Below are 55,963 nucleotides of genomic sequence, written 5' to 3' on the forward strand. Positions count from 1 at the left end.
CGACTCGGGACTGCAAATCGCAGGCGACTCGCAGGCCGGCCCCCGGGGACGAGTCGGATCGGGTCCATTTTCGCCCCGATCGGCACGTCGGTATCGTGTCGGTATAACGTCGGTATAGCAGCGGTGCGTAATATGGGGTCTGGGACTAGTCCCTCCGGAGCTGCCCCAACATTTGTGCGAAGAGAGAGCAAGGGCCGGACACGAGCCCCCGCCCCCTCTCCGCGTTCCGCGAGTGCCCGGGCCGGATTTGGTCCTTCTCCCTTCCGCCCGGGTAAAAGGTGTACGCGCGTCGATGCGCGCCCCTACGCGGCGACGGGCAAGAGCAGGCCAACACAGCCACCGCGAATTTGCGGGACAGCCCCGCCATGCTATGCCTTCCGTAGCCGGCCCACGCAGACGGCCAATACAGAAGGGTAGAACCGGCGAGTACAGGCGACGGGCCCCGCAACAGACCGACCTGGAGCAAGAGGATTCATGTCAGCGGAAGACACCAAGGACAGCCCCCGCAAGGGAGAACCGCAGCGTCGCGCCACGCAGAAGCGGGCCATCGAGAGCCGGAAGAAGATCCTGGACGCCGCGGAACGCGTCTTTGCCGTGAACGGATATGAAGGGGCCACCATCCGCACCATCGCGGCAGAGGCGGGCGTGCCCGTGGGACTGGTGAACCACCATGGGGGCAGCAAGGGGGCGCTCTTTGCCCAGGTCGTCGCCCGGCGGGCCTCCGAACTGTCGGAGCTGCGTCGGCAGGTGCTGGACCAGGCGCGCAGCGCCGCGCCGCTCACCACGGAAAGCGTGCTGGACGCCTTCATCGCGCCCTACTTCGAAAGGGTGCGCAACGGCGGCCCGCAATGGCTGGCCTATGCCAGGCTGGTCGCCCATATCTCCGCCGATCGGAAGCTGAACGCCCTGGCCGCCGAACACTTCGATCCGACCGCCAGGGTCTTCATCGAAGAATTGCAGCGCATCTACCCGCAGGCCAGCGCAACGCAGATTGCCGCCTGCTTCCTCTACATGGTCTCCGCCATGCTGGGCCTGCTGACCTCCGGTTTCCGGATCGAGGCGTTGAGCGGGGCGGAAGGTGGTGGCGCCGAAGACCTTCTGTCCTTCTGCATCGCCGGTTTCGACACCAGACTTGGCGCCCGCAGGTCCTGACCCGGCAAGGTCATGAGCCCAAAAGAGTGTGCGCCTGTCAGGCCGCGGGGGCGAGGCGCGATGTCAGCACGTGGTCTTCCCACCTGCCGGCAATCATGAGGTAGTCGCGGGCCCGACCTTCTTCTTCGAAGCCCAGGCGGTGGAGCAGGCGCGCGCTGCGATCATTCGCGGGCATGTAGTTGGCCATGATCCGGTGCAGGCCATGGGTCGCGAAGACGTCTTCTACCAGTGCCGAAAGCAGTTCTGTCATCAGACCCTGCCCCTGGGCCGACGCGTCGATGGAGTATCCCAGCGAACAGGCCTGGAACACGCCGCGCACGACGTTGGTGAAATTGACGACCGACAGGATCTCCTCCTCTCCGGCGCGTCGCGCGACATAGCGATAGGCACGGGCCTGGGCGGTTTCTTCGAGCTGTTCGGCGATGCGGGCCTTCCAGGCCTCCGGCGCGTGAAAGCCTGCGGGGCGCAGCGGCTCCCACGGGGCGAGATGCGCCGCGTTGCGCTGGTAGTAGGCGCAAAGCCCGGGCGCGTCGCTTTCGGAAAGCGCGGTGATCAACGTGCGTTGCGTGGTCACGGATTGCGATGTCACAGGTTTCATTGTCACGGGTGGGTCCTTTCCGAATGGCCCGGCAGAATGCCCCGTGGCGCATCCTGCTCGCAAGCCCCCTTGCCGACAGGTCCTGCGTGACGGTGGCAAAGAACGTCAGCCCCGCTCCACCAGGTTGGTCACGTCGAAATCACTAGGATCTCACCGCCAAGAGCATTCGGGTGGACCTGCGCCGGCCGTGGAGCGACGAGAACGCCGGGCGGTTCGTCACGACGCAAGTGCGGCCTCAGGACAGTTCGCCGGTCACACCCCGCCAACAGAGGCCGCCGGTACGGGCCCGTCGTAGGTGCGCTGTTCGATCGGGGTCGCCTCGATCGCGGCGACAAGCCGGGACAGCAGGATCGACTCGGCCCGGTTCAGGATGGCCCGGGGGTTCCAGACCAGGTGGACGTCGATCGCCGGCAGATCCTCGTAGGGGGGCGTCTGCCACAGCAACCCGTCCGACACGTCGCGCGCGGCCACATGCACCGGCAGGGGACCGATCCCCAGCCCGGCGATGATCATCCGGCGGACTTCTTCCAGGTTCGAGGACACCCCGGTGATCTTCTCTCCCAGCAGCGAATGCGCGCGCATCAGCGTGACGGGTTTGAGCACATCCTGCAGGCGGTCGGTGTCGAAGCTGACCGTGCCCTGCCCCGCGAGATCGGCACGGGTCAGCCCCTTGCGACCGAAAAGCGGATGCCGGGGGCCACAGAAGAGGCCGAAGTATTCACGATAGAGCCGGCGATACTCAAGCTTGGCGCTGCGGTTGCGAACCAGGCAGATCCCGAAGGAGGCACGCTTGGCCATGACCTCCGCCAGCACATCGGAACTGGAAACGACATTGATCTGAAGGCTCGCCTCGGGGTGGTCGGCGTGGAAATCGGCCAGTGTCTGATCAAGAAGCGGGCAGGCGACATGAGAGGCCACGGCCATGGTCACATGTCCGCGCACGTCATCCGTCATCTCCCTCATGAGAGTGGAGAGCCGTAGGACGGAGCCGTTGATCTCTGACGCTTCGCGGTAGAGCAGCTCCCCCGCTTCGGTCAGGCAGAACTTGCCGGGCCCCCGTTCGATCAGCTTTCGACCGATGCGATCTTCCAGTCTTTTCAGGGCAGTAGAGACTGATGGCTGTTTCAGTCGAAGCCGCTCTGCCGCGTCGGTGATCGACCTGGATTCCGCCAGGACGACGAAGGTGCGCAGCAGGTTCCAGTCAAGCTCCCGCGCGACGCGCTCCGGCTCGTAGCGGCTTTTCGAAAGGTCCATCATTGGCAGGATCTATATCCAGAATTTTCATTATCTATTGGAATGATGGAAAGCAGATTTCCAAGGTCCCGTCAAAAGCAATGTACGGGAACGGATACATGTCGATCGAAGCCAGAGAGAGGCGCCAGCCGTGGATCTTGCTGTCCCCCGCGCTGACGGCGATCACCCTGCTGCTTCTGGTGCCGCTGCTGTTCATCCTGGTCTACAGCTTCTGGCTCAGGACCGCGACGGGGGCCGACCAGGCAGGGTTCTACCTGGACAACTGGCGCGAAGCGCTGAGCGATCCCTTCTACCGTGACATCCTGCTGTTCACCCTGAAGGTGGCGGCGATCACCACGGTGGTCTGTGCGGTGATGGGATATCCGGCGGCCTATTTCATCGCCCGGTCTCGGGGCAACAAGGCGATCCTGCTGCTGCTCCTGATGCTGCCGTTCTGGATCAGCTACATCATCCGCACGATGAGCTGGATCAACATCCTTGGGGTCTCCGGAGCGCTGAATACCTTCCTGCTCTGGACCGGGGTGATCTCCGAACCGCTGCAGATGCTTTACAACCAGTCGACGGTAATACTGGGCCTGGTCCATTTCCTGCTGCCCTTCATGATCCTGAACGTCTTCGTCAGCCTGGACGGCATCGACGTCACGCTGGAGGATGCGGCCAATTCCCTTGGCGCGACGCGCTGGCAGGCCTTCTGCCAGGTGACCCTGCCGCTGTCCCTGCCCGGCCTGGCCGCGGGGGGCCTGCTGTGTTTCGTGCTGGGGGCGGGCACATACATCACGCCGCTCGTGCTGGGCGGCCCGCGCGACGCGATGTTCGCCAACCTCGTCTACGAGGCCATCATCACGCAGCTGAACTGGCCGCTCGGCTCTGCCCTGTCGTTGATGCTGCTCGTGGTGCTGGGCGTGCTGGTGATGGTCTACAACCGCTACCTCGGGATGGCGCAACTGATGAAGGGACTGGGCTGATGGGCTGGATCCTGATCCGCGGCTACGCGCTGCTTGTCTATATATTCATGTTCCTGCCCGTGGCCGTCGTCGTGCTGCTGAGCTTCAACGCCTCGCAATTCGGCGCCTTCCCGATCACCGGCGTGTCGATGCGCTGGTTCGTGGAACTGGCCCACAACGACGCCATCCTGCGTGCCTTCCGCACCTCGGTCATCCTGGGCGGGCTGACGGCACTGATTTCCACCACGCTCGGCGTGCTGGCGAGCCTCGCGCTCGTCCGTTACCGGGTGCCGGGGGAGAACATGATCTCCACCCTGCTGATCGCGCCGATCCTGGTGCCGGAGGTCGTGCTGGCCGTCGCCTTGCTGCTGTTCCTGAACTTCCTGGGCGTGAACAAGAGCTTTGGCCTGCTGCTCTTCGGGCACGTCATCTTCACCCTGCCCTTCGTGGTGCTGGTGGTCCAGGCGCGCCTGGTCGCCATTCGCCGCGACGTGGAAGAGGCCGCGATGAGCCTTGGCGCCTCGCCGGTGCAGACCTTTTTCCAGATCACCCTGCCGCTGATGCTGCCGGCGGTCCTGGCCGGTGGGCTCTTCGCCTTCACGATGAGCTTCGACGACATCACCGGCACGCTGTTCTGGAAACCCGGCGGGGTGGAAACCGTACCGACGCAGATCTTCGCGATGCTGCGCAACTCCATCAGCCCGGAGATCAACGCCCTGGGCACCGTGATGATCGTCATGACGGTCGGCCTGCCCCTGCTGGGGGCCGCCATCGCCCGATCCCTTTCCAAGAAGAGCGGCTGAAGCCGCCATCGACAGACCTCGGCACCGGTATCCAACACCGGCCCAACACGGAGACAGATATGAAGAAGATAGACAACACCACCCGCTACGAACGCCTGCGGGAGCGCTACATGAACGGCGACCTGGATCGTCGTTCCTTCCTTGGCCTGATCGGTGCCGCCGGCGCCGCCTATGGCCTGGTCACCCCCTACCGCGCGCTGGCCGCCGATGTCAGCCAGGTGCGTTTCGACGGCTGGGGCGGGGTCGTCTCCGAAGCCTTCCGGCAGTATGCCTTCGATCCCTACACCGCCAAGACCGGTATCAAGGTTGTCGATGGCACCTTCGGCGGCGGCGACGAATACCTGAGCCGGGTCAAGGCCAGCCAGCCGGGCGAATACAACATCGCCCACCTGTCCGGTGTCTTCGACTACGCGCGCTACGCCGGGCTTGGCCTGACGAGCGAGCTGAACGAGGCGAACATTCCCAACCTGCAGTACGTCATCAAGAAGCTGGTCGATGTCTATCGCCCGATCACCGACGGCAAGATTTCCTGCGTGCCCTACGACTACGGCACCACCGGCATCGCCTATAATCGCAAGTACATCTCGGACGAGGAGATGCAGGAGAAGGGCGCCAAGATCCTGATCGACGAAGCCTACAAGGGCAAGATCTCGGGCTGGGGCGACTGGCGCACGCGGATCTGGTTCGGTGCCCTGCAGACCGGCCAGGATCCGAACGCCGCCGCGGACATGGATGCCGTCTGGGACGCGATCCGCACCCACCGGGACCTGTCGCTGAAATACTGGACCTCCGGCGCGGAACTGATGAGCCTGCTGGCAGAAGAGGAGATCTACGTGACCGAAGGCTGGTCCGGCCGGATCTACGCACTGCAGGAGCAGGGGCACGACATCGGCTACATGGATCCCCCCAACGGCTACGGCTGGCAGGAATGCCTGTTCGTGCTGAAGGATTCGCCCATGGAAGCCTGCGAGGAGCTGCTGAACTTCATGCTGGCGCCCGAAACCTCCATCGCGGTGGCCGAGGGGCAGAACTACCCGCCCGCACTGGACCCGCAAAAGGTCGACCTGGGCGAAAAGATCCCGACCCTGCCCGCCTTCGATCCCAGCGGCACGCTGTCCGGCCTGACCTTCGCCGATCCCGCCTACTGGAACGGCAACGAGGCGGAATGGTCCAAGACCTTCGGCCGCGTGCAGAAGGGCTACTGAGGCCAGACCCGGATCCGACCACCGGCGGGGGCGCAGGCCGCCCCCGCCATCCCCCTCCCCAAGCCTCAGGACAGACCGCCCATGAGCTCCGTCACCCTCCGAAACGTCGTGAAGCGTTTTCACAAGTTCACCGCGGTGCACCAGGTCAACCTGGAGATCCCCGACGGTGCCTTCGTCACCCTGCTGGGCCCTTCGGGCTGCGGCAAGACGACGAACCTGCGCATGATCGCGGGCCTGCTGGACCCGACAGAGGGGGAGATCCTGATCGGCGACAAGCAGGTCAACGACGTGCCGATCCACAAGCGGAACCTGGGCATCGTGTTCCAGAACTACGCGCTTTTCCCGCACAAGACCGTGGCCGAAAACGTGGCCTTTGGGCTGAAGTACCGGGATGTCCCCCGCGCCGAAATCGCGACCCGCGTGCAAAAGGCGCTGGATCTGGTACAGCTGCCCGACGTCGGCGATCGCTATCCCAAGGCGCTGTCGGGCGGACAGCAGCAGCGGATCGCCCTGGCCCGTGCCATCGTGATCGAACCGGATGTGCTGCTGCTGGACGAGCCTCTCTCTGCACTAGACGCCAACCTGAGGGAGGACATGCGGGTGGAGTTGAAGCGGATCCAGGAACAGATCGGCGTGACCACCGTCTTCGTGACCCACGACCAGTCGGAGGCCCTGGCCATGTCCGACAAGATCGTGGTGATGAGCGCCGGCCGGATCGAGCAGGTCGGCACCCCGTCCGAGGTCTACAACACCCCCGCCAGCGAATTCGTCGCACGGTTCCTCGGCGCCTCCAACATCCTGCCGGCGAAGGTGCTGACCAGTGGGGCGGAGGCCCTGCGCCTGGATGCAGAGCTGTTCGGCCAGGTGGCCGTTCCCGCCGCCAAGGCTATGGGCCTGCAGGATGCGGCGCGGGCCAAGCTGGTCCTGCGGGCCGAAAAGCTGCAGGTGCTGGCAAAGGATGCGGACGCCCCCGACATGGTCAGCGCCGAAGCGACCGTGGAAACGGTCGATTACCAGGGGCAGACCGTGCGCTACTTCGTCCGCCTGGGCGATACACAGCTGCAGGCGATCAACATGATCGACGAACGGCCCCATGCCCAGGGCGACCGCGTGAAGGTCGCCTTCCGGCCCAGAGATTGTGCGGCACTTCCGGAGACTTGAGATGAGCCATCTTTTCTATCAGAGCGGGGGCCGCAAGCCGGTCCTCGATCAGGCGCGTGGCGTCTACATGTGGGACACCGAGGGCAAGCGCTACCTCGACGGGTCCTCCGGGGCGATGGTCTGCAACATCGGGCATTCGAACGAACATGTCCTGGCCGCGATGCGGGCGCAGATGGAAAAATCCACCTTCGGCTACCGGCTGCATTTCGAAACAGAAGCCTCGGAGAAGCTGGCCGCCAGGCTGGTGGAGAAGATGCCCGAGGGGTTCGACAAGGTCTTCTTCGTGTCCGGCGGATCCGAAGCAACGGAAAGCGCGATGAAGCTGGCCAGGCAATATGCCGTCGCAACCGGGCAGGACAGCCGCTGGAAGGTGATTTCGCGCAGCCCTTCCTACCACGGCTGTACCCTGGGGGCGCTGGCGATCACCGGCTTCACCTCTCTCACGGCGCCCTTCGCCCCCATGATGCGCGAGATGCCGAAGATCCCCGCGCCCCGCGCCTACCTGGACGGACTGGATCCGGCCGATCCGGCCACCGGGCTGCACTACGCCGACATGCTGGCCGCGAAGATAGAGGAGGAGGGACCGGAGAGCGTCCTGGCCTTCATCGTGGAACCGGTCGGCGGGGCCTCCACCGGGGCGCTGGTGCCGCCTGCGGGCTACATGGCCCGCCTGCGCGAGATCTGCGACCACTACGGCGTTCTCCTGATCATGGACGAGGTGATGACGGGCGCCGGACGGACGGGCCGCTTCCTGGGCTGTGAACATTCGGGCACGCGGCCGGACATCATCGCGATGTCCAAGGGGTTCGGCGCCGGCTATGCGCCCCTGGGCGGGATCGTCGCCCCCGATGCCATCGTCGATCCGGTGCTGGCAAGCGGCGGCTTCGCGCATGGGTTCACCTATGCCGGCAACCCCCTGGCCTGCTCTGCCGGGCTGGCAGTGCTGGAAGAGATCGACGCCCATGGCCTCGTGGCCAATGCCGCCCGCATGGGCCGGTCCCTGAAAACGCGGCTGGAGCGCCTGATGCAACGGCACGAGATCATCGGTGATGTCCGCGGCGAAGGCCTGCTGCTCGCGTTCGAATTCATGTCTGACAGGGTCACCAAGGCGCCGCTGTCGCGTGGCCTGAACGCCTACCTGAGGTTCGTCCAGATCGCCTATGACAACGGGCTGATCGTCTATTCCCGCCGCACCCGCGACGGGCTGGAAGGCGATCACATCCTGGTCTGTCCCCCGCTGATCGTGACCGAGACGCAGCTGGACGAGATCGAGGACGGCCTGGAACTGTCCCTGCGCCAGTTCGAGGCGGAGCTGCCGAGCCAGGAAGGAGCCGCGTGATGTCGAAGGCGATCATTACCTGCGCCGTCACCGGGTCGATCCACACGCCGTCGATGTCGCCGCATCTGCCCGTCACGCCCAGCCAGATCACCGAACAGTCTGTCGATGCCGCAAAGGCGGGTGCCGCGATCCTTCACCTGCATGCCCGCGATCCGGAGACAGGCCGCCCCTCGGCCGACCCGGCGCATTTCGCGGCCTTCCTGCCCCGCATCCGGCAGGCCAGCGATGCGGTGCTGAACCTGTCGACCGGGGGCAGCGCGGTGATGACGCTGGAGGAACGGCTTGCCGCGCCCAAGGCGGTGGAGCCGGAGATGTGCTCTCTCAACATGGGGACGATGAACTTCGCGCTCTACCCGGCGGCGGAGCGGATCACCGAGTGGATCCACTCCTGGGAAAAACCCTTCCTCGAAGGGTCGGACGACCTTGTCTTCAAGAACACCCCGCGCGACATCGCCCGCATCCTGACCGAGCTGGGCCAGGATCGCGGGGCCCGTTTCGAGTTCGAATGCTACGACCTGAGCCATCTCTACATGCTGCGCCACTTCGTGGACCGGGGGCTGGTCGAGGGCCCGATCTTCATCCAGTTCGTCTTTGGCGTGCTGGGCGGCATGGGGCCCGATCCGGAAAACCTGGTGCACATGAAGCGGATCGCGGACAAGCTGTTCGGGTCCGACTACATGTTCTCCGTCCTGGCGGCGGGCCGTCACCAGATCCCGTTGACGACCATGGCCGCCACCATGGGCGGGCATGTGCGCGTCGGGTTGGAAGACAGCCTGATGATTGCCCGCGGGCAGCTGGCCCGCGACAATGCCGAACAGGTCCGCAAGATCCGCCGGATCCTGGAAGACCTGGGACGGGAGATCGCCACGCCCGCAGAGGCGCGGCAGATGCTTGGCCTGAAGGGGGCAGAGAGGACCGCGATATGACCGAGATCTCCTTCCGGCTGGCGGAGCGCGCCGATGCAGGCCGCCTCAATGCGGCGCTTGCCCGGTTGTCGGCCACCCTTGGCGACCCCCATCTTGCCAGTGAGGAGATGATCGCAGAGGCCGGATGGGGCCTGCACCCCGCCTTTCGCGCGATCCTGGCGGAACGGGCCGGGCAGGTCGTGGGGCTCGCCCTCTACTCCCCCTGCGTCTCGACCGCGCGGGGCGGGGCGATCGTCTATGTCTCGGACCTCTGGGTCGATGAGGCGATCCGGGGCGCCGGGTTGGGCCCGCGCCTTCTGGCCGAGGCGCTGCGCGATGCCGAAACGACCTGGGGCGCGCGCAAGCTGAAGCTGGTGGTCTACGATCACACGCCCCGCGCCCGCGCCTTCTACGACCGGATGGGATTTGCCGCCGCCACCGGACAGACGGAGATGCACCTGGATGCCGGGGCCTTTGCGGCACTGATGGAGCAAGACCGATGAAAGCCTTCCTTGATACCCGCCAGCGGGTGCATGATCCCAAGCACTTCATGGCCAACGGCACGTTGCTGCCCAATCCCGAAGTGCCCCTGCGGGTCGAGGTGCTGAAAGCCGCGGCGGAAGAGGCCGGGCTGTCCTTCGAGGCGCCCGCAGATGCCGGGCTGGGGCCGATCGCGGCGATCCATTCGGCCGAATACCTGACCTTCCTGCGCAATATCTACACCCGCTGGCAGCGCATCCCCGATGCCGGGCCCGAGGTCATCCCCAACATCCACCCTGCGAACCGCAGCGACGGCTACCCCAAGTCGGCCATCGGCCAGGCCGGGTTTCACCAGGCCGATACCGCCTGCCCGATTGCCGAAGGCACCTTCGACGCGGCCTACTGGTCCGCGCAGAGCGCGATCGCCGGTGCCGACAGCCTGCTGGCCGGGACCCGCGCGGCCTACGCCCTGTCGCGGCCGCCGGGGCATCATGCCTTTGCCGATCTGGCCGGCGGGTTCTGCTTCTTCAACAATTCCGGTATCGCGGCGGAACGGCTGCGCGCCGCGGGCCTGCGGCCAGCCATCATCGACGTGGACGTGCACCACGGCAACGGCACCCAGGGGATCTTCTATGATCGCGACGATGTCCTGACCGTCTCCATCCATGCGGATCCCGCGCGGTTCTACCCCTTCTTCTGGGGTCATGCGCAGGAACGCGGTGCCGGGCGCGGCCTGGGCTGCAACCTGAACCTGCCGCTGGCCCGGGGCACGGAAGACGCGGCCTATCTGGCGACGCTCGCAACCGCACTGGACCGGGCGCACGACTTCGGCGCCGATGTCCTGGTCATCGCCCTGGGCCTGGATGCCTCCATCGACGATCCCTTCCAGGGGCTCGCTGTCACGCAGGACGGTTTCGCCCGCATCGGTGCCGCAATCGCGGCGACCGGCCTGCCCACGCTTTTCGTGCAGGAAGGCGGCTACATCAGCGACACCCTGGGCGCCAACCTGACCCGCGTCCTGGGTGGCTTCCTGGGGTAACCTCCGGCCGGGTCAGCGCAGGGTGAAATCCCGCGTGACCCGCTCCGCCAGCCGTGTCTCGACCTCTTCGACCGCGCCGCTCATCCCCAGGGCGCCGGCCAGGACGCCGTCGCGGTAAAGGGGGATCCCGCCCCCAAGCGGCATGACATCGGGCAGCATGTGCACGGGCCGCCCCGCGCGGTAGCTTTCAGCAAAGGCACTTGTGGGGCGGTTGTAGAGCACGGCGGTGCGGGCCTTCGCCTCTGCCGCGCGGATCCCGCCGGCAATGGCATCATCCATCCGCGCCAGCAGCACGAGGTGCCCCCCCGGATCGGTTATGGCCGCAATCACGCGAAGGCCGTCTTCGCGGGCGGCGGCATGGCACCGCGCCGCAAGATCGCGCGCTTCTTCAAGGGTAATCGGTCGTGTCATCGGTTTTCCTTTCCTCGTCTCACGAGATCCGCGCGGTCTGCCGATGGGCGGCCAGGAACCGTTCGGCGCGGTCATGTGCCATCCGCGCCCAGGCCCGGGTACCGACCCTTGCGATACCGGCATCATTGGGGATCTCGACACTGACGGGCACCCCCGGCGGGAGCGCCTGCAACATGCCCGCGAGGTCGATCACCCCATCCCCGGGCAAGAGCCTTTCATGCCGGGCAACGCGATGCAGACCGGCGACGGAGGGATCCTCCAGCGCGGCCGCATCACACAGCTGAAAGTAGCTGATGAGGGCCGGATCCAGCTCTGCAAAGGCAGCCGCGCCGAGGCCGGAACGGTCGTGGTGCAGCGCATCGAGGATGACGCGCCCGCAACCTGCGCGCCGGATCATGCGCAGGGCATCCGGCAGGGAATGCAGTGCCGACTGCGGCATGTATTCCAGCGCCGCATCAATGCCCCTCGCCCCGGCCTCGGCCACCAGCCGGGCATAGGCATCCGCCGCGCGGGACCCATCCGGATCATCGACCACGACCAGCAGCCTGCCCGCCTGAAGCGCTGCGGCACCGTCAAGCATCGGCAGGACGCGACTGACGTCGAACCCGGCGTGAATGCGCACCATCTCGACGTCGAAGACCGAAAGCCCGCTCGCGGCCAGAGCATGCTGCGCCGCCTTCAGCGCCCCCGGCGCGGAGAGGTCATGGAAGGCCCCACCGGGAAAGGCAGGCGCCAGGCGCAGGCCGAGCGCATCGAACCCCGCTTCCGCCGCGATCTCGGCGGCCCCCTCAATCATATGATGATCTATAGTCAAATACGATTGTGACAATTTCATATGATTTTCCGATCTGAATCATATATCATTGGAGCTGTCCCGGCCCGGACAGCTCCGGCGAGGAGACCTCCGGAACGGGCCGCCGTGCAGAAGGAAACAGGGTATGAGTGGCAAGACGTTCTTCACCGACAAGGATGGCGACAGCATCGCGGACAAGGTGCTGCGCCGGATCAGGTTCGATATCATCACCAACACCCTCAAACCCGGCGACCGCCTGCGCCTGGAGCGGCTGCGCGAAACCTATGGCGCCAGTGTCAGCACCCTGCGGGAGATCCTCAACCGGCTGGTGGCGGAGTATTTCGTGGTGGCGGAGGGCAACCGTGGCTTCGGCGTGGCCCCTGTCAGCGAACGGGACCTGCGCGATATCTGCGCCATGCGCCTGCTGCTGGAATGCCACGCCCTGCGCCGGTCGATCGAGGTCGGCTCTCTGGACTGGGAAGCTCAGGTCGTTTCCTGCCACCACAAGCTGCACACGGTTGAAAACCAGCTGATCGGCGGCGACGAAAGCCAGGTGATGAAATGGGTCCAGTACGACTGGGATTTCCATCATGCCACCGTGATGGCCTGCGACATGCCGGTTCTCAGCGCGACCCATTCCAACATCTTCGACCGTTTCATGCGCTACCATCTGCATGTTCTGGATTTCCGTGGGCGCCCCGCCGCGGAAGAGCATGAGCGCCTGCGTGATCTGGTTGTCGGACGGGATGCCGATGGCGCGGTGGAACTGCTGACCTCTCATGTCATGGCCGGGATGGAGCACATCATCGCAAGCGGCAGGATCCCGGCCTGAGGCATCATGAGGGGACCTGAGAGAGCGGATCAGGCCGCCGCCTTCTCGGCCGCCATGTCCAGCAACAGCTTCACCGCGTAGCCGTAGCCCCGGGTGCCCGTCCCCGCCATGACCGCCGTCGCCACGCCGGAGACGAGGGAGTTGTGATACATCTTCTCCCGCCGATGGACGTTGGTGATGTGAAACTCGATCAGGGGATGCGGGTACATTTTCAGCGCGTCCATGATCGCCATGGAATAGAAGGTGAAGGCCGCCGGGTTGATCAGCAGGGCGCAGGATCCGTCGATCGCCTCGTGGATCCAGTCGATCATCTGCTCTTCCGAATTGGTCTGGCGGAACACCAGGCCTGCGGGGCCTGCGGCCTGGGTGCAGATCTCCTCCACCTCCGACAGGGTGACATGGCCGTAGATGTGCGGCTCTCGCTTGCCCAGGCGGTTGAGGTTCGGGCCATTCAGGACATAGACGGGTTTGGTCATGTTTTGTTATCCTTGGTAACCAAAGAGACGCGGCAGCCAGAGAGAGAGATCCGGGACCAGCGTGATGAGGAGGAGCGCGACGAGCAGCGCGCAGAGGAACGGCAGGATCTCCTTGATGATCTGGCTGAGGGAGCTGCCGGAGATGGTCGTCATGACGAAGAGCAGCAGGCCGTAGGGCGGCGTGATCAGGCCGAGCATGATGTTCACGACGCAGACGATGCCGAAGTGCACAAGGTCGATGCCCAGGGCATTGGCCGTGGGAATGAAGACCGGCACGATCACCAGAAGGATCGTGGTCCCTTCCAGCAGGCAGCCCAGCACCAGCAGGATCGCGTTGACGATCAGCAGGAAGACTACCGGAGAAAGGTCGAACCCGCCCAGCCAGGCGCTCAGCGCGGCGGGGATGTTTTCGACCGTGACGACGTAGTTGAAGACCAGAGCACCGGCGATCAGCATGCCGATGGATGCCGTGGTGCGGGCGCTGGCCAGTACCGAGTTGTAGGCCGAGCGCAGCGTCACGCTGCGATAGAGCAGTGCAGAGACCACCAGCGCGTAGAGCGCGGCCACGGCGGCGGCTTCGGTCGGGGTGGTGGCCCCGCCATAGATCCCGCCCAGCAGGACCACCGGCATCATCAGCGCGGGGATCGCGTCGAAGGTGATCTTCGGCAGCTTGCGCAGCGGCACCGGTTCTTCTACCGGGAAATTCCGGCGGCGGGCATTGACCATGATGATCGCTACCTGCACCAGCCCCATCAGGAGCCCCGGCACCACACCCGCCAGGAAGAGATACCCGATGGAGGCATCCGACACGAGCGCGTAGATCACCATCGGGATCGAGGGCGGAATGATCGGCCCGATGACCGCGGTCGACGCGGTCAGCGCCGCGGCGAAGGCAGGCGGGTACTTTCCGCCTTCCGTCATCATCTTCTGCATCATCTTGCCGGAGCCCGCCGCATCGGCGATGGCCGACCCGGACATGCCCGCGAAGATGATCGACTGCGCCACGTTCACCAGCGCCAGACCACCGGGGAAACGCCCGATGAAGGCATTGCAGAAGGCCAGAAGGCGCAATGTCATGTTGCCGGAATTCATCAGCTCTGCCGCCAGGATGAACAGCGGCACCGCCAGCAGGATATAGCTGGAGAACATGCCGTTCAGCAGCTGCTCGGCCGCGGTGCCCATGTCCTGCCCGCTCATCAGCAGGTAGAGAACGGAAGAGGCGATCATCGCATGGCCCACCGGCAGGCCAAGCAGGGCCAGCAGCACGATGGACAGGATGGAGGCGGTAAACGGATCTATCATTGCTCCCCCTCCGCGCCGGCGGATCGGGTGCCGTCCGTATCTCCGCCCGTGATGGCGGCCCACAGCAGCCACGCATAGCGCGCCAGCGTCGCCACCGCGAAGACGATGTAGATCGAGTAGACCCAGTCGTAGCGCAGATCGAGATAGGAGGTGTCCTGGATCTTCATGAAGGTCACGAAATCCCAGGCGGCCGGCAGGGAGTAGCCGTAGAGGAACAGCAGCGCCAGGCAGGCCAGGATCGTCATGACCCTGCGCACCCGGTTGCCGACCATGGAGATCAGGAAATCGAAGCGGATTTCCTCGCGTTCGGTCAGTACGAAGGACGCCCCCCAAAGCACGAGCCAGAGCCACATGATGATGGTCAGCTCGGATGCGCCGCCGATGGGCAGGTTGAGCAGGTAGCGGAAGGCCACCTGCACGATGAAGGCTACGAACATCACCGTCAGCATGAGCACGGCGATGTTTTCGGCCCTGCGCCGCAGCCAGGACCCGAACACGGTCAGTCGTTGCAAGATTTTCACCTTTCAGCTGCCGCACCCCGACCGGGATGCGGCAGTGGTTGGGGTCAGCAGGTCAGAGGCTGTTGATGCGGTCGAGCATCCCTTCGGGCCAGTCCTCGGACAGGTCCGAGTCCAGGTACATCTGCTGGGCATAGCTGCGGAAGGCATCCAGATCGGGCGTGTACATCTTCACCCCCTGGTCCTTGAAGAAGGAGGCGAGCTCCTCCTCCCGTGCGAGGTGCTGATCGGCAGACCAGGCCATCGCCTCGTCCGCGGCCGCCTGGAAGGTCTCACGCTGTTCGTCGGTGAAGCCGTCCCAGACTTTCTTGGACACGACCAGCAGGTCGTAGCCGACCAAGTGCGACGTCAGGACGATCTGGTCCAGCACCTCGTAGAACTTCATGTTCTCGACGTTGGGCAGGGGATTGTCCTGGCCGTCGATCGCGCCTGTCTGCAGGCCGGTGTAGACCTCTGCATAGGCCATGGGCGTCGGGTTCGCGCCAAGCGCCTTGCCCAGGAACTGCCAGGCGTCACCACCGGGCATGCGCAACTTCACGCCCTTCATATCCTCGGGCGTGTTGATTTCCTTGTCGATCCGCAGACCGACCTGGCGCGTGCCGAAATAGGTCGGCCCCAGGATGTGAATGCCCAGACGTTCCTCTGCCAGGGCGACCATTTCGGCGCCCGCGTCGCTGGCGAAAAAGGCCTTCAGGTGCTCCACGTCCCGGAACAGGTAGGCCGACGTCAGGATCGAGAATTCCTTGATCTGGGTAGCGATGTCCTGGGGCGCGATATTGCCCATCTCCAGGTTGCCACGCTGGATCGCGATGATCTCCGTCGTCTGCTTGAACAGGTTGCCGCCGTAAAACAGCTCCAGCTCGGCGAAATCGGAAACCGAGGCGGCCAGCTTCTTCATCATCTCGGCGCGGATGTCCTGCTCCGAGAAGACGGCGGAGAAGCGCAGCTTCTTGGCGTCCTGCGCGAAAGCCGGCACGCCGGATCCGATCGTCAGGCCGGCCGCTGCCATGCCCCCCAGAAATACCCTGCGGTTTGTCATGAATTCCTCCCATGTATGCGACATACGATTTCAAAATCATATGATGATTTTCACATCCTAAGGCGAAAATTCGAAACACGTAAAGGGGGGAATCCGCGCCGCGCGCCGGATTCCGCACAACACAGCGTGAAGGGCAGCGTGAAGATCACCACGCCGCAGCAGAAAAGTTCCAATTTTTTCAGATCGTTGACAGGCCCGCCTATCGCCCGAAGTAGCCCGAACCGATACTGAGCCCCGCGATCTCCCGCGCGGCGGCCTGCAGATCCGGGCCGAGTCGCATCATCTTGTCCTCGGTCAGCCGGAAACTCGGGCCGGCGATGGTCACCACGCCCAGCACCTGATTGTCCGACGGTCGAAGCACCGCCGCCCCCATCGAGCTCATGTTGGGGGCGAACTGCTCCCGGATCATGCTGTAGCCCGTTTCACGCACCTGCTTCAGGCAGGCCAGCAAATCCAGCGCGGTGGTGACAGCCTTCGGGCCGAAGTCCTCCGGTTTGCCGAAACCCTGGCGAAAGACGATCTCCAACGCGTCCTGTTCCGGAAGGCAGGCCAGCCAGGCTTGGCCTGCGGCGCTGCACGACAGTTGCACGTTCAGCCCCATGTCCGGATCATAGCGCAGGCTGCTGGTGGCGCCCTGGGCGCGGGCCACGAAGATCAGGCTGTCATTGTCCGCCACCGCGAGCCGCACCAGTTCGCCGCTGCGCGCGGCAAGCCCGTCCAGCGCCGGCTGCGCCACGTCCGAGATCCCCGCGCGGCTGAGGTATCCAAGGCCCATCGAAGTGAGCTTCATCGTCAGGAAGTAGGGCCCCTGGGCGATCTTCTGTTGCACATAGCCGGCAGAGACGAGCTCCGACAGGGCGCGATGAGTGGCGCTCACCGGCAGCGAAAGCGCCTCGGCCATATGGCTCATCATCACGCCTTCGGGGTGTTCCAGCAGGTGGTCGAGCACCGCGAAGGCACGTTGAACGGATCCGGTCATCTGCAGTCCCCTCCCCCGGCCGGGATGCCCCGCGCCCGGTCGGCGCAGTGAAAAATCGGCCCAGTTTCCATTTTGGAAAGATTATCCAAAAGTGTAGCACCCGAATAGATCCAATCGATTCCGCGGCCGTGCAGGGAGAATTGGAGCGCTGTTAAACCGTTTCCTTTCAGATAGTTGACCGCGCCAGAGAACACGCCGCCCATCGACAAAGGCATGCGACACCCGTCGCGACATCGGCCCACCTGCCCCAAGCGGCGGGCCATCAAGGAGGAAACGACATGACATTCCACTCCCCGGTTCCCGCGCCCCTGGCCCGGCCCCGATCCCTGCGGAACGCACTGCGACAGACCGCGCGCACCCTGGGCCTCGGCCTGGTGGCGACCCTGGCGCTTGCCCCGCTTGCAAGCACCCCTGCAGGGGCCCAGACCAGCACGACCACGCTCGACCGCTACGGCTTCTGCGGCAGCATCGACGACAGCTGCTACCACGCCTGGTACGACCGCAGCACTGGCGAGGAGGCCCCGCTGAAGGCGCTGATCTTCTACTACGTGGCCCCCGGCGTGAACCCGCATGAGAATCGCGAAGCCGGCGTTGCCGCCCTGACCACCCTGCTGGAGGGAGACGGCTACGAGGTCACCGCGACCGAGGATCCCGCCGACATGGAAAGCGGCTTTGCCCTGCGCCCCTACGACGCGATCATCTTCTTCAACACCGGGCGCGACGCGCTTTCCAGCCTCGGCCAGATGGCGCTGCGGATCTATGTCGAAGGCGGCGGCGGTTTCGTTGGCATTCACAACGCCTTCGGTACCAACTTCAACTGGCGCTGGTACGAAGGCCTGCTGGGCGCCCAGCTTTACGATCACGGGCCGCGACAGGCGGCAACGCTTCAGGTCACCTCCGCCGATCCCTCCGTCGCCGCCATGCCGGATGGCAAGAGCTTTGACGGCGAGGAGTACTACAACCTCTATCCCGATCCGCGCGACCTCTCGGACATCCGGGTGCTGATGACCGTGGACGAAAGCACGATGCAGGAGGGCACACGCGGCTACTACGGCCATCCCGGCATGGGCGAGGGGCACCCGATCACCTGGTGCCACTATTACGACGGCGGCCGCGCCTGGCTGACAACCCTTGGCCACACCAAGGAAATCTTCGACGATCCGGATTTCCTCCAGATGCTTCTGGGCGGCGTGAACTCTGTCGCCGGCCGACAACCCTTCTGCCAGGAATGACGCATGCCGCCGGCCGGGTCATTCCGGCCGGCACGGCGATGCGTCCCTGCATCTGCACAGGACAGCACAATGACATTTCCCGAAAAACCGCAACTCCGGGCACCGGGCAGGATCACCCTGTACATTCTCGGTGCACTCTTCGTTCTGGGCGGGCTCTGGCCGCTGATCGGGGGGATCTACCTGATCTCCCTCGGCGGCAGCTGGTTCTACGCCCTCGCCGGCCTGGCTGTCATCGCCACCGGCCTGCTGATCATCCGGCGCCACAGCGCCGCGACCGCTCTCTATTTCGCCACCCTCCTCTGCGCCGTGATCTGGGCGGTTTGGGAAAGCGGGATGGAGTTCTGGCCCCTCTTCTCCCGCCTGTTCGTCTTCGGCGTGGCCGGGGTGATCGTGGCCCTGCTGCACCCGATGCTGCGCCGGGCCGAGGGCAAGACCGTCCGCCCGATGGGGGCATGGCTGACGGCGCTCGTCCTGGCGCTGTGCTGTGCGGGCGCCTTCGCGGGCATGTTCGTGCCGCACCGCATCGCCCCGACCGAAAGCCTTGCCGCGATCACCCCTGTGGCCCCCGAGGCGGAGCAGTCCGACTGGACCAGCTACGGCAACACGCCGGAGGGCACCCGTTTCGTCGCGCTGGATGACATCACCCCCGGGAACGTCGATCAGTTGCAGGTGGCCTGGACCTACCGGACCGGCGATATCGCCAAGTCCGAAGACGGCGCCGAAGATCAGCTGACCCCGCTTCAGGTGGGCAACACGCTCTACGTCTGCACGCCGTACAACAACGTGATCGCGCTCAATGCCTCCACCGGGGAAGAGCTGTGGAAGGTCAACGTCGGCAATACCAAGCGCGGCTGGATCCGCTGCCGGGGCATGGGCTATCACGCCGATCCGGCACCGGCCGCAGACACCGGCGGCAGCGATGACAGCCAAGCAGCGCAGCCCCCCGCGCAATGCCCGACCCGCGTCCTGATCTCCACCACCGATGCGCGCCTTGTCGCCATCGACGGAGAAACCGGTGCCTTCTGCGGCGACTTCGGCGAGAACGGCAAGGTCGACCTGACCGTCGGTATGGGCACCCCGCGCTTCTACGGCCTGACCTCCGCCCCGCAGGTGGCCGGAGACAAGGTGATCGTCGGCGGACAGATCGCCGATAACGTCGGCGTCGATGTCCCCAGTGGTGTCGTGCGGGCCTTCGACGTCCATACCGGTGCGCTGATCTGGGCCTGGGACCTCGGCCGTCCGAACCGCACCGGCCTGCCGGAGGGGGAGGAGACCTACACGCGTGGCACCCCCAACGTCTGGGCCCCGATGTCCTACGATCCGCAGCTGGACATGGTCTATCTACCCGTGGGTAACCCCGCGCCCGACCTCTTCGGCGGCTACCGGGACGAGGCGAACGAGACCTTCGGGTCTTCCCTCGTGGCGCTGGACGCCAGCACGGGCGCCCTGCGCTGGCACTACCAGACCGTTCACCATGACCTGTGGGACTTCGACGTGCCGGCGCAACCCACCCTGCTGGACCTTCCCGATGCTTCGGGCACCATGGTGCCTGCGCTGGTACAGGTCACGAAGGCCGGCCAGATCTTCGTGCTGAACCGAGAGACCGGGGAACCGATCAGGGAGGTCCGGGAAGTGCCCGTCCCCGCCGGCACGGTGGAGGGAGAGACCTACTCCGCGACGCAGCCTGTTTCCGTCGGCATGCCGCAGATCGGGTCGCAGACCCTGACGCCTGCGGACATGTGGGGCGCCACGATCTTCGATCAGCTGGCCTGCCGGATCTTCTTCCAGAAGATGCGCTACACCGGGCTTTTCACCCCGCCGGGCGAGGACCTCTCCCTCAGCTTCCCCGGTTCGCTGGGGGGGATGAACTGGGGCGGCGTTTCCGTCGATCCGGTGCGGGACATTGCCTTCGTCAACGACATGCGCCTGGGCCTCTGGGTGCAGATGTACCGCAGAGACAGCGGACCCGCAGGCGAAATGGATGGCGAAATGGGCGTCGTGCAGATGCGCGGCACGCCCTACATCGCGCAGAAGAACCGGTTCTATTCCGCCTTGCAGATCCCCTGCCAGGAACCGCCCTTCGGCACCATGAACGCGGTGGATCTCAACAGCGGCAAGCTGATCTGGCAGGCCCCGGCGGGCACGGTGCAGGATACCGGGCCGCTCGGTATCAAGATGGGCATGCCGATTCCCATCGGGATGCCCACGATCGGCGGGTCGCTTGCGACGCAATCCGGGTTGGTCTTCTTTGCCGCGACCCAGGACTACTACCTGCGCGCCTTTGACGCCGACAGCGGCAAGGTTGCCTGGAAGGCCCGTTTGCCGGTCGGTAGCCAGGGCACGCCGATCAGCTACCGGGCACCGGAAACGGGCAAGCAATACGTGGTGATCTCCGCCGGAGGTGCGCGGCAATCCCCGGATCGGGGCGACTACGTGATCGCCTACAGCCTGCCCTGATCCGTCCCGGCCACCCTGGACCCAACGAAAGGCCGCCCCCGGGCGGCCTTTTGCAATCCACGCAGATGACACGGCGAGCAGGGCCCGGACGGTTGCCGATGTGTCTTGTTCAGAAGGGGGATTTTCGAGACGCCCGAGAGGCTGCGCAGGTCCCTGATGTGCTTGGCAGGCGTGAGAGGTTTCAAACCTCTGCGCCTGCCTCCCGAAGACAGGCCGGGAACAGCAGGTTTGCCTTGCGGCTCCGTTGCACCATCAGGACAGAACGGCCGGGCAACTATGACACACCACTACGGCGAAACACACCGATCGTGGCCCCCGTTGATCGCGCTACCCGCGTTCCCGGGAAGACTGTTCGTGAAGCCCGTGATGGTCAGAAATGAAATCCCAAGGGGTGTCGCTCACCCGTCTTCATCCCGCACCAGGTCCGGATATTTTTGCGCGATGGTGCGGGAGACGATCTCGATATCTCCCAGGTGCTGTTGCATCAAAACCTTCGCGCCCTCAGCGTCACCGCGGCGCAGGGCGTCTCTCAGCGCCGCGTGTTCCTCTTCCACTTCAGCGGGAAGCCCGCTCCGCTCGTAGGACAACCGCCGGACCCGGTCGAGTTGCCCGGTGCTACGGTGCACAATGTCCCATACATCCGGAAACCCCGCGACGGTTGCGATCAGCCGGTGAAACGCGCTGTCCAACATCAAGGCCTGGTCGTTGTCCCCGGTCTCATGCGCCTCCTTCATCAGCCACGCCAGGAAATCGAAGGCGCGGTCATTGGAGGCCGAGTAGTGCCGGGCGGCATATGGCAGCACGCTCAACTCCAGCGCCGTTCGGACAAGCAAACCCTGTGTCACGCTGTGCAGCGAAATCTTGTTCACGAAGGTGCCATCGCTGGGAATGATGACGATCAATCCCTCGCGGCTCAGGCGCTGGACCGCCTCTCGCACCGGGGTGCGCGAGATCGAAAGCCCCTCCCCGATGTCCCGCTCATTGACCGCCGCACCAGGGGGCATCTGAAGGGAGATGATGGCGTTCCGGATATGATCATAGGCCCGATCAGACTTTGATCGAGGCCGATCCCGAGACCCGAACACCGTCTCCAGCCAATGCTCAGATGAATCGTGCAAGTCGGTATTCCAATAGATTAAGCCCCTCGTTCCGTTGAGATTCAGCCTGCAGCGACCGAAGTCAAGGCACCCTCCATCACGTCGAGCAATTCTGATGCATGCTCGTGCCTGAAGCAAAGCGGCGGGCGAATCTTCAGGGTCGCGCCCTCAGGCCCGGCCGTGCTTATGAGAACGCCGCGCCGTCGCATTTCATTTGTCAGGGCATGGGCGAAGGCCCCACTCGAACGGTGCTCATTCCCCCGGATGTCGACGCCGACATAGAGGCCAGAGCCGCGGATGTCTCCCAGGTGCGGCGAGCTCCCCTTCAGCTCCGTCAGCCCGTCCTTCAACATGCGCCCGACCGAAAGCGCATTTTCCAGCAGCCCCTCTTCGGCGATGATGTCGAGCACTGCGTCAGCCGCAGCGATGGACACGTGGTTCGCCCCGAAGGTGTTGAAATAACGGATATCCTCACCGAAGCGATCGATTACGTCCGCCCGGCCCACCACCCCTGCGATCGGCATTCCATTCCCCATGGGCTTCCCCAGGACCGCAAGGTCGGGCACGATCCCGTGCCTCTGGAAGCCCCAGAAATTCTCTCCCGTGCGGCCAAAACCCGGCTGCACCTCATCCGCGATGAAGAGAGCTCCGGCCGCCTTGACTACGGCAAGCACCGGCTGCAGGAAACCGGCTGGATCCGCAAAGATGCCATCAGAGGTGAAGAGACTGTCCGCGATGAAGGCCGCCGGCCGAATGCCGCGCTGCTCCAGCAGCGCAAAGGCCTCGGCCACGCGGGCGGCCAGGCCGGCACCGACATCCGCAGCGCCCAGAGGATCAGGTGGAGCAACAGTAACGACATTCGGCCCCTGCGGGACCGCCGCCCCGAGCGAGGGTGAGATTTCCGCCGTAGCCAGCGTCGTGCCGTGATAGGCATTGCGGGTGATAACGACGCCTTCGCCCCCTGTTGCGTGACGTGCAAGCCGCAGCGACAGATCGACAGCTTCGCTGCCCGTGCAGGTGAACATTACCCGGTCCATCTGCTGCGGGAAGAGCGCCAGAAGCTTGTCCGCGTAGTCCAGAACCCCCTGGCCCAGATAGCGGGTATGGGTATTCAGGACCGCCGCCTGGGCCGAAATCGCCTCGACCACCCTGGGGTGGCAGTGACCGACAGAGGGCACGTTATTGTAGGCGTCGAGATAGCTGTTTCCCTCGGCATCAAACAAATGCACGCCCTCGGCACGGACAATGTTGAGCGGCAGGTCGTAGAACAGTCGGTAGGAGGCCCCCAAGGTCTGCGCCCGGCGTTGAACCAGCTCCCTGTCGCCCTTCGGCAGCCTTTCCAGCTGCGCCATGTCGAAACCGTTCAGCATTCCGGAGCGGGATTTCATCGCGCTGCCTCCTTCTTCGAGACCAGGCTTTCAACCAGATCGCCCGGCGTAAGTGCGTCCGTCTCATCGATCAGGCGCCAGACATTTTCGACATCCCGACAATAGCGGGCGCGGTTTTCGGGAATGAGAGTCGAACGCCATTCAGGAATGGCCACCCGCAGCAGCAGGCGCATCCGGATCGCCCGGATCAGGTGCGGAAGCTCAGCCTCGTCCATCGCGATTTCCGCGGAATAGCCCCTCAGCACGTCGCGCGCGGCCTCCAGTGCGTCAGTTACAGCGCCCATCTGGTAGCTTGCCGCAATAGCCAGGTCGAAGATCCGGGGCGCGACCACCATGTCGCCGAAGTCGATGATCCCGGCGACTGCGCCGGGCGCCTCGGGAGAGACCAGGATGTTATCAAGATTGAAGTCGCCATGGATCAGCTGGGGGGATAGCGCCTCTCGAACGGGCAGGGTCCGGGTTTCGAATTCATCAAGGATTCCGCCCAGCCTGGCCCGAGCCGCCTCTGTGGGAACGTGATCAAGCAGGCTCCGCACAAGGCTGGCATTGCTCATGTCCCATGTGATGCGCTGACTGGCCACGGGTCCCGCGTAGCTGGACAGTGCAAGGTGCAGACGCGCCAGCATTGCGCCAATCGCCTCGCGCAATCCGGCGCTCTCGGGAGCGTGCCGCTGCGCCTCGCCGGCCAGGAAGGACGTGAGCCGAACCGCGCGCACGGCGCCATCCGGCATTGCTACCCTGGCGTCGAGTGCCCCGCCCTGCGTGGCGACGATCCGCTGGACCGGGACCCCCGCATCGGCGACCGCCAGGTGAGCCAACACCATGGAGTGCATCCGCGTGACCTCACGGTCCTCGCCTTCATGCAGCACCTTCAGCAAATGCCCCACCCCGTCGGCCTGCTCGACACGGAAATTGTTGTCCCGTTCGCCCCACAAGCGTTCCGCAGTGACCTTCAGGCCGTAAAGCTGCGCGGCAATCCCGGCAGCAGCATCGTCCCCGAGCTCAGCAACCCGCGTCTTCAGCTCGGCCCCGATCTGGTTGTCCTCGCCATCCTGCGCCCCGGAGAGCCCCGTGAAAGAATCGTTCATCCTTGAGCCTTCCTGGTCTTCTCGTCGCCGACAGCACGCTGCGCCCGCCCTTGCTGCTTATTCATGAGGCAGATCCATCCCCGTCGCCGCGCGACAATATTCCGATATATTGCTTTAATATGTTCATCTTGATAGAAAGTGAAAAGAAATCGGAGTTCAAATTCTCCAAAACGTCACCGCCGGGGGCACGCCCGCCAAATTTCGCAGCAATCCCCCTTCACCCTGGCGGGCAGCGCGAACCAGACCGACCGCCGAGGAGTCCCCGCATGACCGCCACCACAGATGCTGCGACGATCGACGGACAACGGCTCTGGTCCGACCTCATGACGATGGGTGCGATCGGCGGGACCGAGGCAGGGGGCAGCTATCGCCCCGCCTTGGGTGACGCGGACCGAGAGGCCCGCAACCTGTTCAGGTTCTGGGCCCGGGAGGCTGGTCTTTCGGTAACCACTGACGCCATCGGCAACATCTTTGCCCGACGTGAAGGCACGGACCCTGACGCCGCACCGGTGCTGATCGGCAGCCACCTCGACACCCAGATGCCCGGAGGCCGCTTTGACGGTGTCCTGGGGGTTCTGGCTGGACTGGCGGTTTGCCGGGCGCTTGACGCCGCAGGCCTGGAAACCCGTCGCCCGATCGAGGTGGTGAACTGGACCAACGAAGAAGGCGCACGCTTTCAGCCTGGCGTGATGGGCTCGGCCATTTTCGCAGCGAAGCTTTCCCTCGAAGAGGCGCTGGACCGGCGCGACAGCGACGGCATCCGCCTGGGGGATGAATTGCAGCGGACCGGTCAAGCGGGCCCTGCCCCGGTCGGCGGACGCGTCCCGCACAGCTACCTGGAACTGCACATTGAACAGGGCCCGGAACTGGAAGCCGCGGGCATGGATATCGCGGCGGTCAGCCGGTCATCTTCCATGTGCTCGGGCTACCTGACGGTCCACGGAGAGAACGGCCACACCCAGACCACGCCAATGTCGCGCAGGCGCAACGCCCTGACCGGCGCGGCCCGGCTGATCCTTGCGATCGAACAGATCGGCGCCAGTGCAGAACCGCTTGGAATGGTTGGCGTTTCAATGGTCGAAAACTGGCCCAACAACCGTGTCAACATCCCCCACCTGACACAGATGGCCTATGCCGTCGTGCACGCGGACAGCGCAGAGCGGGACGCCATGACAGACCAGATTCGATCAGCCGTATCCAGGGTGCAACAAGACACCGGCCTGTCTATCGACCTGGAACACCGCCACTACCGTGAGGCTCTGGATTTCGATCCGGGGTTGCGGACGAGCGTCATCCAACTGGCAGAGGCGCGGGGCCTGAAGGCCTGTGAACTGCCCACATTGACCGCCCATGACGCACTGTCGATGAACGACCTCTGCCCGACCGCGCTGATCTTCGTTCCCTGCCGTGACGGGATCTCCCATAGCGAAGCGGAATGGTGCGAGCCCAGCCAGGCGGAAGGAGGGGCGCAGGTACTTCTCGACCTCGCCCTGCAACAGGCAGGACCGAGCTGAGCGCAAGGCGGACAGGTCGACCTAGCCGCCCGGCACAGCAAGCGAATCGGGTGGCCGCTCCAGGCAAGACAAGCCCGGGCCACCGCATTTTGGACCTCCGGAAGGGGCATTCTTTCCGGAAATTGAGCCGTTTGTGCGAACCTGCGCAGCAACCCGCCACACGACCCCAAATCTCTGCCGGAAGGGATCAGAAATCCGGGTCAAAAAACGGCACAAAAGACCGATATTTCGGCATAAATGCATAAGGTTAGTCAATCTCCGGCCCCACCCGCCAAAACGCTTGCACCAAAGACAGATCCTGCGAAACCTGTAACAGCAAGAGGCCCAAATGGAGGCTGAATGAAGATTACAACACATCGGCAAACCTGTCCGGGCTCCCTCTGACAGGACGCGGCTGAAACGGTCATTTCGACTGCGGCAAGAACCGTCGGAAGGCGGTGCCGGATGCCCTCCAATCGCCAGTTTCAGCGCCCGTCATAACGGGTCATCGGCGGGTCTTCGGACCGCCGACCGCCAAGCCTTTGCCGCCTCGCGGTTCTGGCAAATGATGCCTGCGGCCCAGTCGGGCCCGCCAGGCACAGAAGAATCCGCAGCGACCCGTCGGGTCGTTGCATGCACCGCGAAACTTCGCGGGAACTGACCAACTCAACAGGGAAAAGAAAATGATGAAGACACTTCTCTCCGCGCTGGCCATTACGACCGCGCTGGCTGGCGCCCCGGTGATCGCACAAGATGCACCGGTCTCCGGTGGCGTCCTCGACATCGTCGTGCAGCCCGAGCCGCCCGGCCTGAACATCGGCATCGTCGCCAACGGCCCGGCAGGTCTGGTCGCCGGCTCCATCTATGAAAGCCTGCTGCGCTACGACGCCGACCTCGAACCGCTGCCTTCCCTCGCGAAAAGCTGGGAGATCTCCGAAGACGGCCTGACCTACACCTTCCACCTGCACGAAAACGTCAAATGGCATGACGGAGAGCCCTTCACCGCCGCCGACGTCGTCTTCTCGCTTCAAGACATGCTGCCGCATACCCTGGTGAAAGCCCGCCAGACCATGGAGCATGTCGAAAGCATCGAGACCCCCGATGACTACACCGTCGTCTTCCACCTGAAATCCGCCTTCGAACCCTTCATCCGCGCGTTCAACTACGGCTCGTTGCCGATCGAACCGAAGCACATCTTCGAAGGCACCACCGACTGGACGAAGGCCTCCGCAACCGAGAACCCGATCGGCACCGGCCCGTTCAAGTTCAAGGAATGGAAAAAGGGCAGCTACATCGAGCTGATCAAGAATGACGATTACTACCTCGATGGCCTTCCCTACCTGGATGGCGTGACCTATCACATCATCCCCGACGCCTCCTCGCGGTCGGTCGCCTTCGAAACCGGCACCGTCGACGTGCTGCCCGGCGGCTCCGTCGAAAACTTCGACGTGCCCCGCCTGACCGCGCTCGACAACACCTGCAACACCACGGCTGGCTGGGAATTCTACTCGCCCCTCAGCTGGATCTGGGTGAACAACGAACACGCCCCGATGAACGACAAGCGCTTCCGCCAGGCGATGATGTACGCGCTCGACCGCGATTTCATGGTGGACGTTCTGTGGAACGGCATGGGGTCTGTCGCGACGGGTCCGATTACCACGACCACGCCTTTCTACTCGGCCCCCGAGGACGAGTTCTATCCGCACGATCCGGAGAAGGCCAAGGCCCTGCTGAAGGAAATGGGCTACGACGGTACGCCGATCAAGCTGCTGCCGCTGCCCTACGGCGAAACCTGGCAACGTTGGGCCGAGGTGGTGAAGCAGAACCTCAGCGAAGTCGGCATCAAGGTGGATATGGAAGCCTCGGACGTTGCCGGCTGGAACCAGCGCCTGGCGCAGCGAGACTATGACCTCGCCTTCACCTACCTCTACCAGAACGGTGACCCGGCACTTGGCGTGGCCCGCAACTACATCTCGACCAACATGGATCCGGGCAGCCCCTGGAACAACGTCGAGCACTACGTCAACCCGGAGGTCGACGCGCTCTTCGAAGAAGCCGGTGTCGCCTTCCCGGCATCCAAGCGTCAGGAACTCTACACCGAAGTTCAGGGGATCCTGCGCGAGGATGTTCCGGTCCTGTGGCTGACCGAGATGGCCTTCCCGACCATCTACTCCTGCAGCGTGCAAGACCTTGTGACCACCGGCTCGGGTGTCAACAACGGCACGCTGGACGCCTGGATCAAACCCTAAGTAGCTGCTTCGGTTAAACAAATGGCGGGGTCCGGAAACGGGCCCCGCCAATTTCATTTGCATCTGTTCCCTGCCCGCGACAGCCCTTAACGTGACGGACGGACCAGACTGGACGAGGGTAGAGTTGATGACGGATCGTGACCGGAAAGCCCCCCTCTCCCGGGACGATGGCCGAATTCCCCAAATCGACGGCCAGCCGACCCGAATGGCCGTGAACCGGGAGGATCCCGCGTCGCTGAAGCTTTCGCGTGATCTTGACTGGAACCTGCTGCGCACCTTCGTCGTCCTCTCGCAGAGCCGATCGGTATCGGATGCCGCAGACAGACTGAGCCTCGCCCAACCGACCGTTTCGGCCGCACTCAAACGGCTGGAGGAGAAGTTGGGGCGTTACCTGATCGACCGCCGACCAGGACACTTCGAACTGACAGAGGCAGGCCGGCTGCTGCGCGACGAGGCAGTCGAGATCGAGGGCGCCGTTCGCCGCCTTGGCGTGCTGTTGAGAGAGACGCGGGAAGAGGTCCAGGGACATGTTTCGCTGGTGATGGCCAGTCACGTCTTTTGCCCCGTCGTCGACCGTGCACTGGCGCGGTTCCACACGGCAAACCCACGTGCCACACTCTCGATCGAGGTGGTCTCCTCGCGCGATGGCGTGGCGCTGGTCTCTGCCCGGCGCGCGACCGCGGCGATCTGCCTGATGCGGGACCCAGTCCCGAAACTGGATTCCGAGGTCCTCTACAGGGAGTTCTTCGGTCTCTATTGCGGGCCGAAACACCCGCTCTTCCATCGAACCGAGATCTCGGACGCGGACATGGCCGGCCAGCGCTGCGTCTCCAACATTGCAGAGATCGACCCTGTCACGGCGATGATGCTGACGATGCGTACCAACCCGAACCCGGTTGCACGTTCATCGAACCTGGAAGAACTGAAACGACTTATCATCGCAGGGATCGGCATCGGCCCGCTGCCCATCCACGTTGCTGCCGAAGACGTCGAGAGGCATCGACTTCGTCGCTTGCCCCCCTATCAAGACGTGCCTGCGGTGGATGTTCACCTGCTCTGGCATCCCCTGGCGAAGCTCAATCGCGCCGAAGAGATCTTCTTGCAGACGCTGCGCGACGAAATATCGGCCGTCCCGTTCGAGGCCCGGATCTACATGTGACCCGGGCCGTCGGCTTTCACTTCACGATCGGTGCCTGGGGCATCGCCTCGGGGTAGGCCGCCTGATAGGCCGCCGCCAGCCGAAGCACGATGTCATCACGGAAACGCGGGCCCACGAATTGCAGGCCGATCGGCAGGCCGCCTTCGGAAAAGCCGCAATTGACGCTGACCGCCGGCTGTTCGGTCATGTTGAACGGATAGGTGAAGGGTGACCAGTCGGTCCATTCCGTCATGCCACTGCCCGGCGGCACGTCCACGCCCGCCTCGAAGGTGGTAATGGGCATGGTCGGCAACAGCAGCGCGTCGTGGCGTTCGTGGAATTTCGCCATGGCGACCTTCAGGTCGGCGCGGACCTGACTTGCGCGCAGGAAATCGCGGGCCGTCAGCAAGCGCCCCTGTTCCGCGATATCTACCAGGCCCGGGTCCATCTTCGCGCGCAACTCGGGCGTTGGATCGGCCTTTTCCACCGCCAGCGACTGGGCAGCATACCAAAGATCCAACAGCGCCTGCTGCGGCGAGGCGAAGCCCGGGTCGACCTCCTCGACGACGGCACCAAGCTCAGCCATGCGGCGGGCGGCACGGTCGATGGCAGAAGCCACCTCGGAAGAAACGGCGTAGCCATCGAGCGTTCTTGCGTAGCCGATCTTCATGCCACGGATCGCCTCGGGGCCTTCGCGAACCACGCCCGCAAAGTCGGGCACATCCGGCGGGCACCAGCCATAGAGCTGATCGCTGGAAGGACCGGCAACAGCATTCAGGAACAGCGCGGAATCCTCGACCACCCGTGTCAGCGGTCCGCGATGCGCCAGCCCTTCAAGGCCCGTGGGGGCAGTCGAGGGGACCCAGCCGAAGGTCGGCTTGATACCGAAGACGCCACAAAAGGCAGAGGGAATGCGGATCGAGCCCGCCCCATCAGACCCCTCATGCAGGACGCCCATGTTCAGGGCCGCTGCAACCGCCGCCCCCCCGGACGATCCGCCCGAAGCCATGCGTGTATCCCAGGGGTTGACGGTGTTGCCGTTGCGCGGCCCGTGGGTCAGCCCCTTCCAGCCGAACTCGGGCGATGTCGTCGTCCCCAGGATAGGGCAGCCGGCATCGCGCAGGCGGCTGACGATTTCCAGGTCCCTGGGCGCAGGATCGTCCGAGAACAGAAAGGACCCGCGATGAAAGGGGACGCCCTTCACCGCCGTCAGCTCCTTGATCGTGGCGGGCACGCCGTCGATCTCCGACAGCGGCGCGCCTGCCTTCCAGCGGGCCTCCGAGGCCCGGGCCTCGGCCAGCGCCTCATCCGCCACCACGTAAACGAAGGCATTGACGGTGGAATCGAAGCGTTCGATCCGCTCCAGCGAGGCCATGGTCGCATCGACGGGTGAAGCGGCTCCGGAGCGGTAGAGCCCCGTCAGTTCCACGGCGCTCATTTCCCCCAGATCGGTCTTGGTGATCGTGTCCATGGCTCAGGCGTCCTTCATCTGGGCGGCCACCGTATCCATCGCGCGGCCGATGGCGTCGAACAGATCGTCGATCTGTTCCGCGGTGATGATCAACGGCGGGCACAGGCAAAGACCATCCCCAACCGCGCGGGCAATCACCCCCTCTTCCAGCAGCGCGTCCTGAATCGCGCGGCCGGTCTTGCCGGGGTCGCCGTCCCAGGGCGCCAGTTCGATGGCGCCCAGCAGACCCACGCCACGCGACCACAGGCCGATCGGATGCTCTTCCAGTGCCTTCAGCCGCCCCAGGAACTGCGGCGAGAGGCGGGCCGCGTTGCCGACCAGGTCGCGTTCCTCGATGATTTTCAGGTTCTCCAGGCCGACGGCGGTCGCCACCGGATGCCCCGAAGCGGTATAGCCATGCCCGAAGACGCCCAGGCGGTGGCTTTCCTCGGCGATCGGCGCAAAGAACTCATCGGTCATCAGGATGGCGGACAGAGGCATGTAGGACGACGAGATCTGCTTGGACGTGGTCATCACGTCCGGCTCCATGCCGAAGGTCTCCGACCCGAACATCCGGCCGGTGCGGCCAAAGCCGCAGATGACCTCATCCGCGACAAGCAGGATGTCGTACTTCTTCAGCACCTCCTGGATCGCCTGCCAGTAGCCGGCGGGCGGCACGATGACACCTCCCGCGCCCATGACCGGCTCGCCGAACATGGCGGCAATGGTCTCGGGGCCTTCTTCAAGGATCAGATCTTCCAGCGCCTGGGCCATGCGGGCGACGAACTGCTCTTCGGTCTCGCCCTCCAGGTGGTCACGCGGATAGTCCGGGGTCAGCGTGTGCTTCATGCGATCCAACGGCAGGTCGAAGCTGCCGTGGTTGGCAGGCAGGCCGGTGACCGAACCGGCGGCGATGGTCACGCCGTGATAGCCCTTGATGCGGCCGATGATCTTCTTCTTCTCGGGTTTGCCAATCGCGTTGGAGCGATACCAGATCATCTTCACCACCAGGTCATTGGCTTCGGAGCCGGAGGAGGTGAAGTGGACCTTGGTGAACGGCTCGGGCGAGATCTCGATCAGCTTCTCGGCCAGCTCGACCGAAGGGCCGTGGGTCTTGTAGTTGAAGATGTGGTAGTAGGGCAGTTTGGCCATCTGCCTGGCCGCGGCCTCGACCAGGCGGGGCTCGTTGAAGCCGACGGCGACGGACCACAGGCCTGCCAGGCCCTCGATATAGGTCTTGCCGTTATTGTCGGTGACGTAAATGCCCTGGCCTTCCTCGATCACCAGCCCACCGGTTTCCTCGTAGAGCTTGTGGTCGACAACCGCGTGCACCTGGGCCGCGATGTCGCGCGCCTCGATCGAGTTCGGCTTGGGAGTATGCTTGTTCATTTCAGGTTCCTTGACAGGTATCAGGCCAGCTCTGCCTCGTAGGCGCGTCCGGGGATCGCCTCGATGAGGGAACGGGTATAGGGATCCTTCGGCGCGTCGAAGATGTCCGCGCCGGAGCCGATTTCAACGCACCGGCCCTTCTTCATGACCATCACGCGGTCACAGATCTGGGCCGCGACGCGCAGGTCGTGGGTGATGAAGATCAGGGAGAGGTTCAGCTTTTCCTTCAACTCTCCCAGCAGGTCCAGCACCTGGGCCTGGATGGACACGTCCAGCGCCGAGACCGCCTCGTCCGCGACGATGATCTCGGGTTCAAGCGCCAGGGCACGGGCGATGCCGATCCGCTGCCGCTGGCCACCCGAAAACTCATGCGGGAAGCGGCGGTAGCTTTCGGCCCCCAGCCCCACCGTTTCGAGAAGGGATCGGGCACGGTCCATGGCCACCTTGGGGTTCTCGCCAAAGGCAATCGGGCCGTCCGCGATCGCCTGCCCCACGCGGATGCGCGGGTTGAGCGAGGCATAGGGGTCCTGGAAGATCATCTGGACCCTGCGGCGCATCTGCCGCAACTCTTCGCCTTTCAGCGCCGCCATGTCCTGACCTTCCATCAGGATGTGGCCGGCCTCCGGGTCCTGCAGACGGACCAGGCAGCGCCCCAGAGAGGACTTGCCCGAACCGCTTTCACCAACGATGCCCAACGTCTCGCCGCGGCCGATGGTGACGGTGATGTCCTTGACCGCCTCGACGCTCTTCGACTTTCGGAACAGGCCGCCGCCGATGTGGTAGGTCTTGCACAGGTTCTCGACCACCATGAGCGGCTCCCGGGTCGGGGCGGCTGCGACGCCGGCCTGCAGCTTCGGGATCGCGGCGATCAGCTTGCGGGTGTAGTCGTGCTGCGGGTTCAGCAGCACCTCCCGCGCGGGCCCCTCTTCGACCACGCGTCCCAGCTGCATGACCGAGACATGGTCGGCGATCTCGGCCACCACGCCGAAGTCGTGGGTGATGAACATCACCGCCATGTTGCGCTCGCGCTGCAGCTTCTGGATCAGGTCGAGGATCTGCGCCTGCGTCGTCACGTCCAGCGCAGTCGTGGGTTCATCCGCGATCAGCACCTGCGGCTCCAGGGCCAGCGCCATCGCGATGACGACCCGCTGACGCTGCCCCCCCGACAGCTGGAACGGATAGGAACGCGCGGCGCGCTCGGGGTCGGGCAGGCCCACCTCGCCCAGCAGTTCAAGCGCGCGGGCCGCACGTTCCGACGGTGTCAGCACGCCATGAGCCTCGAAGACTTCCTCGATCTGGTCGGTGACCCGCATCAGCGGGTTCAGCGCCGACATCGGCTCCTGGAAGATCATGCCGATGCGACGACCGCGCAGGTCGAACATCTGTGCTTCCTTGAGCTTGAGGATATCCAGATCCTCCAGCAGGATCTTGCCCGCAGAAGCGCGCACGCCCTCGGGGAGCAGGCCCATCAGCGCGTTTGCCGACATCGACTTGCCCGACCCGCTTTCGCCGACCACGCAAAGGATCTCCCCCGGGTAGAGGTTGAAGTTCACGCGATCCACCGCGTAGGGCCGGTCGGCGCCTTCGGGCAGCTGGATCCGGAGGTCCTCGATCCTGACGACCGGCGCGGGCTTTTGCCGGGGTGCTTCGGCAACCGTCGTGTTCAGTCCCTGTTGCATGTCAGCTCCTCCGCTTTGCGAGGCGCGGATTGAGGACATCGTTCAGCCCCTCTCCGATCAGGTTGAAGGCCAGCACCGTCAGCAGGATAGCCAGGCCGGGGAAGAAGCTGACCCACCAGGCCTGCCGGATCACCGTGCGACCGGCGCCGATCATGTAGCCCCAGCTCATGATGTTGGGATCGCCCAGGCCCATGAAGGACAGCGCGCTTTCGGTCAGGATCGCGGTGGCCACCATCATCGAGGCCAGAACGATCACCGGGGACAGCGTGTTGGGCAGAATCTGGCGACGGATGATCGTCAGACCGGATTGCCCCGAAAGCTCCGCCGCCTCGATGAACTCGCGAGAGCGGATCGACATGACCTCACCGCGCAGCAGACGCGCCACCGGAGGCCAGCTGACGATCGCGATGGCCGCGACGATCGAGTAGATGGAGGGTTGGAAGATCGCCACCAGAACGACTGCAAAGGCGAAGGCGGGGATCACCTGGAAGAACTCGGTCACGCGCATCAGCACGTCATCGATCCAGCCCCCGAAATAGCCGGCGAGCGCCCCGATCGGAATGCCGATGGCCAGGGAGACCACGGTCGAGATCACCCCGACCAGCAGAGAGACATAGGCACCATGCGCCAGCGCGGAGGCAATGTCGCGCCCAAGGGTATCCGTTCCCAGCGGGAAGCCGGGCGTAGACAGCGGCGGCAGGAAGGGACGCTGTACAATGGACCAGGGTGAGCGAGGGAACAGGAAGGGGGCGGTGGCGATCAGCAGAAGGACTGCCACCAGGATGAAGACCCCAAGCACCGCGCCACGGTTGCGGCTGAAAGTTTGCACAAATTGTTTCATGACGTCAGACGGATCCTCGGATCGACCACGCGGTAAAGCAGGTCAGTGATCAGGTTGAACAACAGCACCATCGCTGCGGACATGACGAAGACGCCCAGCAACAGGTTGTAGTCGCGCGACTGCAGGGCCTCGAACATCAGGCGGCCGATGCCGGGCCAGGCGAAGACGGTCTCGATCAGCACCGCGCCGCCGACCAGTTGCCCGGCCTGCAGACCCGCCAGCGTGACCACCGGCAGGATCGCATTGCGCAGCACGTGGCGGCGCTGGATCTTGCCCGGGCGCAGACCCTTGGCACGGGCGGTCTTGACGAAATCAAGCCGGTTCACCTCAAGCATCGAGGCGCGGGTCATCCGGGCATAGACCGCCATGAAGAACAGCCCCAGCGTCATCGCCGGCAGGACAAGGTGCTTGCCGATGTCGAGCGCCCGCGCCAGCCCGGTGGCCGTCGAAGCGACAGTTTCGTAGCCGAAGGCCGGAAGCCAGCCCAGCTCGACCGAGAACAGCAGAACAGCCATCAGCGCCAGCCAGAACAGCGGCGTTGCATAAAACAGCAGAGCGATGCCGGAAATCACGCTGTCGGACCACCGCCCCTGACGGGCGGCAGCGACGATGCCGGCCAGAACCCCCAGCCCCAGCGAGATGGCGAAGGCAGCCAGCGACAGGATCAGCGTCGCAGGCAGACGCTGGGCGATCAGCTGTGCCACCGGCATGTCCTGGCGGTAGGAATAGCCAAGGTTCAGCTGGGCAACGTTGGAGACATATTTCCAGAGCTGGACGTAAAGAGGATCATTCAGGCCGAAACGCTCACGCAGATCCGCGATGAACTCCGGGTCCGCCTCGCCTGCCTCGCCGGCCATCACCAGGGCCGGATCGCCAGGTGCCGAGTGGATCAGCAGGAAATTCATCACGGTAATGGCGAAGAGGATGATGACCGCCTTGATCAGACGCTGGGCAATGAACGTCAGCATGAGCGGTCTCCCTGCCGTGATGCACTTTGCATCGCGCAGGCACGGAGCCCGAAGCGCAGTGGGATCATGGTCGAACCTTCCTGTTTTATTGGCGGGCGGAGGCAGGTACTCCCGAAAGAGCGGTCCGGGTAGGGGCCCCAAGCGCCAGCCATCGGTGTTTCCCTAGGCCTGGGCGCTGCAGCACCTGCATTTCCAATAGAAACGGCAACTCTCGACTATAGGTCAGACAAATACATCGAGGAAAAACGACAGGGTTTCAGCGGCTTCCCTGCTTTCTGCCACCCTTTTCGAACATCGGGGCATTTTCTCCTCCCTGCCCGAAAGAACAGCATCTGCACCGATTTCGGACCAGGCGGCGAGACGATGACGAATATCCTGTTATCCAACCGAAATATCGGAATATTGGATCCCAAAACTTCGACATTTCAGGGCCTTCATGACCGCTCATGGCGTCGCCCCTGCCCTATGGCCGTCACCCAAAGCCCCTCATCACGTACCGCCGAGCAAAGACATGACATCGACCGAAAAAGCCGCCGTAGCGCCCCTTACCGCAGATCAGCTGAAGTTCACGCGGGGCCGCGATTACTGGAGCACCCATCCGGAGCCTGCGACCGGGCTTCGGTCGATCAGGTTCGCGGACGGCCCGCATGGGCTGCGCGTCCAGAATGACGACAAGCCCGACCACCTGGGGCTTGAACGCAGCGCCCCTGCCACCTGCTTTCCGCCAGCCGTGACGCTGGCCTCTTCCTGGGACCCGGATCTTGTGCAGGAGGTCGGAGCCGCCCTGGGACGTGAAGCCAGCGCCGCCGGCGTGGACGTGATCCTCGGCCCCGGGCTCAACCTCAAGCGCAGCCCCCTCTGCGGCCGGAACTTCGAATACTACTCAGAGGACCCGATGCTGTCGGGCCTGCTCGCCGGCGCTTCGGCACGTGGCATCCAAAGCACCGGGGTCGGTGCCTGCCTCAAGCATTTCGCGGCAAACAACCAGGAAACCGACCGCAACCGCATCAGCGCGGACATGGACCAACGCACCCTGCGCGAGATCTACCTGCGCAATTTCCAATACGCGCTGGAGGCCTGCCCGACCTGGGCCATCATGACCTCCTACAACCGGATCAACGGCCTGCATTGCTCGCAAGACCCCTGGCTCCTGACGGACGTGCTGCGGAAAGAGTGGGGCTTTGACGGGCTGGTGATCTCGGATTGGGGCGGTGTCTATGCCCCGGTCGAAGCGCTCAACGCAGGCATGGACTTGCGGATGCCGGGCGGAGAGATGGACACCCGACTGCTCCGGGCCGTCGAGGAGGACCAGATCGCCCCGGGCACCGTCGACCAGGTGATGGACCGGCTGCAACTGCTTGCCGACCGCACGCAGGGCAAGGCCGGCGATGCGCCTGACCTAGCCGCCCACCACGCCCTGGTTCGCAGGGCCGCGGCCGAATCGACAGTGCTGTTGAAGAATGACGGCCTGCTGCCCCTCGCGCCCGAGGCCGGCCAACGCTATGCCCTTATCGGCGAACTGGGCCGCACCCCGCGCATCCAGGGGGCCGGTAGCTCCCGCGTGAACGTACCCCACATTCTTTCGGGGCTCGACGCCCTGACCCGGCGGCTGACCAGCCAGGAGGCCGAGGCCACCTTCGCGCCCGGCTATGGCCTGGATGCGGGTCCCGCCGATGCAACCCTGATCGACGAAGCCCTGACGGTCGCGAGAGAGGCGGACGTTGTCATCCTCTTCCTAGGCCTGACCGATGCGGCAGAGGCCGAGGGCAGCGACCGCGCCCATATCGACTTGCCGGAACAACAGCTTGCCCTGCTTGCCGCTCTTGAAGAGGTCGGCACCCCGGTCATCGCGGTCTTGTCCAACGGCGCCGTCGTCACCACGGCGCCATGGGGCGACAGGGCCGGTGCCATCGTCGAATTCTGGCTGACCGGACAGGCGCAGGGAGAGGCGATGACCGATGTCCTGATGGGCGATGTCGCGCCGGGTGGCCGCCTGGCCGAGACCATTCCCCGAAAGCTTCAGGATACCCCTGCCTTCCTCGACTTCCCCGGAGAGCGCCAGCACGTGACCTATTCCGAGGGTCTTTTCATCGGCTATCGCTACTACGATGCCCGAGAGGTTGCGGTGGACTACCCCTTCGGCCACGGGCTGACCTACACCACCTTCTCCTACGACGCGCTTTCCGTGGCCATCTGCGCCCCCGAGGACCAGATCGCGCTGCGCGCCCGCGTCACGATCACCAATACGGGCACCCGCGAAGGCAGCGAGGTCGTTCAGCTTTACCTGGCTCACCGAAGCCCCGAGTTCATCACCCCGCCGCGCGAACTGCGCGGTTGGGCCAAGGTGCGGCTGGCCCCCGGCGAGAGTCGCGAGGTCGAGATCGCGGTCCCCCGTGCCCACCTGGCCTATTGGCACACCGACCTGGCCCGATGGGCCTGCCCCGGCGGCGACATGACGGTGCAGGTTGGCGCCTCCTCAAGGGACCTGAGATTGAGCGCCAAGATCAATCTGCCCGGAGAAACCCTGCAAGCGCCACTGACCCCCTGGTCGCTCATGGGCGAATGGATGGAGGATCCGGTCATGGGGCCACGCCTCCAGAACCTTATGGATGCACGCGGCGGTGTCACCGGTCGCACCGGGGACTTGTTGCGAGATCCGGCAGGGCGGAACTCTGTCTACAGCAGCCCCCTCGCCGCCGTTGCCGAGTTTCCCAGCGTCCCGCTGGATCGCGAGGACCTGGAAAGGCTGACAAAGGAAGCGAACGCCGTAACATCAGGTTCCTGATCGGATACCCATCCTGAAAGTGCGCCCTCTCTGACAGGGCGCCAAATCTCGGCCCGAGATCCCTTCAGCCTTCAATGAGGGAGTGGGCATCTTCTACAAAGGCAGCTCTGCTGTCTGAAGTTGTTTGCCCACCGGCAGGGAGCATTTGCCCAGATTTTCAGGGTATCCCTAGGCGCGCGCCGGGGGCGGACAGTCATGCAATGCGTAGCGAAGGTTGCTGCCCAGCCCTTCCGCGACATTCGCAAAAGAACATGACGACAGGCGCGCGATGGATGGCTGACACGATCCGAAGCGGCGCTCGACGGCCGAAATTGGAGGGATTTTGACAGGAGCAAAACGATCAGCGTTCTCAGGTCGCGCCGGAGGCTGCGCAAGCCGCTGATTTATTTGGTCGGAGTGAGAGGATTCGAACCTCCGACCCCTGCCTCCCGAAGACAGTGCTCTACCAGGCTGAGCTACACTCCGACCGTGGAGGGCGATCTACATCCAGCGCCGGATGATGGCAAGACCCAATTCACCCGATTTTCAACTTCGGCAGCGGCGCTCCCGCAGATGGGGTCGCAGCGATGGCCCGCAACACCCGACCGCGCCCACCCTGCCGGGCGGGCATGACGGGGCCGTTTACTGCCCGGCCCCTATCACGGGCTTGCGCAGGCCCGCATCGGGAACGGGACCGGCCCCGCGCCGGGCGCGCACGATCCGCAGCATCGGGCCGACGCGTAGAGCCCCGGGGGTGCCCGTCCGGTTGCGCGACCGCAGAACCGGCTGGTTCGACGTATCCGTCTGGCGCGATTCACGGAACACGATGTACATGCCCGATCCGATGATCAGGACCGAACCTGCGGCCACGTTCATCCCCGGGAATTCATCGAACAGCATCCAGCCATAGAAGGTCGCCCAGAGGATCTGGGAATACTGCATCGGCGCCACCAGAGCGGCCTCCGCATTGCGGTAGGCGCCGATCAGGAACATCCCCGCGACCACCGAAAGCACCGCGATGGCGAAGAACCCGCCGATATGGGGGGCCGAAACGGGCTTGTAGTAGAACGGCATCAGCGCGCCCATCAGCACGAAATTCGCCAGAAGCGGGTAGATCAGCATGACCACGTTGCGCTCCTCATGGCCGATCTTGCGCACGATGACAGAGGCAAGGGCACCGCAGGCCGCGCCCAGCATCGCCGCGAAATGCCCCGGCCCGAGGCTTGCGTTCCCGGGCTGCAGCACGACACCGACCCCCACCAGGCCGACGATGACCGCGATCCAGCGCCGCATGCGCACCCTCTCCCCCAGGATAGGGATGGCCAGCACCGTGATCAGAAGCGGCGTGGCGAAGAGAATCGCGTAGGTGTCGGCCATCGGCAGCACCGAGAAGGCATAGAAGCTGCACCCGGCCGCCACCACGGCCGCAAGCGTCCGGATCGCCATCCACCAGGGATGCGTCGGCACGAGCGTTCCCGGCTTGGTGTCCCGCACCAGGATGACCGAGGTCAGCGGGAAGCTCATCAGCACGGTGAACCAGACCATCTGGAAGGAACTGTAGCTTCCCCCGAGGATCTTGATGATCGCATCGTGGCCCGAAAAGATCGCCATCGCCAAGAGCGCGAAAATGATGCCGCGGCTGGTGCTCGTCATGAAGAAAGCTCCCGAAAAGAAAAACCCTTCCCGGCCATAATGGCGCGGGAAGGGTCGCTGACAAGTCATGCCCTGCAAATGCTTAGGCCCGCTAGCAGGCTTTTTTGCAAATGGTCAGTTCTTCGCAGGCAGCGCCGGATCAGGCGCCCCGGATACCAGCCCCCGGAGGTGCCGGCGGCACGCCCCGGGGCCCGGGCTGGCCCCGATCAGAAGCTGGCCCCGATCAGAGGCTGGCTTCGAGTGCGGCGATGACGGCATCGCCCATCTCGCCGGTCGTGGCCGGGGTGATGCCCTCTTCGTTCAGCAGGTCCGCCGTGCGCACGCCATCGGCCAGCACCTTCTCGACGGCGGCTTCCAGGCGATCCGCCTCGGCGCCCATGTCGAAGGAGTAGCGCAGCGCCATGGCGAAGGAGAGGATGCAGGCACAGGGGTTGGCCTTGCCCTGCCCGGCGATATCGGGGGCGGAACCGTGCACCGGCTCGTACAGCGCCTTGGGACGGCCATTTGCCATCGGCGCGCCGAGCGAGGCAGAGGGCAGCATGCCGAGCGAGCCGGTCAGCATCGCCGCGGCATCGGACAGCAGATCCCCGAAGAGGTTGTCGGTCACGATGACATCGAACTGCTTGGGCGCACGGCACAGCTGCATGGCACCGGCGTCGGCGTACATGTGGCTGAGCTCGACCTCGGGGTACTCCTTGCCCACCTCGGTCACGACTTCGCGCCACAGGATGCCGGATTCCATCACGTTGGCCTTCTCCATCGAGCAGAGCTTCTTGCCGCGACGCATGGCCAGTTCGAAGGCGGAGCGCGCAACACGGTCGATTTCCGACTCGGTGTAGCGCTGCGTGTTGATGCCCACGCGCTCGTTGTTCTCGGTGATGATGCCGCGCGGCTCACCGAAGTAGATGCCGGAGGTCAGTTCGCGCACGATCATGATGTCCAGACCGGCAACCACGTCCTTCTTCAGGGACGAGAAATCGGCCAGCGCGTCAAAGCACTGGGCCGGGCGCAGGTTGGAGTAGAGGTCCATTTCCTTGCGCAGGCGCAGCAGGCCGCGTTCCGGCTTCACCGAGAAGTCCAGCACGTCGTACTTCGGCCCACCCACGGCGCCCAGCAGGACGGCGTCGACCTCCTGTGCCTTGGCCATGGTGTCGTCATGCAGCGGCGTGCCGTGCTTGTCGTAGGCCGCGCCGCCCACCAGGTCCTCGGACACGTCGAAGGAAATGCCCCGTGCAGTCCCGAACCAGTCGATGATCTTGCGCACTTCGGCCATGACTTCCGGGCCGATCCCGTCACCGGGCAGGATGAGGAGCGAGGGGTTGCTCATGGGGTATTCCTTCCTGATCTCGTTGTCGGTTTCGCCTAGCCGGGGATGCACGAAAGATCAAGAAAGGAAAGGGTTCAGACGAGGTAGGATCGTAACCCTGCCACCAGTCTTTCCCAGGCCGCGGCGACACGGGGCGTGCGCCTGATCCCCTCATGCGCGGCGATCCACAGCGGCAGCACCGGCAGTTCAAGCCCGGTGATCTGCAGCTCTTCCACACCGGGCGTGCCACGCACCAGCGGGCGCTGGCCGAACCCGATACCACAGCCGGCGCGGACAAGCTCCCAGTAGGCGACCTGATCATCGCATCGGGTGGCGAACTGCCCGGGGTCCGATGGCAGGCCGAGGCGGCGCATTTCCTTCAGGATCAGGTCGGACCGATCGTAGCCCACCAGGTCATGCGCGCCCAGCTCCGCCACCCGCGACGGCCGCCCCCGGCGATCCAGGTAGGAGGTCGCGGCGAAGGCCCCCAGCGTCACGTCGCCAAGATGCCGGGCAATGATGTCGGGCTGTTCGGGCCGGTACATGCGCAGCGCGATATCGGCCTCCCGGTACATCAGGCTGTCGGTTTCGTCGCTGGCCACCAGTTCCACCTGCAGCTGCGGCAGCTCTTCCCGCATGGTGGACAGGATCGTCGGCAGAACATGGGTTGCCACCATCTCGCTCGCCGTCAGGCGCAGGGTGCCGGCCAGGTGGTCGTCGTGCCCGGCGGCGGTCAGCGCGATCTCTCCCATGGCATCGGCCATGCGCCGGGCCGCGCCCAGGATCTGCTGCCCCTCGGGCGCAAGCGCCAGGCCCCGCGGCTGCCGCAGGAACAGGGTCAGACCCAGCTGCGCCTCCAACTCCCGCACCCGGCGGCCCAGGGTTGGCTGGGACTGCCCCAGCCGCCGCCCGGCAGCCGAAAGCGATCCCGTTTCCGCCACCGCCAGGAAGACCTGCAGAAGCGACCAGTCGAGCGTATTGAGCCGAACATCCATTCATAAATGAATAGCGGCCAGATGATTCCAGTCAATTTCAATCTCCCCCAACAGGGGCATACTCGGGCGCAGAGATTTCACGAAAGGAGATATGTCATGACTGGCAAGGTTCTCATCATCGGCTCCCACGGTCGCTTCGGCGCGAATGCCGTCACGGCATTCCGCAACGCGGGCTGGGAGGTCACCACCTTCGATCGCAAACGCGACGACCTCATGCAGTCCGCACAGGGCAAGGACGTCATCGTCATGGCCGGCTCCCCCAGGGGCTACCAGGACTGGGCGAGGGAGGTCATGCCGATGCACCGCCCCGTTGCCGCCGCAGCCGCCGCCGCAGGCGCCACGCTGATCATTCCCGGCAACGTCTACGTCTACGGCCCGGATGCGCCAGCGGGCTGGACGGCGCAAACGCCCCACCTCGCCACCAATCCCCTTGGGAGGATACGGATCGAGCTGGAAGAGATGTACCGCAACTCCGGCGCCCAGGTGATCTACCTGCGCTGCGGCGACTTCCTCGACATCGGCCCGACGGGCAACTGGTTCGACCTGATAATCGCCAAGAAGGCGCATCGCGGAAAGCTGTCCTACCCCGGCCCGCTTGACTGCCCCCATGCCTGGGCCTGGTTGCCCGATGCGACCCGGGCAGCTGTCCGCCTGGCCGAAATGCGGTCCGATCTGGCGCAATGGGAAGAGGTCCCCTTCCCCGGCTACACCCTGACCGGCAAGGAGCTGGCCGATCTTTGCGCCCGCGCCCTCGACCGCCCGGTCGAGGCGAAGCGCATGGCCTGGCTGCCGCTGAAACTGTTGCGTCCCGTGGTGCCCATGTTCCGCGGCCTGGTGGAGATGAGCTACCTCTGGCGCCTGCCGCAATGGCTGGACGGCACCCGCCTGCACCAGTTGCTGCCGGATTGGCAGGACACCCCGCCGGAAGAGGCCGTGGCAGAGGCCCTTGCGCATCTGCCCCGCTGATCAGCGCATATCGAGGTCGGCCCAGATGAGTCGATGGCGGCTGGCCCGGGTCACGACTTCGGTCGCGACCTCGGCCACATTACCCTCCCGGGGCCGGATCATCCCGGCCCCGGTCACCCGCGCCTGCGCCCAGGGCAACAAGTAATCGACCCGCATCCGCCCCACCCCCACGTCGGTCCAGTCCACCGTCGGGCCCAGTCCCGCGCCCGGATCCTGCAATCGCGGGTCCGCCAGCAGATCGCGAATGGCTTCGCGCCGCCCGTCCCCCCGCGCGGGATCAAGGTTGGCGCCCCCGATCAGCACGAAGGGTGCGGGCAGGCGCCCGGCAAGATCGCCATCCAGCAGGCGCTGCCAGAATACGATCTCATCATGGTTGCGGCGCCCGTTCAGATCTTCGGGTCCGTCGAAGACGGGCGTGGTGGCCCGGAAGATGCCCAGTCTGAGCGGACCGCCCGACAGGACGGCAGGCAAGGCGACAGGCAGCACCCAGTGCACGACCGACGACAGCCGCCGCGCCTCCGCGCCCGGGTCTTCGGGCCGCAAAAGCACGCCGGGCAGGTCGCGCCAGCGTAGGTCGCTGTAATCCTCCACCGGGCCAAGCGGGTGACGCGACAGGACGGCCATGCCCCCTTCGCCACTGAAGCGGCCGTAACCTTCGGCGTCACGCGCCTCGCCCAACCGGCCGTTCCCATCCAGGTCCAGCCCGCTGGAACGTCCGGCATTCGGCATCGCGGTGAACTGATGAGGATAGGGCTGCGGTAGCGCGCTGTTCAGCGCCGCGAGGGTGAGTCCCTCTGCATCCGCGTCGATGCCAGCCAGCACGACCACATCCGCCCGCGCCTGCGTCAGTATGGAAAGGACGGCCTCGACCTGCGGATCGCCGCCCTTCAGGATGTCGCGCAGCAACAGGCCGGGCCCGTCCCGTGCCAGTTCCGTGTCGAAGTAGGCAAGGCGCAGCGGCTCTGCCCCCGCGACCGGGGCCAGCAGCCAAAGAAGCGCCAGCAGGATCAGGCGGCCAGGATACCGTCGTCCTTTGCGGCGGCGTAGGTCCGGCGCCGCTTGGCTTCGATCATCGCCGCGACCCGGGCCAGGGCCACGCCGCGCATGATCAGGTTTGCCGGGAAGAAGGCCCATGCCACCATCGTCCAGATCAGGGTCTGCGGCGACGCCAGCGCATGCAGGTCCACCATCGGCAGGAAGAAGCGCAGGATCACCGGCACCACGAATGGCATGAGGAAGCCTAACAGGATGTTAACGACCGAGTCGCGTTTGAGCCGGGTCAGGACGTCGCCGCCCCCGGTCGGATCGAAAAGCGGCAGGTTGATCCAGACGTTGAAGGCGCCGTAACGGGCCGGCCAGCCGTAGACGCGCACCAGCACGCCAAAGGCCACCAGGCCACAGAGCGATGTCAGGTAGGCAATCCCCGCGGCGGCCCGAACGGTCAGGATGAACTCAAGCGAGCTATCCTCGGGCAGCGCCAGCAGCACCAGGCGCACCGGCGAATAGGGGAAGTCAACCGCGTTCACCAGCATCTGCCCCACCCGCTGCAGCAGGTCGGCAATGGGCGAATCCAGCGCATTGCCGGACAGGTAGACCGTCAGCAGCAGGATCATGGCGAAGGCGGTGAAATAGCGCAGCCGGTTCACCGGCGGGGCAAAGCGGAATTCGATGATCGTGGGGAATTGCGCGAAATATTCGATGAAAGTGTAGAGCGCGCCCACCATCGCCACCAGCACCACGATCTGCGATGCGTCGGGCGACACGTCGGGCAACAGGAGGGAGGGCGTGGCAATCGCCAGCGCAATCAGGATGGCACGCATCAGCGCACCCGTGACTCGAACGATCACTGCTCGTTTTCCTTCAAACTGGCCCGGGCGTTTTCTGCGGGTGCCCGTGTTTCCACTTTGATGCCGCTGCATGGCGGTCTGCCTCATTCTTGCCACGATGTTGACAAGCTTGCGCCCCACGCTCAAGCCCTGCCTCCACAAGACCCTGATAATGAGGCGAAATGCGGGCCAAACTGGTGCGATCTTGCATCAATTGCAGGAACGAAAAGGGACCCCTCAGGGCCCCTCGCAAGATATAGTACCTGTCACCGCCGAAAGCGGTCTGTCAGGATCCGTTCCGGCGGGCAAACAGGCCGAAGGCGAAAAGACCTGCGCCTTCCGACAGAAGCTCGATTCCCAGCAGGATCCCGAGGAAGCTCGTCGCGGCAGAGGCGAAGTCGGAAAAGACGAGGATGCCCACCAGCACCGAGAAGACACCGGACAGTAGGATCAGCCAGTACACCGGCGTGCCGCGGGCGGACATCGCCATGGCCACCCGGATGATCCCCATGACGAAGAAGATCACGCCCAGCAGCAGGGTCAGCGACACCGTTCCGGCCAGCGGATTGGTCAGAAGCCAGACACCGGCCACGATGCTCAGAAGTGCGACGAACCCGTTCCAGATCCGCCCCTCATGCGCGCCCGCGCTGAACAGCAGCCAGGCCTGGATCACGCCGGAGGCCAGGAAGGCGATCCCCACGATGGTGGTCACCGCAAGCGACGCGGCAAAGGGATTGGCCAGGGCCAGCAGCCCGAACAAGGCAAGGATGATGCCGATCACGATCATCGCGGTGGAAATCTTCATGGCGTACCTCCCTTGGCCCGGTTTCAGGGCCATCGCCTTCGCGCGGCCCTGCGGGGCCGACCCTACGCCCTTTCGCGCCGGGCTCAACCCAATACGCACCCAAAGGGCCAATACGCACCCACCGGACCCCGCATCGCAGCCCCCGGGCGCCCCGGACATGCAAAGGGGCCCCGCAGGGCCCCTCGCAAAACATGTATCTCTGCCCCGGCTCAGACCCAGGGACGGGACTGTGCCAGCTCGCCTTCGAAAGTGTCGATCGCCGCGGACTTGGCCATGGTCAGCCCGATGTCATCCAGGCCTTCCAGCAGGCAGTGCTTGCGGAAGGGGTCGATCTCGAAGGTGAAGACCTCACCGTCGGAGGTCGTGACGGTCTGCGCTTCCAGGTCCACTTCCATCCGCGCGTTCGACCCCTTCTCGGCATCCTTCATCAGGACGTCGACGGCCTCCTGCGGCATCACGATCGGCAGCATGCCGTTCTTGAAGCAGTTGTTGTAGAAGATGTCGGCGAAGGAGGTGGAGATCACCACCTTGATGCCGAAGTCGGCCAGCGCCCAGGGGGCGTGTTCGCGGGACGACCCGCAGCCGAAGTTGTCACCTGCGACGATGATCGAGCTTTCGCGATATGCGGGCTTGTTCAGGACGAAATCGGGGATCTCGTTGCCTTGTTCGTCATAGCGCATTTCCGCGAAGGCGCTGACGCCCAGCCCGGACCGCTTGATGGTCTTCAGGTACTGCTTGGGGATAATCATGTCGGTGTCGATGTTCACCAGCGGCATGGGCGCCGCGATACCCGACAGTTTTTCGAACTTTTCCATAGTCTTTATCCTCAGACGGCTTCGGCGGCCATGAAATCGCGGATGTCGGTGATCTTGCCGGTCACCGCCGCAGCGGCAGCCATGGCAGGCGACATCAGGTGCGTGCGACCCCCGCGGCCCTGACGGCCTTCGAAGTTCCGGTTCGAGGTCGCGGCGCAACGCTCACCCGGGGCCAGCTGGTCGGGGTTCATCGCCAGGCACATGGAGCAGCCCGCAAGGCGCCATTCGAAACCGGCTTCCTTGAAGATCTCGGCCAGGCCTTCTTCCTCGGCCTGGGCACGGACAAGGCCGGAGCCGGGGACGATCATCGCCCGCATGCCATCCTTGACCTTGCGCCCCTTCACCACTTCGGCGACGGCGCGCATGTCCTCGATCCGGCCGTTGGTGCAGGACCCGATGAAGACCGTGTCGATCTCGATATCGGTCAGCTTCTGGCCCGGCTTCAGGTCCATGTATTCCAGCGCGCGCTTGGCCGCATCGACCTTGCCACCGTTGAAGCTTTCGGGGGCGGGCACTTCGGCGGTCACCGGCAGCGCGTCTTCCGGGGAAGTGCCCCAGGTGACGGTCGGCGCGATGTCCTCGCCACGGATGGTCACGACCTTGTCCCAATGCGCGTCGTCATCGGAATAGAGGGTCTTCCACCAATTCAGCGCGGCTTCCCACTGGGCGCCCTTCGGCGCATGGGTGCGGCCCTTCACGTATTCGAAGGTGGTTTCATCGGGGGCGATCAGGCCGGCGCGGGCGCCGCCTTCGATGGCCATGTTGCAGATGGTCATCCGGCCTTCCATGGACAGGCCACGAATGGCTTCGCCGCAGTACTCGATGACGTAACCGGTGCCGCCGCCGGTGCCGGTGTGGCCGATGATGGTCAGCACGACGTCCTTGGCGGTGACGCCCGGGGCCAGCTTGCCGGTGATTTCCACCTTCATGTTCTTCGACTTGGACTGGATCAGCGTCTGGGTGGCCAGCACGTGTTCCACTTCCGAAGTGCCGATGCCATGCGCCAGCGACCCGAAGGCGCCGTGGGTCGCGGTGTGGCTGTCGCCGCAAACGACGGTCATGCCCGGCAGGGTCCAGCCGTTTTCCGGCCCGACGATGTGCACGATGCCCTGGCGGATGTCGGACACGGGGTAGTAGTTCACGCCGAAGTCACGGGCGTTCTTGTCCAGCGCGGCCAGCTGGATCCGGCTGTCTTCCGGCATCTGGTCGGGGTTTTCGCGGCCCGGGGTGGTGGGCACATTGTGGTCCGGCACGGCGATCGTGCGCTCGGGCGCATGCACCTTGCGGCCGGCCATGCGCAGACCTTCGAAGGCCTGGGGGCTGGTCACTTCGTGGACCAGGTGGCGGTCGATGTAGAGCAGGCAGGTGCCGTCTTCATCCTGCTGGACGACGTGAGCGTCCCAGATCTTGTCATAGAGCGTCTTGGGGGACATGGGTCCTCTCCCTGGATATTTCGTGGAAATTCGGAAATGGGAAACGCGCGCGCGCCCCGCAGGGCCGCGCAGGGCCTCATAGCGAGGCCAGGATCGTCAGCGTCGCGCCGAAGAACCGCCAGGGCAGGCGGGCACGGTCGTCCATGTCGAAAATCTGCGTCATGCCCGCCCAGATACTCCTCGGCGGCGCTTTCATCAAGCCCGCTGCGCAGCGCGCGAAGGGGAACATTGTCCGCCGCGCTTCGTTGAAGGCTCAAAGGAGGTTCATCATGACCCAGACGATTACCCTCAAGGAGAAGGTGCAGCTGACCCCCGATGTGCACGCCTTCACCTTCAGCCGCCCCGACGGCCTGACCTTCACCCCCGGCCATGCGACCGAACTGTCGCTGGAACGCCCCGGCTGGCGCGACAAGGGCCGCCCCTTCACCTTCACCTCCCTGCCCGACGCGCCGGATCTGGAGTTCGTGATCAAGTCCTACCCCTCCCACGATGGCGTGACGGAGGAAATGGCCGGCCTGCGCCCCGGCGAAGAGGTGGAGATGGAGGAGCCCTTCGGCGCACTGGAGGACAAGGCCCCCGATGCCCCCGCGACCTTCATCGCCGCCGGCGCCGGGATCACGCCCTTCCTGGCCATCCTGCGCAAGCGGGCAGCGGATGGGCGCCTGAACGGCTGCCACCTGATCTTCACCAACAACACCGAAGCCGACATCATCCTGCGCGACGAGCTGGAGGCGATGGACGGCCTGGCCACCGATTTCACCGTGACCGAAAAGGCCGGCAAGACCGTGCCCAAGGCCTTCATCGACCGGTCCTGGCTGGCAGAGAACGTCCACGACCTGACCCACCATTTCTACATCTGCGGCCCGCAGGGATTCGTCGATGACATCCGCGAGGCACTGCAGACGCTCGGCGCGGATCCCGACCGGATCCATACCGAGGAAGGCTGGTAACAGCGCCTTTCCGGGCGGTTCCGTCGCCTCGCACGCGGGACCGTCCGGTTTCATTGAAAAGTCCCTCCATCGCTGCTACCTTTAAGACATGCCCTGCACCGGGGTTCTGTCGGTGCGCTGCCACGGAGGACCATGTCCTGTCACTTGACGCATCTGCGGATCTCTCCGCACCTGAAGGGGCCCAGATGATGGCCGCCCCGCAAGAGCTGAGTGTGAAAGACCAGCTCGCCCTCATCCTGACATCGCTGGAAGACGACAAGGCAGAGGAGATCGTGAAGATCGACCTGGCCGGCAAGTCCTCCATCGGCGATCACATGATCGTCTGCTCCGGCCGCTCCTCGCGGCAGGTGGCCGCGATCGCGGAAAAACTGGTCGACCGGCTGAAGCAGGCGACCGGACGCACCGCGAAGATCGAAGGCAAGGAAACGGGCGACTGGGTGCTGATCGACACGGGCGATGTGATCGTCCACGTCTTCCGCCCGGAAGTGCGCGAATTCTACCAGATCGAGAAGATGTGGATGCAGCCCGGTCAGAAGACCCCGCTGTCCTGATCCGGACGGGATACTGACCGGATCATGAAACTGCATCTTTGCGCCATTGGCCGGCTCCGGAAGGGGCCGGAAAAGGCGCTGATCGACGACTACCTCGACCGCGCCGGCAAGACCGGCCGCGCGCTCGGGCTCGGGCCCTGCACCGTGTCGGAGGCCGAAGCCAAGCGCGGCGGCGGCATGTCGGAAGAAGGCGAGCTTCTTTCCCGCATGATCCCCGATGGCGCGAAGCTCGTCTGCCTCGACGAACGGGGCAAGCTCCTCACCTCACCGCAACTGGCCGATCACCTCGCCGCCTGGCGGGACGAGGGGATTCGCGACGCGGCCTTCGTCATCGGCGGCGCCGACGGGATCGACCCCGCCCTGCGGGACCGCGCCGACCTGTCGATTTCCTTCGGCAAGATGGTCTGGCCGCACATGCTGGCCCGGGTGATGCTGTCAGAACAGCTCTACCGTGCCACGACGATCCTAGCAGGGTCCCCCTACCACCGGGTCTGACCCTCTCCTCAAAAGCAATAAGCCGAAATGCAAAGGGCGACGCCATGGCGCCGCCCTTCTGTCCCGGAGTGGTTTTTCGGGACACGAACGCAGAATACCGTTCGCGCATCCGCCCCCGGATGGAGGGAGAGGGCGGAATTTCGGCGCTCAGCGCGTGGGGGTCAGGTAGCGATCCGCGACCCAGCCCTTGGCGCCGTTGGGGCCAAAGCTGATCTGCGACCACTGGCCGTCCTTGGATTTCGCCACCACGGTCACCGTGTCGTTGGGGCGCAGGCTGCCGACGACCTTGAAGTTGGTTCCGGGGCCGGACCGCACGTTGAGCGAGCTCTGGACGCCGGTGACGCGGTACTTGCTGCCCACCTGCGGTTTGGCGGTGGACGAAGCCGCGGGCTTCTGCTGCTGTGCCTGCGGTGCGGGCTGCTGGCCGGCGGGCTTGGGCGCGGACTGCGCCATGGCACCCCCGGCAGCAAGGGTCAGGGCCAGGGTGGCGGCGGTCGCAAACGCGGTGAGAGAGGCTCTCATGGGATTCTCCTAGACTGATCTGTCACCCGGGCCCACGGGACGGGGCGCTTCATCGGGTCGACAGGGGTGATACGTCCAGCCGCGATCATTCCGTCGCATGTTCCTGCAACTGTTTGCGCCCCCGGGCGCGGGCCTGCAAATGTTTGCGCCCACAGAGGCGGGAAATCCGCCCGCCACGGGCAGCAGAGGTTTTCCCCTTCCGGCGAAGGGGCTAGAACGGCAGGCGAACCCTTCGTCCCACGCCCGACCCGGCAGGAGAACCCGCATGAGCAGCATCCCCAAACCCGTCGTCCTGTGCATCCTCGATGGCTGGGGCCTGCGCGAGGAGCGCGAGGCCAACGCCCCCGCGCTGGCCGATACGCCGACCTTCGACCGGATCATGGCGACCTGCCCCCATGCGACGCTGATCACCCATGGCCCCGATGTCGGCCTGCCCACCGGGCAGATGGGCAACTCGGAAGTCGGCCACACCAACATCGGCGCCGGCCGCGTGGTGGCGATGGACCTGGGCCAGATCGACCTGGCGATCGAGGACGGCTCGTTTGCAGACAACGGCCCGCTGAACGACATGATCGCCACGCTGAAGGACAGTGGCGGCACCGCGCATGTGATGGGGCTGGTGTCCGACGGCGGCGTGCACGGCTCGCTCACCCATATCATCGCGGCGGTGAAGATCATCGCGGGCGCGGGCGTGCCCGTCGCGCTCCACGCCGTGACCGACGGCCGCGACGTGGCCCCGCAATCCGCGCTCGGCTACCTCGAAACGCTCGAAGCGGCCCTGCCCGACAACGCGCGCATCGCCACCCTTTCCGGCCGCTACTACGCCATGGACCGCGACAACCGCTGGGAACGCGTCTCCAAGGCCTATTTCGCCATGATCTGCGGCAAGGGAGAGGCCACCGCCGCCTCTGCCAGGGAAGCCGTCGAACAAAGCTACGCGGCCGATACCGTCGATGAATTCGTCCTGCCCACCGTCATCGGCGACTACGCCGGGGTGAAGGATGGCGACGGCTTCTACTGCATGAACTTCCGCGCCGACCGCGCCCGTGAAATCCTGCGCGCCATCGGCGAACCGGATTTCGCCGACTTCGACACCGGCCCCCGGCCCGGGCTCGCAGCCCTGCTGGGCATGGTCGAATACTCGGTCGATCACAACGCCTACATGACCACCTGCTTCCCCAAGCGGAAGATCGTCAACACCCTGGGCGAATGGGTGGCCAAGCACCACAAGACCCAGTTCCGCCTGGCCGAGACCGAGAAATACCCCCATGTGACCTTCTTCCTCGATGGCGGGGTCGAGGCCACGAAGGAGGGCGAGGACCGCTTCATGCCCAAGTCGCCCAAGGTGGCGACCTATGACCTGCAGCCGGAAATGTCCTCCGAAGAGGTGACGGATCAGTTCGTCGCGGCCATCGAACATGGCTACGACCTGATCGTCACCAACTACGCCAACCCCGACATGGTGGGCCACACCGGCTCCATCCCCGCCGCCGTCGCCGCCTGCGAGGCGGTGGACCGCGGCCTGACCCGCGTCGTCGCGGCGCTGGAAAAGGCCGGCGGTGCGATGATCGTCACCGCCGATCACGGCAATTGCGAAACCATGGTCGACCCGGTTACCGGCGGCCCCCATACCGCCCATACCACCAATCTGGTCCCCGTGGCCCTGATCGGCGGCCCCGACGGGGCCGAGCTGCGCTCCGGACGGCTGGCCGACCTCGCCCCCACCCTGCTGGAGCTGATGGGCCTGGAAAAACCCGTCGAAATGACCGGCGAGAGCCTGATCAAGTGAGGCCCATCCCCGGCCCGATCTTTCTGGTCTTCCCGGTCTTTCTGGTCCTCCCGGTCCTCCTGGCATGCCTCGCCCTGGCCAGCCCGGCCCGGGCGACCAGCGATCCCGCCTCGCTCGCCCGGGCGGCAGCCGAGGGGCTGGAGGCCGCCCATGATCAGCTCGACCAGGCGGATGGCGCCTCTGACCGGGTGGCGGCGCTGACCGCCACGATCGAAGCCTATGAAAAGGGGCTTTCCGCGATGCGCGAAAGCCTGCGGGCGGCGGCCCTGCGCGAGGCCCGGATCGAGGCCGAATTCGACGCCCAGCGGGATGAGATCGCGGCCCTGCTCGGCACGCTGCAGGCGATGTCGCTGGAACCCGCGCCGGTGCTGATGCTGCACCCCGACGGGCCGATCGGCACCGCCCGCGCCGGCATGCTCATGGCCGAAGCGACCCCCGCCCTGACGGAAAAGGCCGCCGACCTGCGCCAGCGCCTGGAAGAGGCACGCGAACTGCACGCGCTGCAGCTCGCCGCGGCCGACCAGCTGTCGGAGGCCCTGACCGGCGTGCAGCAGGCGCGCACCGCGCTCAGCCAGGCGGTGGCCGAACGTACCGACCTGCCCCGCCGCTTCACCGCCGACCCGATGAAGACCCAGCTGCTGCTGGCCACCACCGAAACCCTGCGCGCCTTTGCCGAAGGGCTGGCCCAGATCACCGAGGGGGGCGAAACGCCCGACAGCGGCAATATCGCCGACCTGAAGGGGCAGTTGCCCCTGCCTGTCGCCGGCACCGTGCTGCGCCGCGCGGGCGAGGCGGATGCCGCCGGGATCACCCGCCCCGGCATTGTCCTGGCCACCCGCCCCCGCGCCCTTGTCACCACCCCGGTGCCTGCGACAATCCGCTACCTCGGGCCGCTGCTGGACTACGGAAACGTGATGGTCCTTGAGCCGCAATCCGGTTTACTCTTTGTTCTCGCCGGGCTGGATATCGTCTACGGGAAGATCGGCGAGGTGCTGCCCAGCGGTGCTCCGCTGGGCCTCATGGGTGGCGAAGACCCGGCACCCGGCGCAATTCTCGCCCAATCCCGGGACGGCTCTGGAAAAGATCGCTCGGAAACGCTTTACATCGAAGTGCGGCAGGGGAACGAACCCCAGGACCCGCTCACCTGGTTCAAGGTCACGAAGGACACGCAATGATGAAGAAATTCGCCATGGCGGCGATCAGCGGCATGACCGTGGCGGTGATCGCCACGACGCAGATCGCCCCCCCTCTGCTGGCACAGGAGGCGGACGAAAACGCTGTCTACGAACAGCTCGACCTCTTCGGCGACGTCTTCGAGCGGATCCGCAGCCAATACGTGGAAGAAGTCGACCCCAAGGACCTGGTCGAAGCGGCCATCGACGGCATGCTGTCCTCCCTCGACCCCCACAGCTCCTACCACCCGCCCGAAGAGGCAGAGGACCTGCGGGTGCAGACGCGCGGTGAATTCGGCGGTCTCGGCATCGAGGTGACCCAGGAAGAGGGTTTCGTGAAGGTCGTCACGCCCATGGATGACACCCCCGCCGCCGAGGCCGGCATCGAGGCCGGCGATTACATCACCCACGTGGATGGCCAGTCCGTGCTCGGCCTGACCCTGGATGACGCGGTGGAAATGATGCGTGGTCCCGTCGGGTCCGAAATCACCATCACCGTGGTCCGCGAGGGCGAGGCAGAGCCCTTCGACGTGACCATCGTCCGCGACACGATCAAGCTGACCGCCGTGCGTGGGCGGACCGAAAGCAACAGCGTCGTCCTGCGGATCTCGGCCTTCAACCGCCAGACCTATCCGAACCTCGTCGACAGCCTCCAGGAGGAGGTCGAAAAGGCCGGCGGCATCGACAACATCAACGGCGTCGTGCTGGACCTGCGCAACAACCCCGGCGGCCTGCTGGATCAGGCGATCCGGGTCTCCGACGCCTTCCTCGAAAAGGGCGAAATCGTCTCCACCCGCGGCCGCAACGCCGGGGATGGCGAACGTTTCAACGCCGAACCGGGTGACCTGATCGAAGGCAAGCCGATCGTCGTTCTGGTCAACGGCGGCTCCGCCTCGGCCTCCGAAATCGTCGCGGGCGCCCTGCAGGACCACCGCCGCGCCATCGTCGTGGGCACCAAGTCCTTCGGCAAGGGTTCGGTCCAGACGGTCATGCCCCTGCGCGGGGACGGCTCCATCCGCCTGACCACGGCGCGCTACTACACGCCCTCGGGCCGGTCGATCCAGAACCTCGGCATCTCGCCCGACATCGTCGTGCACCAGCCGCGCGTCGATCCCAATGCCTCCGAAGAGGAAGAGCCCGCCGATACCCCCCGCCGCTCCGAAGCGGACCTGCGCGGGACGCTGGACAACGACTCCCTCTCCGAAGACGAGATCCGCCAGATCGAGGCGGAACGCGCCAAGGCCGAAGAAGCGGCCAAGCTTCGGGACGAGGATTACCAGCTGGCCTATGCGGTCGACCTGCTGCGCGGGCTCTCCGCCCTGGGTCCGCAGTACCGGGCAGAGGCAACCGCCGCCACGACCGAGGCAACTCCGGCCCAGCAGGCGGCCCCCGCCGACCAGTAAGGCCCCCGGCCTGCGAACAGACAGACCCCGCGCGGCCCTGCCGCGCGGGGTTTCTCATGTCATCCGCAGGATCACCGTGCCCGTCTTGTGGCGCCCCTCGACAAGGGCATGGGCCGCCCGGGCCTCCTCCATCGGGAAGACCTGCCCGACCTGCGGCTGCAACAGCCCCTCGGCCCGCATCGCCAGCAGGGCCCGCAGATCCTCTGCCCGGTCGCCGCTGATCGCCAATTTCAGCTTTCGGCGGCGCAGGCAGTTCAACAGGGCCGCCCCCATTTCCCGCAGGCCGAAGTTCAGCGGCACGAAGACCCCGCCGGGGCGCAGAAGCCGCCGGGCCTGCCGCGGGCTCAGGCTGCCGAAACTGTCCAGCACCACGTCGAACACCGGGCCAAGCGCCGCGTCATCCGCCGTGTAATCCACCGCCTCCGCCCCCAGTGCCCGCAAACGGGCCTGGCTGCCCGGTCCGCCCGTGGCTGTGACCCGCGCGCCAAGGGCCTGCGCGATCTGCACCGCCATGGCGCCGACCTCCCCCGTGCCGCCCGCGATCAGCACCCGCTGTCCCGGCCGCACCGCCGCCACGTCCCGCAGGAAGACCAGCGCCGAAAGCCCGCCAAAGGGCAGTGCGGCGCCTTCCTCGGCGCTCATGTCGGCGGGGCGTTCCACGACGCAGGCGCCCTGCGCCACGGCAAGCAGCTCCGCATGGGCGCCGCCCGGCGCAAAGCCCAGCACCGGTGTCCCCTGCGGCAGCGCGCCACCTGCCGTTTCCACCTGCCCGGCAAAGGCATGCCCCAGCACCGCGTTGCGCGGCCGCCGGACGCCGAA

Annotated in this window: 50 protein-coding genes and 1 tRNA gene (1 of these 51 running past the window's edge); 23 read left to right on the top strand and 28 right to left on the bottom strand. The window is 65.2% G+C overall.

Features of this window, described 5'->3' with window-relative positions:
• Positions 1-474 precede the first annotated feature (474 nt).
• Entirely contained in the window at positions 475-1,152 is a 678-nt protein-coding gene (locus AC2IR1_RS21135) for a TetR/AcrR family transcriptional regulator (RefSeq protein WP_486473952.1), read from the top strand.
• Positions 1,153-1,189: 37 nt separating this feature from the next.
• Here the strand turns inward: AC2IR1_RS21135 and AC2IR1_RS21140 are convergent, their stop codons facing one another.
• On the bottom strand, positions 1,190-1,750 hold the full coding sequence (locus AC2IR1_RS21140) for a GNAT family N-acetyltransferase (protein WP_486476444.1): 561 nt from the start codon (positions 1,748-1,750) through the stop codon (positions 1,190-1,192).
• Between the two features lie 252 nt (positions 1,751-2,002).
• On the bottom strand, positions 2,003-3,007 hold the full coding sequence (locus AC2IR1_RS21145; protein WP_486473953.1) for a LysR family transcriptional regulator: 1,005 nt from the start codon (positions 3,005-3,007) through the stop codon (positions 2,003-2,005).
• A gap of 95 nt (positions 3,008-3,102) precedes the next feature.
• On the opposite strand from AC2IR1_RS21145, the gene AC2IR1_RS21150 reads away from it, so the two are divergent.
• From AC2IR1_RS21150 to AC2IR1_RS21185, 8 genes are all read left to right on the top strand, one after another.
• A complete protein-coding gene (locus AC2IR1_RS21150) occupies positions 3,103-3,969 on the top strand; it encodes an ABC transporter permease (protein ID WP_486473954.1) in 867 nt (288 codons plus the stop codon).
• Complete coding sequence (locus AC2IR1_RS21155; RefSeq protein WP_486473955.1) at positions 3,969-4,751, top strand: ABC transporter permease; 783 nt, start codon at positions 3,969-3,971, stop codon at positions 4,749-4,751. The genes AC2IR1_RS21150 and AC2IR1_RS21155 overlap by 1 nt, the downstream gene beginning before the upstream one ends.
• 68 nt (positions 4,752-4,819) lie before the next feature.
• Positions 4,820-5,956: an extracellular solute-binding protein gene (locus AC2IR1_RS21160; RefSeq protein WP_486476445.1), complete on the top strand. Its 1,137-nt coding sequence runs from the start codon at positions 4,820-4,822 to the stop codon at positions 5,954-5,956.
• A gap of 81 nt (positions 5,957-6,037) precedes the next feature.
• Positions 6,038-7,117 carry an ABC transporter ATP-binding protein gene (locus AC2IR1_RS21165; RefSeq protein WP_486473956.1) on the top strand — a complete coding sequence of 360 codons (1,080 nt, stop codon included), beginning with the start codon at positions 6,038-6,040 and terminating at the stop codon, positions 7,115-7,117.
• Between the two features lies 1 nt (position 7,118).
• Entirely contained in the window at positions 7,119-8,456 is a 1,338-nt protein-coding gene (locus AC2IR1_RS21170) for an aminotransferase family protein (protein WP_486473957.1), read from the top strand.
• Positions 8,456-9,382, top strand: a complete 927-nt coding sequence (gene kce / locus AC2IR1_RS21175; RefSeq protein ID WP_486473958.1) for a 3,5-dioxohexanoate:acetyl-CoA acetone transferase — start codon at positions 8,456-8,458, stop codon at positions 9,380-9,382. The genes AC2IR1_RS21170 and kce overlap by 1 nt, the downstream gene beginning before the upstream one ends.
• Complete coding sequence (locus AC2IR1_RS21180) at positions 9,379-9,864, top strand: GNAT family N-acetyltransferase (protein ID WP_486473959.1); 486 nt, start codon at positions 9,379-9,381, stop codon at positions 9,862-9,864. The genes kce and AC2IR1_RS21180 overlap by 4 nt, the downstream gene beginning before the upstream one ends.
• Positions 9,861-10,880, top strand: a complete 1,020-nt coding sequence (locus AC2IR1_RS21185) for a histone deacetylase family protein (RefSeq protein WP_486473960.1) — start codon at positions 9,861-9,863, stop codon at positions 10,878-10,880. Before AC2IR1_RS21180 ends, AC2IR1_RS21185 begins: the two co-directional genes overlap by 4 nt.
• Positions 10,881-10,892: 12 nt before the next feature.
• Here the strand turns inward: AC2IR1_RS21185 and AC2IR1_RS21190 are convergent, their stop codons facing one another.
• Together AC2IR1_RS21190 and AC2IR1_RS21195 are read right to left on the bottom strand one after the other, a co-directional pair.
• Positions 10,893-11,291, bottom strand: a complete 399-nt coding sequence (locus AC2IR1_RS21190; RefSeq protein ID WP_486473961.1) for a GlcG/HbpS family heme-binding protein — start codon at positions 11,289-11,291, stop codon at positions 10,893-10,895.
• Positions 11,292-11,310: 19 nt separating this feature from the next.
• Entirely contained in the window at positions 11,311-12,087 is a 777-nt protein-coding gene (locus AC2IR1_RS21195) for a sugar phosphate isomerase/epimerase family protein (protein ID WP_486473962.1), read from the bottom strand.
• A 142-nt stretch (positions 12,088-12,229) separates the two neighbouring features.
• Between AC2IR1_RS21195 and AC2IR1_RS21200 the strand changes: the two genes are divergently transcribed.
• Positions 12,230-12,916 carry a GntR family transcriptional regulator gene (locus AC2IR1_RS21200; protein ID WP_486473963.1) on the top strand — a complete coding sequence of 229 codons (687 nt, stop codon included), beginning with the start codon at positions 12,230-12,232 and terminating at the stop codon, positions 12,914-12,916.
• 29 nt (positions 12,917-12,945) lie between these two features.
• Here AC2IR1_RS21200 and AC2IR1_RS21205 read toward each other — a convergent pair whose 3' ends face one another.
• The 5 genes from AC2IR1_RS21205 to AC2IR1_RS21225 form a co-directional block, all read right to left on the bottom strand.
• Positions 12,946-13,392 (bottom strand): type II 3-dehydroquinate dehydratase, encoded by a 447-nt coding sequence (locus AC2IR1_RS21205; protein ID WP_486473964.1) that lies wholly within the window; start codon positions 13,390-13,392, stop codon positions 12,946-12,948.
• A gap of 6 nt (positions 13,393-13,398) precedes the next feature.
• Complete coding sequence (locus AC2IR1_RS21210) at positions 13,399-14,694, bottom strand: TRAP transporter large permease (protein WP_486473965.1); 1,296 nt, start codon at positions 14,692-14,694, stop codon at positions 13,399-13,401.
• Entirely contained in the window at positions 14,691-15,206 is a 516-nt protein-coding gene (locus AC2IR1_RS21215) for a TRAP transporter small permease (RefSeq protein ID WP_486473966.1), read from the bottom strand. Before AC2IR1_RS21215 ends, AC2IR1_RS21210 begins: the two co-directional genes overlap by 4 nt.
• A gap of 61 nt (positions 15,207-15,267) precedes the next feature.
• A complete protein-coding gene (dctP, locus tag AC2IR1_RS21220; protein ID WP_486473967.1) occupies positions 15,268-16,251 on the bottom strand; it encodes a TRAP transporter substrate-binding protein DctP in 984 nt (327 codons plus the stop codon).
• A 199-nt stretch (positions 16,252-16,450) separates the two neighbouring features.
• A complete protein-coding gene (locus AC2IR1_RS21225; protein WP_486473968.1) occupies positions 16,451-17,230 on the bottom strand; it encodes an IclR family transcriptional regulator in 780 nt (259 codons plus the stop codon).
• Positions 17,231-17,508: 278 nt separating this feature from the next.
• On the opposite strand from AC2IR1_RS21225, the gene AC2IR1_RS21230 reads away from it, so the two are divergent.
• Entirely contained in the window at positions 17,509-18,462 is a 954-nt protein-coding gene (locus tag AC2IR1_RS21230; RefSeq protein WP_486473969.1) for a ThuA domain-containing protein, read from the top strand.
• Positions 18,463-18,531: 69 nt separating this feature from the next.
• Positions 18,532-20,919 (top strand): membrane-bound PQQ-dependent dehydrogenase, glucose/quinate/shikimate family, encoded by a 2,388-nt coding sequence (locus AC2IR1_RS21235; protein WP_486473970.1) that lies wholly within the window; start codon positions 18,532-18,534, stop codon positions 20,917-20,919.
• 398 nt (positions 20,920-21,317) lie between these two features.
• Here AC2IR1_RS21235 and AC2IR1_RS21240 read toward each other — a convergent pair whose 3' ends face one another.
• From AC2IR1_RS21240 to AC2IR1_RS21250, 3 genes are read right to left on the bottom strand one after another with little or no spacing between them, the layout of a single operon-like run.
• A complete protein-coding gene (locus AC2IR1_RS21240) occupies positions 21,318-22,037 on the bottom strand; it encodes a GntR family transcriptional regulator (protein WP_486473971.1) in 720 nt (239 codons plus the stop codon).
• A 41-nt stretch (positions 22,038-22,078) separates the two neighbouring features.
• The gene (locus tag AC2IR1_RS21245; protein ID WP_486473972.1) at positions 22,079-23,404 is read right to left on the bottom strand and encodes an aspartate aminotransferase family protein; all 1,326 of its coding nucleotides are present in this window, start codon (positions 23,402-23,404) and stop codon (positions 22,079-22,081) included.
• Positions 23,401-24,492 carry a phosphotransferase gene (locus AC2IR1_RS21250; protein ID WP_486473973.1) on the bottom strand — a complete coding sequence of 364 codons (1,092 nt, stop codon included), beginning with the start codon at positions 24,490-24,492 and terminating at the stop codon, positions 23,401-23,403. The genes AC2IR1_RS21245 and AC2IR1_RS21250 overlap by 4 nt, the downstream gene beginning before the upstream one ends.
• A gap of 266 nt (positions 24,493-24,758) precedes the next feature.
• Between AC2IR1_RS21250 and AC2IR1_RS21255 the strand changes: the two genes are divergently transcribed.
• The 3 genes from AC2IR1_RS21255 (at position 24,759) to AC2IR1_RS21265 (ending at position 29,393) form a co-directional block, all read left to right on the top strand.
• Entirely contained in the window at positions 24,759-26,006 is a 1,248-nt protein-coding gene (locus AC2IR1_RS21255) for a hydantoinase/carbamoylase family amidase (protein ID WP_486473974.1), read from the top strand.
• Between the two features lie 665 nt (positions 26,007-26,671).
• Positions 26,672-28,234 carry an ABC transporter substrate-binding protein gene (locus AC2IR1_RS21260; RefSeq protein WP_486476446.1) on the top strand — a complete coding sequence of 521 codons (1,563 nt, stop codon included), beginning with the start codon at positions 26,672-26,674 and terminating at the stop codon, positions 28,232-28,234.
• Positions 28,235-28,361: 127 nt separating this feature from the next.
• On the top strand, positions 28,362-29,393 hold the full coding sequence (locus AC2IR1_RS21265; protein ID WP_486473975.1) for a LysR family transcriptional regulator: 1,032 nt from the start codon (positions 28,362-28,364) through the stop codon (positions 29,391-29,393).
• A 16-nt stretch (positions 29,394-29,409) separates the two neighbouring features.
• On the opposite strand, the gene AC2IR1_RS21270 is transcribed toward AC2IR1_RS21265, so the two are convergent.
• Genes AC2IR1_RS21270 through AC2IR1_RS21290 form a run of 5 tightly spaced genes read right to left on the bottom strand, consistent with a single transcriptional unit; the run spans position 29,410 to position 35,699 of the window.
• Positions 29,410-30,843: an amidase gene (locus AC2IR1_RS21270; protein ID WP_486473976.1), complete on the bottom strand. Its 1,434-nt coding sequence runs from the start codon at positions 30,841-30,843 to the stop codon at positions 29,410-29,412.
• A gap of 3 nt (positions 30,844-30,846) precedes the next feature.
• A complete protein-coding gene (locus tag AC2IR1_RS21275) occupies positions 30,847-32,211 on the bottom strand; it encodes an aspartate aminotransferase family protein (protein WP_486473977.1) in 1,365 nt (454 codons plus the stop codon).
• A gap of 20 nt (positions 32,212-32,231) precedes the next feature.
• On the bottom strand, positions 32,232-33,890 hold the full coding sequence (locus AC2IR1_RS21280; protein WP_486473978.1) for an ABC transporter ATP-binding protein: 1,659 nt from the start codon (positions 33,888-33,890) through the stop codon (positions 32,232-32,234).
• A 1-nt stretch (position 33,891) separates the two neighbouring features.
• Complete coding sequence (locus AC2IR1_RS21285; protein WP_486473979.1) at positions 33,892-34,731, bottom strand: ABC transporter permease; 840 nt, start codon at positions 34,729-34,731, stop codon at positions 33,892-33,894.
• Complete coding sequence (locus AC2IR1_RS21290) at positions 34,728-35,699, bottom strand: ABC transporter permease (RefSeq protein WP_486473980.1); 972 nt, start codon at positions 35,697-35,699, stop codon at positions 34,728-34,730. The genes AC2IR1_RS21285 and AC2IR1_RS21290 overlap by 4 nt, the downstream gene beginning before the upstream one ends.
• Before the next feature lie 511 nt (positions 35,700-36,210).
• Between AC2IR1_RS21290 and AC2IR1_RS21295 the strand changes: the two genes are divergently transcribed.
• Entirely contained in the window at positions 36,211-38,484 is a 2,274-nt protein-coding gene (locus AC2IR1_RS21295) for a glycoside hydrolase family 3 C-terminal domain-containing protein (protein ID WP_486473981.1), read from the top strand.
• 388 nt (positions 38,485-38,872) lie between these two features.
• On the opposite strand, the gene AC2IR1_RS21300 is transcribed toward AC2IR1_RS21295, so the two are convergent.
• From AC2IR1_RS21300 to AC2IR1_RS21315, 4 genes are all read right to left on the bottom strand, one after another.
• Positions 38,873-38,949, bottom strand: a tRNA-Pro gene (locus AC2IR1_RS21300).
• Between the two features lie 156 nt (positions 38,950-39,105).
• Positions 39,106-40,116: a DMT family transporter gene (locus tag AC2IR1_RS21305; protein ID WP_486473982.1), complete on the bottom strand. Its 1,011-nt coding sequence runs from the start codon at positions 40,114-40,116 to the stop codon at positions 39,106-39,108.
• Positions 40,117-40,339: 223 nt separating this feature from the next.
• Complete coding sequence (gene leuB / locus AC2IR1_RS21310; protein WP_486473983.1) at positions 40,340-41,443, bottom strand: 3-isopropylmalate dehydrogenase; 1,104 nt, start codon at positions 41,441-41,443, stop codon at positions 40,340-40,342.
• 74 nt (positions 41,444-41,517) lie between these two features.
• Entirely contained in the window at positions 41,518-42,417 is a 900-nt protein-coding gene (locus AC2IR1_RS21315; protein ID WP_486473984.1) for a LysR family transcriptional regulator, read from the bottom strand.
• A gap of 96 nt (positions 42,418-42,513) precedes the next feature.
• Between AC2IR1_RS21315 and AC2IR1_RS21320 the strand changes: the two genes are divergently transcribed.
• Positions 42,514-43,383: a Rossmann-fold NAD(P)-binding domain-containing protein gene (locus AC2IR1_RS21320; RefSeq protein ID WP_486473985.1), complete on the top strand. Its 870-nt coding sequence runs from the start codon at positions 42,514-42,516 to the stop codon at positions 43,381-43,383.
• Here the strand turns inward: AC2IR1_RS21320 and AC2IR1_RS21325 are convergent, their stop codons facing one another.
• The 5 genes from AC2IR1_RS21325 to leuC form a co-directional block, all read right to left on the bottom strand.
• Positions 43,384-44,394, bottom strand: a complete 1,011-nt coding sequence (locus AC2IR1_RS21325; RefSeq protein WP_486476447.1) for an endonuclease/exonuclease/phosphatase family protein — start codon at positions 44,392-44,394, stop codon at positions 43,384-43,386.
• Positions 44,391-45,230, bottom strand: a complete 840-nt coding sequence (locus AC2IR1_RS21330; protein ID WP_486473986.1) for a hypothetical protein — start codon at positions 45,228-45,230, stop codon at positions 44,391-44,393. The genes AC2IR1_RS21325 and AC2IR1_RS21330 overlap by 4 nt, the downstream gene beginning before the upstream one ends.
• A 265-nt stretch (positions 45,231-45,495) precedes the next feature.
• Positions 45,496-46,014, bottom strand: a complete 519-nt coding sequence (locus tag AC2IR1_RS21335; protein ID WP_486473987.1) for an HdeD family acid-resistance protein — start codon at positions 46,012-46,014, stop codon at positions 45,496-45,498.
• Positions 46,015-46,223: 209 nt separating this feature from the next.
• Positions 46,224-46,829: a 3-isopropylmalate dehydratase small subunit gene (leuD, locus tag AC2IR1_RS21340; RefSeq protein WP_486473988.1), complete on the bottom strand. Its 606-nt coding sequence runs from the start codon at positions 46,827-46,829 to the stop codon at positions 46,224-46,226.
• An 11-nt stretch (positions 46,830-46,840) separates the two neighbouring features.
• Positions 46,841-48,262: a 3-isopropylmalate dehydratase large subunit gene (gene leuC, locus AC2IR1_RS21345; RefSeq protein ID WP_486473989.1), complete on the bottom strand. Its 1,422-nt coding sequence runs from the start codon at positions 48,260-48,262 to the stop codon at positions 46,841-46,843.
• Positions 48,263-48,531: 269 nt separating this feature from the next.
• Between leuC and AC2IR1_RS21350 the strand changes: the two genes are divergently transcribed.
• The 3 genes from AC2IR1_RS21350 to rlmH all read left to right on the top strand — a co-directional run bounded on the left by AC2IR1_RS21350 (position 48,532) and on the right by rlmH (position 50,258).
• The gene (locus AC2IR1_RS21350) at positions 48,532-49,212 is read left to right on the top strand and encodes an FAD-binding oxidoreductase (protein ID WP_486473990.1); all 681 of its coding nucleotides are present in this window, start codon (positions 48,532-48,534) and stop codon (positions 49,210-49,212) included.
• Between the two features lie 212 nt (positions 49,213-49,424).
• Positions 49,425-49,763, top strand: a complete 339-nt coding sequence (rsfS, locus tag AC2IR1_RS21355; protein WP_486473991.1) for a ribosome silencing factor — start codon at positions 49,425-49,427, stop codon at positions 49,761-49,763.
• A gap of 24 nt (positions 49,764-49,787) precedes the next feature.
• Complete coding sequence (rlmH, locus tag AC2IR1_RS21360; RefSeq protein WP_486473992.1) at positions 49,788-50,258, top strand: 23S rRNA (pseudouridine(1915)-N(3))-methyltransferase RlmH; 471 nt, start codon at positions 49,788-49,790, stop codon at positions 50,256-50,258.
• Between the two features lie 147 nt (positions 50,259-50,405).
• Here rlmH and AC2IR1_RS21365 read toward each other — a convergent pair whose 3' ends face one another.
• Positions 50,406-50,780 (bottom strand): SH3 domain-containing protein, encoded by a 375-nt coding sequence (locus AC2IR1_RS21365; protein ID WP_486473993.1) that lies wholly within the window; start codon positions 50,778-50,780, stop codon positions 50,406-50,408.
• Positions 50,781-51,045: 265 nt separating this feature from the next.
• Between AC2IR1_RS21365 and gpmI the strand changes: the two genes are divergently transcribed.
• The 3 genes from gpmI to AC2IR1_RS21380 are packed head-to-tail and all read left to right on the top strand — an operon-like array spanning position 51,046 to position 55,144.
• Entirely contained in the window at positions 51,046-52,569 is a 1,524-nt protein-coding gene (gene gpmI, locus AC2IR1_RS21370; RefSeq protein ID WP_486473994.1) for a 2,3-bisphosphoglycerate-independent phosphoglycerate mutase, read from the top strand.
• Positions 52,566-53,744: a murein hydrolase activator EnvC family protein gene (locus AC2IR1_RS21375; protein WP_486473995.1), complete on the top strand. Its 1,179-nt coding sequence runs from the start codon at positions 52,566-52,568 to the stop codon at positions 53,742-53,744. Before gpmI ends, AC2IR1_RS21375 begins: the two co-directional genes overlap by 4 nt.
• A complete protein-coding gene (locus AC2IR1_RS21380; RefSeq protein ID WP_486476448.1) occupies positions 53,744-55,144 on the top strand; it encodes a S41 family peptidase in 1,401 nt (466 codons plus the stop codon). The genes AC2IR1_RS21375 and AC2IR1_RS21380 overlap by 1 nt, the downstream gene beginning before the upstream one ends.
• A 54-nt stretch (positions 55,145-55,198) precedes the next feature.
• Here the strand turns inward: AC2IR1_RS21380 and AC2IR1_RS21385 are convergent, their stop codons facing one another.
• A protein-coding gene (locus AC2IR1_RS21385) for an NAD(P)-dependent alcohol dehydrogenase (RefSeq protein WP_486473996.1) crosses the window boundary here: on the bottom strand, positions 55,199-55,963 show its 3' portion. It continues 186 nt past the right edge of the window; the window shows 765 of its 951 coding nt (coding positions 187-951); the start codon falls outside the window, past its right edge; the stop codon is at positions 55,199-55,201.

The sequence above is a fragment of the Pseudooceanicola sp. NS-SX8 genome, assembly GCF_057380755.1.

Bases quoted from the DNA above. Each gene is read 5' to 3' on its own strand.
- AC2IR1_RS21250 (WP_486473973.1), bottom strand. From the start codon at position 24,492: ATGAACGATTCTTTCACGGGGCTCTCCGGGGCGCAGGATGGCGAGGAC.
- AC2IR1_RS21200 (WP_486473963.1), top strand. From the start codon at position 12,230: ATGAGTGGCAAGACGTTCTTCACCGACAAGGATGGCGACAGCATCGCG.
- AC2IR1_RS21170 (WP_486473957.1), top strand. From the start codon at position 7,119: ATGAGCCATCTTTTCTATCAGAGCGGGGGCCGCAAGCCGGTCCTCGAT.
- leuB (WP_486473983.1), bottom strand. From the start codon at position 41,443: ATGAGCAACCCCTCGCTCCTCATCCTGCCCGGTGACGGGATCGGCCCG.
- AC2IR1_RS21335 (WP_486473987.1), bottom strand. From the start codon at position 46,014: ATGAAGATTTCCACCGCGATGATCGTGATCGGCATCATCCTTGCCTTG.
- leuC (WP_486473989.1), bottom strand. From the start codon at position 48,262: ATGTCCCCCAAGACGCTCTATGACAAGATCTGGGACGCTCACGTCGTC.
- AC2IR1_RS21140 (WP_486476444.1), bottom strand. From the start codon at position 1,750: ATGAAACCTGTGACATCGCAATCCGTGACCACGCAACGCACGTTGATC.
- AC2IR1_RS21135 (WP_486473952.1), top strand. From the start codon at position 475: ATGTCAGCGGAAGACACCAAGGACAGCCCCCGCAAGGGAGAACCGCAG.
- AC2IR1_RS21245 (WP_486473972.1), bottom strand. From the start codon at position 23,404: ATGAAATCCCGCTCCGGAATGCTGAACGGTTTCGACATGGCGCAGCTG.
- AC2IR1_RS21195 (WP_486473962.1), bottom strand. From the start codon at position 12,087: ATGATTGAGGGGGCCGCCGAGATCGCGGCGGAAGCGGGGTTCGATGCG.
- gpmI (WP_486473994.1), top strand. From the start codon at position 51,046: ATGAGCAGCATCCCCAAACCCGTCGTCCTGTGCATCCTCGATGGCTGG.
- AC2IR1_RS21210 (WP_486473965.1), bottom strand. From the start codon at position 14,694: ATGATAGATCCGTTTACCGCCTCCATCCTGTCCATCGTGCTGCTGGCC.
- AC2IR1_RS21265 (WP_486473975.1), top strand. From the start codon at position 28,362: ATGACGGATCGTGACCGGAAAGCCCCCCTCTCCCGGGACGATGGCCGA.
- AC2IR1_RS21295 (WP_486473981.1), top strand. From the start codon at position 36,211: ATGACATCGACCGAAAAAGCCGCCGTAGCGCCCCTTACCGCAGATCAG.
- AC2IR1_RS21145 (WP_486473953.1), bottom strand. From the start codon at position 3,007: ATGATGGACCTTTCGAAAAGCCGCTACGAGCCGGAGCGCGTCGCGCGG.
- AC2IR1_RS21320 (WP_486473985.1), top strand. From the start codon at position 42,514: ATGACTGGCAAGGTTCTCATCATCGGCTCCCACGGTCGCTTCGGCGCG.
- AC2IR1_RS21280 (WP_486473978.1), bottom strand. From the start codon at position 33,890: ATGCAACAGGGACTGAACACGACGGTTGCCGAAGCACCCCGGCAAAAG.
- AC2IR1_RS21305 (WP_486473982.1), bottom strand. From the start codon at position 40,116: ATGACGAGCACCAGCCGCGGCATCATTTTCGCGCTCTTGGCGATGGCG.
- AC2IR1_RS21230 (WP_486473969.1), top strand. From the start codon at position 17,509: ATGACATTCCACTCCCCGGTTCCCGCGCCCCTGGCCCGGCCCCGATCC.
- leuD (WP_486473988.1), bottom strand. From the start codon at position 46,829: ATGGAAAAGTTCGAAAAACTGTCGGGTATCGCGGCGCCCATGCCGCTG.
- AC2IR1_RS21150 (WP_486473954.1), top strand. From the start codon at position 3,103: ATGTCGATCGAAGCCAGAGAGAGGCGCCAGCCGTGGATCTTGCTGTCC.
- AC2IR1_RS21365 (WP_486473993.1), bottom strand. From the start codon at position 50,780: ATGAGAGCCTCTCTCACCGCGTTTGCGACCGCCGCCACCCTGGCCCTG.
- dctP (WP_486473967.1), bottom strand. From the start codon at position 16,251: ATGACAAACCGCAGGGTATTTCTGGGGGGCATGGCAGCGGCCGGCCTG.
- AC2IR1_RS21205 (WP_486473964.1), bottom strand. From the start codon at position 13,392: ATGACCAAACCCGTCTATGTCCTGAATGGCCCGAACCTCAACCGCCTG.
- AC2IR1_RS21380 (WP_486476448.1), top strand. From the start codon at position 53,744: ATGAAGAAATTCGCCATGGCGGCGATCAGCGGCATGACCGTGGCGGTG.
- AC2IR1_RS21270 (WP_486473976.1), bottom strand. From the start codon at position 30,843: ATGGACACGATCACCAAGACCGATCTGGGGGAAATGAGCGCCGTGGAA.
- AC2IR1_RS21180 (WP_486473959.1), top strand. From the start codon at position 9,379: ATGACCGAGATCTCCTTCCGGCTGGCGGAGCGCGCCGATGCAGGCCGC.
- AC2IR1_RS21155 (WP_486473955.1), top strand. From the start codon at position 3,969: ATGGGCTGGATCCTGATCCGCGGCTACGCGCTGCTTGTCTATATATTC.
- AC2IR1_RS21285 (WP_486473979.1), bottom strand. From the start codon at position 34,731: ATGAAACAATTTGTGCAAACTTTCAGCCGCAACCGTGGCGCGGTGCTT.
- AC2IR1_RS21190 (WP_486473961.1), bottom strand. From the start codon at position 11,291: ATGACACGACCGATTACCCTTGAAGAAGCGCGCGATCTTGCGGCGCGG.
- AC2IR1_RS21225 (WP_486473968.1), bottom strand. From the start codon at position 17,230: ATGACCGGATCCGTTCAACGTGCCTTCGCGGTGCTCGACCACCTGCTG.
- AC2IR1_RS21275 (WP_486473977.1), bottom strand. From the start codon at position 32,211: ATGAACAAGCATACTCCCAAGCCGAACTCGATCGAGGCGCGCGACATC.
- AC2IR1_RS21290 (WP_486473980.1), bottom strand. From the start codon at position 35,699: ATGCTGACGTTCATTGCCCAGCGTCTGATCAAGGCGGTCATCATCCTC.
- AC2IR1_RS21350 (WP_486473990.1), top strand. From the start codon at position 48,532: ATGACCCAGACGATTACCCTCAAGGAGAAGGTGCAGCTGACCCCCGAT.
- AC2IR1_RS21255 (WP_486473974.1), top strand. From the start codon at position 24,759: ATGACCGCCACCACAGATGCTGCGACGATCGACGGACAACGGCTCTGG.
- AC2IR1_RS21235 (WP_486473970.1), top strand. From the start codon at position 18,532: ATGACATTTCCCGAAAAACCGCAACTCCGGGCACCGGGCAGGATCACC.
- AC2IR1_RS21315 (WP_486473984.1), bottom strand. From the start codon at position 42,417: ATGGATGTTCGGCTCAATACGCTCGACTGGTCGCTTCTGCAGGTCTTC.
- kce (WP_486473958.1), top strand. From the start codon at position 8,456: ATGTCGAAGGCGATCATTACCTGCGCCGTCACCGGGTCGATCCACACG.
- AC2IR1_RS21185 (WP_486473960.1), top strand. From the start codon at position 9,861: ATGAAAGCCTTCCTTGATACCCGCCAGCGGGTGCATGATCCCAAGCAC.
- AC2IR1_RS21165 (WP_486473956.1), top strand. From the start codon at position 6,038: ATGAGCTCCGTCACCCTCCGAAACGTCGTGAAGCGTTTTCACAAGTTC.
- AC2IR1_RS21260 (WP_486476446.1), top strand. From the start codon at position 26,672: ATGAAGACACTTCTCTCCGCGCTGGCCATTACGACCGCGCTGGCTGGC.
- rlmH (WP_486473992.1), top strand. From the start codon at position 49,788: ATGAAACTGCATCTTTGCGCCATTGGCCGGCTCCGGAAGGGGCCGGAA.